This is a genomic window from Rhodocyclus purpureus (genome assembly GCF_016653115.1).
GTDB lineage: Bacteria > Pseudomonadota > Gammaproteobacteria > Burkholderiales > Rhodocyclaceae > Rhodocyclus > Rhodocyclus purpureus.
On the sequence record NZ_NHRX01000061.1, the window covers coordinates 1 to 54888 of the forward strand.

Here is a 54888-nt window from a genome sequence, read left to right on the forward strand (position 1 = left end):
GCGCTGTACTCAAGTTCGGAGAAGGTGGCTTGCATGGTCGGTCACGAGCGTGAGGCAGGGCGTCATTATCTCAAAGAGCGGCTGCCGACGGCAGGCGTCGGCTGGTTTCGATTAAATCAGTGCTTCCCTAGGTCTTATTTCGTGGCTTTCGTGTTTTTCGTGGCTGAAAAGAAGTTTTGAGGATAAAGGAGATAGGGAAAATGGGAGCGAATCCGGGATCAGTGCTGAGTTCGGAAATCAAGTGGTGGAAAGCCAGCCTGCCGCCCGGTGCGGACGCCTTCGGCAGCACGGTGCAGCTGACGATCGACGGCAAGCAGGTCGACGCACCGGCCGGCTCGTCGTTGCTCAACGCCGCCACCGCGGCCGGCCTCTACATCCCGGCGCTGTGCGCGCACCCCGACCTGCCGCCCGCATCTTCGCGCAGCAGCGCAGGAGTCAACACAAATGCGTGTGCCGACGGCGGCTGCAACCTCTGCCTGGTCGCGATCGAAGGGCGGGACGGACTGCACAAGGCGTGCTCGACGCCGGTCGACGCGGGCATGGTCGTGAAGAGCGACACGCCGGCAGTGACGAAGGCACGCCAGGAGAATCTGGCGAAGATCCTCGCCACGCACCCGCACGTCTGCCTCACCTGCCCGAACCGCGAAGGTTGCTCGCGCTCGCAGTGCTCGTTCGGCAACCCGCCCGAGGCGCGCTGCTGCAGCAACTTCCCGAGCTGCGAGCTGCGCAAGATATCCGACTACATCGGCATCCCGAACAGCACGCCGGCGTACCGGCCGGCCGGGCTGCCGGTCGTCACCGACGAGCCCTTCTTCGACCGCAACTACAACCTGTGCATCGACTGCCGCCGCTGCCTCGTCGCCTGCAACGAGGTGCGCGGCGTCGGCTGCCTCGAAGTCAAGGAAGTCGACACGCCCCAAGGCAAGCGCCGCTACGTCGGTACCATCGCGCCGACCCTGCTCGAATCCGGCTGCAAGTATTGCCAGGCCTGCGTCACCGTCTGCCCGACCGGCGCGCTGACCGACCGCACGCTCGACCCCGCGCGCGTCGAGCAAAGCCAGGTGCCGTGCAAGTCGGCGTGCCCGGCCGGGATCGACGTCCCGCGCTACGTGCAGCTTGCCGCCGACGGCCGCTACGGCGAGGCGATCGCGGTCGTGCGCGAGAAGCTGCCTTTCCCCGGCATCGTCAGCCGCGCCTGCTTCGCGATGTGCGAGTCGGCCTGCCGCCGTGGCCAGCTCGATGACCCGCTGTCGATCCGTTCGCTGAAGCGCATCGCCGCCGACAACGACACCGGGCTGTGGCGCGCGCATTCGAAGCAGCTGCCGCCGACCGGCAGGAAGGCCGCGGTGATCGGTGCCGGTCCGGCCGGTCTCACCGTCGCCTGGTACCTCGCCAAGAAGGGCCACCAGGTCACCGTCTTCGACGCGCAGCCGGCGGCCGGCGGCATGGCGCGCTACGGGATCCCGTCGTACCGCGTGCCGACCGCGGTGATCGACGACGAGGTCGGCGAGGTGGCGAAGCTCGGCGTCGAGTTCCGCTACAACATCCCGGTCGAGGACATCGACACGCTGTTTTCCGACGGCTACGAGGCGGTCTTCATCGGCATCGGCTGCCAAGGCGGCGACAAGCTCGGCATCCCCGGTGACGACCTGCCCGGCGTCGTCGACAGCCCGACCTACCTGCGCGCGGTCACCATGGGGCTGGTCAACACTCCCGACGGCATCCAGACCGGCAGCAAGGTCGTCGTCATCGGCGGCGGCAACGTTGCCACCGACAACGCGCGTTCGTCGCGGCGGATGGGCGCCGAGGTGGACATGGTCTATCGCCGCACGCGCGAGGAAATGCCCGCGCGCGCCGAGGAGTTCGAAGGCTGCGTCGACGAAGGCGTCAACATCCGCTACCTGCTTGCGCCGACGAAGATCGCGCCGGGCACGAACGGCCATCGCGTAGACATCACCTGGGCCGAGATGGAACTCGGCGAGGCCGACGCCTCGGGCCGTCGCCGTCCCATCGAGACCGGCCGCGAGATCACCGAGGGCGCCGATCTCGTCATCGCCGCGATCGGCCAGCACCCGCGCAAGTTCGACGGCTTCGGCGTCGCCACCGACAGGAAGGGGCGCATCACGGTGCGCGAGGACACGCTGCTCACCAGCCGGCCGCGCGTCTATGCGGGTGGCGACTGCGTGCTCGGACCTTCGACCCTGATCGAGTCGATCGCTCAGGGACGCATCGCCGCGGCGGCGATCGACCGCCAGCTGGGTGGCGACGGCGACATCGAGGAAACGCTGCTGCCGGGCGGCTGGAGCACGTCGCCGCATCTTGGTCGCGACGAAGCCTTCAACCGCCGGCGCAAGTACCACCCGATCCTGCTCGCACCGGCGGCACGCAAGAACTGGGACGAGGTCGAGAAAGGCTTCGACGATGCTTCGGCACGCGCTGAAGCGGCGCGCTGCTTCAAGTGCAACCTGGCGCCGCAGATCGCGCAGGCGGTGCTGCCGCCCGAGTCCTGGCTCGAGTTCTCGGCAGCGGTGGTGGCCGGGGTGAGCAGCGAAGCTGGCGTCTTCCAGTTGCTCGACGCCGACAAGAACGTGCTCATGATCAAGGGCGTCGAGAATCTGCGTGAGGGCCTCGAGGAACAACTCGAACGGGGTAGCGATGCGGCATACTTCGTGTGCGAGGAAGCCGCGCTCTACACCTCGCGCGAGAGCCAGATGATCCAGGCCTACCTGCAGCAGTACGGCAAGATGCCGGGCGGCGGTGGCGACGAACTCGACGACCTGTTCTGAGGTGGAAGTGCGAAGGGTGAAGCCGCTGTCAATAGCAACAGATCGTCATCGCGAGCTGGCACGTCCGCGAATGCTCCGTCATCGCGAGGGCCGCAGACCTGTGGCGATCCAGTGCGTAGGGCTAGTTAGAAGAAGGAACTGGATTGCCACGGCGCTACGCGCCTCGCAATGACGGGAACTGGCATGTCGCTGAATGCTCCGTCATCGCGAGGGCCGCAGGCCCGTGGCGATCCAGTGCGTAGGGCTAGTTAGAAGAAGGAACTGGATTGCCACGGCGCTACGCGCCTCGCAATGACGGGAACTGGCATGTCGCTGAATGTCCCGTCATCGCGAGGGCCGCAGGCCTGTGGCGATCCAGTACGTAGGGCTAGCTATAAGAACGAACTGGATTGCCACGGCGCCATGCGCCTCGCAATGACGGCAGGCTGAGCGGGTGCGTGCCGTCAGGAAGTCTCTTTTCACGAACTGTCGAAAGGTAATCAATTGAAAGCTGTTTTCATCACCGGTCATGGCGGCAACGAGGTGGTCGAGGTCAGGGAGTGCGAGCGACCGACGCGTAAATCCGGCGAGGTGCTGCTGCGCGTGCAGGCAGCGACCCTGAACCAGGTCGACCTGTACATGCGCAACAGCGGCGCCGGCATCACCCACCGGCTGCCGCAGATCATGGGGCTCGACGCGGCCGGCGTGGTCGAGGAGGTCGACGCCGGCGAGAGCGTGCTCAAACCCGGGCAGTGCGTCGTCGTCCATCCCGGCATCAGCTGCGGCCGCTGCGAGTTCTGCCAGCGCGGCGAGGGCGTCCTCTGCGTCAGGATGCAGTTCCTCGGCGAGCACCGCGACGGCAGCTTCGCGCAATGGATCAGCGTCCCGGCGCAGAACGTGTTCCCGATGCCGGCGGGCTTGAGCTTCGTCGAGGCCGCCGCGCTCGGCGTCAATCACCTGACCGCCTGGCGCATGCTGTTCACCAAGGCGCAGGTCAAGCCCTGGGAGACCGTCCTCGTCTTCGGCATCGGCGGCGGCGTCTCGCTCGCCGCCATGCAGCTGGCGAAGGCGATCGGCGCCCGGGTCATCGTCACCTCGCGCGATGACGCGAAGCTCGAGCGTGCGCTGGCGCTGGGCGCCGATCACGGGATCAACAGCAAGACCGAGGACGTGGCCAAGGCCGTGCTCGCGCACACGGGTGGCCGCGGCGTCGATGTGGTGATCGAGAACGTCGGCGAGTCGGCCTGGTCGGCGGCGATGAAGTCGCTGGTACGCGGCGGCCGTCTCGTCACCTGCGGCGCCACCACCGGCGACCAGCCGCCGGCGGACATCCGCCGCATCTTCATCCGCCAGCTGCAGATCCTCGGCTCGACGCACGGCGACCTGTCCGAGTTCGCCGACCTGCTCTCCTTCGTCGAGCGGCAGCGCATCGTGCCGGTGATCGACAGCGTCCACCCCATCGACGAGGTGCATGCGGCGCTGGCGCGGCTGGAGGCAGGACAGCAGTTCGGCAAGATCGGGCTGCAGCTGGGCGAGGCTTGATCCACGCACGCAGACAAACCACGACCGACCAGGAGGAGACAATGGTCCAGTTGAGCCAAGTCAAGCGCGGGACGACCCCGCCCGAGGTGATCGTACCGCGCGAATACAACGCCGCCCACGACCTGATCGAGCGCAACCTCGTCGCCGGCCGCGGCGGCAAGCTCGCCTTCATCGACGATGAGGGCAGCTACACCTACGACGAGCTGGCACGACGGGTGAACCGCTTCGCCAACGTCCTCTCGGGGCTCGGCGTGCAGCGCGAGGAGCGCGTGCTGCTCTGCCTGCTCGACACGATCGACTTTCCGACCGCCTTCCTCGGCGCGATCAAGATGGGCGCCGTTCCGATCGCGACCAACACCCTGCTCACGGCGAACGACTACGACTACATGCTGCGCGACAGCCGGGCGAGCACCGTGGTCGTCTCGCAGCCGCTCTGGCCCCACTTCGCCGGCATCGTCGACCGGATCCCGAGCCTGAAGCAGGTGATCGTCTCCGGGGGCAATGTCCCCGGAAGGCTGGAAATGGCGACGCTGATGGCCACGGCCAGCGAAGAATTCAGCGCGGTCGACACGAGCTGCGACGATCCGTGTTTCTGGCTCTATTCGTCGGGATCCACCGGCAAGCCGAAGGGGACGGTGCACATCCAGTCGAGCCTGATCCACACCGCCGAGCTGTACGCGGTGCCGACGCTCGGCATCAACGAGAAGGATGTCGTCTTCTCGGCAGCCAAGCTTTTCTTTGCCTACGGGCTCGGCAACGGACTGACTTTCCCGCTCGCGGTTGGCGCCACCGCGGTGCTGATGCAGGAGCGGCCGACCCCCGAGGCGGTGTTCAAGCGCCTGCGCCAGCATCGCCCCGACATCTTCTACGGCGTGCCGACGCTCTACGCCTCGATGCTGGTCCACCCCGACTGTCCGACGCGTGAGGAAATGAAATTCCGCTGCTGCACCTCGGCCGGGGAGGCCTTGCCCGACGAGATCGGCCGGCGCTGGTCGGCGCGCTTCGGCGTCGACATCCTCGACGGCATCGGCTCGACCGAGATGCTGCACATCTTCCTTTCCAACCGCGCCGGCGAGGTCCGCTACGGCACCACCGGCAAGCCTGTTCCCGGCTACCGCGTGCGACTCGTCGACGACGAGGGCCAGGAGGTCGGCGTCGGCGAGATCGGCGAACTGCAGGTGAGCGGGCCTTCGTCGGCGGTGCAGTACTGGAACAACCGGGAGAAGACGCGCGCGACCTTTCAGGGCGAGTGGACCGTCAGCGGCGACAAGTACTCGCGCACCGAGGACGGCTACTACATCTACGCGGGGCGCGGCGACGACATGCTCAAGGTCGGCGGCATCTACGTCTCGCCGACCGAGGTCGAATCGGCGCTGATGAACCACGAGGCGGTGCTCGAGGTCGCGGTGGTCGGCCACCAGGACGAGGAGAAGCTCGTCAAGCCGATCGCCTACGTCGTCCCCAAGTCCGGCTGGGAACCGACCCCGCAGCTTGCCGACGAACTGAAGAAGTTCGTCAAGACGCATCTCGCGCCGTACAAGTACCCGCGCTGGATCGTCTTCCGCGACGCGCTGCCGCGCACCGCCACCGGCAAGATCCAGCGCTACCAGTTGCGCTGAATTACGGGGACGTTAGACTTGATTCGAGCATGACGTCACCGTAATTGGAGGAGGCAACATGAGACAGGTCCGCACAGCGTTTCGACCGTACCCTTCCCCGGTCCGAGCGCGGCTGCTCGCACTGGCGCTGGCCGGCGCCGGCCTGATCGCCGCTGGCCCGGCGCTGGCCGCTCCTGACGGCAAGGTCCGCGTCGGGCTGATGTTGCCCTACACCGGCAACTACGCCTCGCTCAGCAAGGCCATCAGCAACGGCTTCAAGCTCTACGTCGCCGAGAACGGCGGCAAGCTCGGCGGGCGCGAGGTCGAGTACTTCAGCGTCGACGACGAGTCCGACCCGGCCAAGGCCACCGAGAATGCCAGCAAGCTGATCAAGGAGGACAAGGTCGACGTGCTGGTCGGTACCGTTCATTCCGGGGTTGCCCTGGAAATGGCCAGGGTCGCGCGCGAGCACAAGGTCCTCCTGATCGACCCGAACGCGGGTGCCGACGAACTGACCGGATCGCTCTGTCATCCAACCTTTTTCCGCACCTCGTTCAGCCTGTGGCAACCCGCCTACGCGATGGGCAAGGTCGTCGCCGGGAAGGGGCACAAGCGCGTGGTGACGCTGACCTGGAAGTACGCCGGCGGCCAGCAGTCGGTCGACGGGTTCAAGGAAGGCTTCGAGCAGGGCGGCGGCAAGGTGATCAAGGAGCTGAGCCTGCCCTTCCCGGGAGTCGAGTTCCGGCCCTTCCTGACCGAGCTCGCCTCGCTCAAGCCCGACGCGGTGTTCGTCTTCTTCGCGGGCGCAGGCGCCGCCAAGTTCGTCAAGGATTACGCTGCATCCGGCCTCAAGAAATCGATCCCGCTCTACGCATCGGGCTTCCTCACCGACGGCACGCTGCCGGCGATGGGCGAAGCCGGCAGCGGCGTGCTGACCACCCTGCACTACGCCGACGGACTCGACAACCGGAAGGACACGGCCTTCCGCAGTGCCTACGCCAGGAGCTACGGCCAGCAGCCCGACGTCTATGCGGTGCAGGGCTACGATACGGCACAGCTCTACCAGGCGGGCCTTGCCGCCGCCGGCGGCAACGCGAGCAGGCAGGAGGTGATCATCAAGGCGATGGAAGCCGCGAAGATCGACAGCCCGCGCGGCCCATTCACGCTGTCGAAAGCGCACAACCCGGTCCAGGATATCTACCTGCGCCAGGTCGAGGGCGGCCGGAACAAGGTGATCGCCACTCCGATCAAGGCGCTCGCCGACCCCGCGCGCGGCTGTAAGATGTAAGGCCTAGGGGGCCAAGGCAGCAGCGCCGGGCCAGTTCACGCGCAGCATGAAAAAAATGGCGACAGCCGCCAGCGACCGTCGCTAGAGGAAGGACCAGGTTGCCCGTCTTACAGCGTCCGCCGCTTGCGATCCATCAGCTGCAGCAGCATCGACGTGAAAATGAGCTGCATGGCCAGGCCCATCTTGCCGCCGGGGCAGACGATGGTGTTCGGCCGGAAAGTCGTGGAAGGCCAGTCCATGTTGCCCTGCTTGACCCTTGTTTGTATCCTTCATGACGGCGCGCTCGTGGAGTTGCTGGGAGTCAATCTCGACAATCGATTTTCAGCATGGTGCGTCGCTCTTCAACGCCCGGCCACCGTGCCGGCCGGGTACACCTCTTTCGACCTTGGCATCCGTATCCAGTATCAATTCGAAGCTGATCAATCTGCTGAGCAGCGCATGCCACCCAGGATTGAAAAATGACCGGAAAAACCCCCGTTTTTTTCGGACATTCATGACCGGAACCCGGTCTGCTCCATCAATGTTAATAATCTGATTGGTATGGGTTTTTCTGAAAAAACAAGACGGACATTTTTCAGGACATGATCGGCGCCGACATCCCCGAGATCAGCATCCGCGTCGATACCGACCGCAGCGGTCCCTTCCTCTTTCAGGTCGGCGTCGACACGCAGAGCCTGGTGCTTCCCATGCAGCGAGTTGAAGACGCTCATGTGCGCTTTATTGCCTCGCCGCTGGCTCAGGTGGCGAACCTGCTCGAACGCGAGGTGATCGCTAGCAGCATCTACGGCACCAATACCATCGAAGGAGGTGCCCTCAGCGAGGATGAGACGCAGGCTGCGCTGGATCTCGACCCGGCACAAGTACAGCAGATCGAGCAGCGGCGTGTGCTCAACATCAAGGCCGCTTACGCGCGGGCCAGGGAATCTGCCCTCGATCCGGACTGGAAGCTGTCGATCGATTTCATGACCCAGGTTCACGGTCTGATCACCCGTGACATCCCGCACGCCGACAACCGTCCCGGCCTCCTCCGGAACAATCCCAAAGCGCGCATCACCCGGGTCGGCAGTCAGCAGCACGGCGGGCGCTACAAGCCCCCGCAATACGAGCGCGACATCTGGCGTCTGCTCGAAGCCTTGGTGGCCTGGCATGGCCAACTGACCCACGCCGGCGTCCACCCGCTGATCCGTGCTCCGCTGGTGCACTACTACTACGAACTGATCCATCCCTTCTGGGATGGCAACGGCCGGGTTGGGCGCGTCATCGAAGCGACCTTGTTGCAGGCCGCCGGCTACGAATACGCACCGTTCGCGCTAGCGCGTTACTACCTCGACCACATAGACAGCTACTTCACGCTGTTCAACACCTGTCGCAAGGCGGCTGAAAAGCATCAAGCCCATCCGAACACTCCCTTCGTCCTGTTTCATCAGGAGGGCATGCTCAAGACCATCAACGCGCTGCACGACCGGGTCAATCGCCTCGTCGGCGTCCTGCTCTTCCAGAGCCGCTGCCGCGAGCTGCTCGACAACAAGACCCTCAATGCACGCCAATACACCATTGTGTCGCAACTGCTGGCACAGGGACGCCCAAGGGGAATGGACGAAGTGCGTCAAGCCCCGTGGTACGCGAGCCTGTATCTCAAGCTCAACGACAAGACCCGCAGCCGTGATCTGAAGAAGCTGCGCGAACTCGAACTCGTCTTTGTCGACACGGAGAACCGGCTGTGGCCGGGGTGCGTGCGACCATCGAAAGTCAAGGCTAGCTGACGTGAAAGGCATCAGAACCCATCGTCAGCTCACCGAACCGCTTGGCTGGCGTGCAAGCACGCGCGCCTGGGCAAGATCACACCGAGCAACTTGCTTTTCCTCGCTGGAGATCGAGCTCCATCCTGAACTGTGTGCGGAAAATTGCAGAAGTTGACAGCACACGAAAAAACAGCAGCGCCGGCCACGGCGCTCCGGGAGCGCGGCGGCCGGGATTGACTGCTGGCTGAGGCGGCGGTGTGCCGGCTACAGCGCCCGCCGCTTCCGATCCATCAGCTGCAGCAGCATCGGCGTGAAGATGAGCTGCATGGCCAGGCCCATCTTGCCGCCGGGGCAGACGATGGTGTTCGGGCGCGACATGAAGGAGTCGTGCAGCATGCTGAGCAGGTAGGGGAAGTCGATCCCGCGCGGGTTGGCGAAGCGGATCACCAGGAAGCTCTCGTCGGGGCTCGGGATGTCGCGCGAGATGAAGGGGTTGGAGGTGTCGACGGTCGGCACGCGCTGGAAGTTGACGTGGGTTTCCGCGAACTGCGGCGTGATGATGTTCACGTAGTCGGGCATCCGGCGCAGGATGGTATCGACGACGGCCTCGGTCGAGTAGCCGCGCATCGCCTTGTCGCGGTGCAGCTTCTGGATCCATTCGAGGTTGATGATCGGGACGACGCCGATGCGCAGGTCGGCGTGGCGGGCGACGTCGATCTTTTCGGTTTTCACCGCGCCGTGCAGGCCCTCGTAGAAGAGCAGGTCGGTGTTCTCGGGCAGGTCTTCCCATTCCGAGAAGGTTCCCGGCGGCGAGCCGTAGCGCTGCGCCTCGCCTTCGTCGTGGATGTAGTGCCGCGCCTTGCCGCGGCCGGTCTCACCGTAGCCGCGGAAGAGGGCTTCGAGTTCTTCGAGCAGGTTGGCTTCGAGGCCGAAATGGCTGAAGTGGTTGTTCCCGGACGCGGCCGCTTCGGCCATCTTGGCCTTCATCGCGGCGCGGTCGTAGCGGTGGAAGGAATCGCCCTCGATGATCGCGGCGTTGATCTTCTCGCGGCGGAAGATGTTCTCGAAGGTGCGCGTGACCGAGGTGGTGCCGGCGCCGGACGAACCGGTGATGGCGATGACCGGGTGCTTGACGGACATGGGATGCTCTCCTGAACTTGGCGGAAACGGTTGGGTGGCAGTCGTGGACGGGCGTGGCGACGGGGCTCAGTCACCGCCCGCGAACAGCGAGCGCTCGGCGAACAGCGGGGAAGTGAAGGGCTTGTCCTCGCCGCGGTCGTATTCGTCGTGGTAGCGGATCAGCCGTTCGACTTCGCTGCGCGAGCCCAAGATCACCGGCACGCGCTGGTGCAGCGCGTCGGGCTTGATCTTGAGGAGGTCGGTGCGGCCGGTCGAGGCACGGCCGCCGGCCTGCTCGATGATCATCGCCATCGGGCTCGCTTCGTACATCAGGCGCAGGCGGCCGGGCTTGCTCGGGTCCTTGCTGTCGCGCGGGTACATGAAGACGCCGCCGCGCATCAGGATGCGATGCACCTCGGCGACCATCGACGCGATCCAGCGCATGTTGAAGTCCTTGCCGCGCTCGCCGGTCTTGCCGGCCAGGCATTCCTCGACGTAGCGGCGCACCGGCGGTTCCCAGAAGCGCTCGTTCGAGGTGTTGATCGCGAATTCCTTCGTTTCCGGCGCGATCTTCAGGTCGGGGTGGGTGAGCAGGAATTCGCCGATCTCGTCGTCGAGGGTGAAGCCATGGACGCCGTTGCCGACGGTGAGCACCAGCATCGTCGCCGGTCCATAGATCGCGTAGCCGGCGGCGACCTGCTGCGTTCCCGGCTGCAGGAAGTCCTCGACCGTCGGCTTGGCGATGTCGCCCGGACAGCGCAGGATCGAGAAGATGCTGCCGACCGAGAGGTTCACGTCGATGTTCGACGAGCCGTCGAGCGGGTCGAAGACGAGCAGGTAGTCGCCGCGCGGGTTGCCGGCGGGGATCGGGTAGATGTCGTCCATCTCCTCGGACGCCATCGCGGCGAGGTGGCCGCCCCACTCGCAGTGGTGCAGGAAGGCATCGTTGGCGAGCACGTCGAGCTTCTTCTGCGCTTCGCCCTGGACGTTGTCGCTGCCCGCGTCGCCGAGGACGCCGGCGAGCGCGCCGCGCGAGACGCCGTGCGAGATCGCCTTGCACGAGCGGACGATGTCGCTGACCAGCATCGAGAAGTCGCCGGCGAGCGCCGGGTTGCGCCGCTGTTCCTCGACCAGGAACTTGTTGACGTTGGTGCGTCCGAATAACATTCTTCTATCTCCCCTCTGTGCCGCGCCAGGCCGGCGTGGCTGAACGAGTCAAATCCAGCGCGACCCGTGTTCGCGTTGGCCGCAAATCCTTTTTAGCAGCGCCCGCAGGCGCCGCCCTCCGCTCCGGAACTTGCCGGAAAGGCCCTCCATGCGCAACCCGAGCCTTCGTCACGCCACCCTGCGCCAGCTGCAGATCTTCTCCGTCGCCGCCAGGCGGCTGTCCTTCGCGCGCGCCGCCGAGGAACTGCACCTCACGCAGGCGGCGATCTCGCTGCAGATCCGCCAGCTCGAGGAAGTCGCCGGCAGCGAGCTGTTCGAACGCATCGGCAAGCGCGTCTTCCTCACCGAGGCCGGCGAAGTGCTGGTCGAACAGGTCGCCCGCATCCAGCGCGCGCTCGACGAAGCCGACGAGGCGCTGGCCGCATTGCGTGGCGGCGGTCGCGTTGCCGTCGCCGCGGTGAGCACCGCCGAGTACTTCGCGCCGGCGCTCCTGTCGCAGTTCCGCACGGTGAACCCGGAAGTCCGCCTGCGCCTTTTGATCGACAACCGCGAAGCCGTGCTTCGGCTGCTCGCCGGCAACGCGGTCGACCTCGCCATCATGGGCCGGCCGCCAGCCGACCTCGACGTCGAGGCGACGGTGCTGGCGCCGAACCCGCTGGTCTTCATCGCCAGCGCCGCGCATCCGCTCGCTTCCCGGCGCGGCATCGGCGTCGACGAATTGGCGGCCGAGCCGCTGATCGCGCGCGAGTCCGGATCGGGAACGCGTTCGGCGATGGAGGAATTCTTCGCCGCGCACGCGCAGCGTCCATCGATCGGCATGGAGATGGGCAGCAACGATGCGATCAAGCAGGCGGTGGTCGCGGGACTGGGCCTGGGCTTCGTCTCGCGCCACACGCTCGGCCTCGAACTCTCCGCCGGCCGGCTGGCGATCCTCGACGTCGCCGACACGCCGGTCCTGCGCCACTGGCACCTCGTCCGCCTGCGCAGCAAGCGGCAGACGGCCGTGCTGGCCGCGTTCTGGGATTTCATCCGCGAACGCGCGCCGGGCTACCTCGCCGGGGAGCTTTAGCCCGGCGACGGCATGGCTCATGCCCGGATCCCAGCATGCGCAGTGCCCGATTCGGACCTGCCGGCCCTCCCACGAGGGCGCCAGACCCTTGCTCGTGGGAGCGGCGGCAGCCGCGAAGCTGCGCCTGAGCACGCAGTCCTCGCCGCTGCCGTCACGCTGCCCGTTCATCGCCGTCGCCTGCCTCGCTCAGCCCTTGAAGCCGAGCTGTTCGCGCCAGCCCGGGTAGAGCTTGTCGGCGTCGAACCAGAACGACTCGAAGGCGCCCTTGAGCTCGGGGTGGTCCTTGGCGTAGTCGATGAGGTTGATCCCCTTCTGCCAGGCGTCGTGCGCCTGGCGCAGCGAGCGCGCACCCGCGGCACCGCCGTCCTTGTGCCCGAAGGCGCCGCCGCCGGAGGTCTGGATCACGTTCGAGTGGCCGAGGTTGTCGAAGAAGCCGGGCAGGCGCAGCGCGTTCATGCCGCCGGAGATGATCGCGGTGGTCGACTTCATGCCCTGCCATTCCTGGCGGAAGTAGGGGCCTTCGGCGACGTCCTGATCGAGCATGTAGGCGATGGCGCGGTCGGAGGCTTCGCCTTCCATCTTGCCGAAGCCCATGGTCCCCGTGTGGATGCCGGAAGCGCCCTGCAGGCGCGACATCTTGCAGTGCACGAAGGCGGTGTAGCCGCGCTTCGACTGCGGGCTGGTGACGGCGCCGTGGCCGGCACGGTGGTAGTGCAGGAACTGGCTCGGGAAGTAGCGGCGGCAGGTGGTCACCGCGGTGGCACCGGCGACGTAGCCGTCGACCAGGAAGGCGACGTGGTGCGCGTTCTCGGCGAAGGTCTCGAGGATGTACTCGCCGCGCGCGATCATCTCGAAGGGGTCGTCGGCGGTGATGTTGGCCGAGAACAGCTTGGCTTCGCCGGTCGTGTCCTGCGCGCGGCGCATCGCGTCGGCGACGAGGCGGATCGTCTCCTTCAACGGGGCGAAGGTCTGGTTGCCCTGAGGCTCGTCGTTCTTGATGAAGTCGCCGCCGAGCCAGAATTCGTGACAGGCGTCGGCGAAGGGCTGCGGGCGCAGGCCGAGCTTGGGCTTGATGATGGTGCCGACGACCATGCCGCCGTTCTCCTGCGGGCGGCCGAGCACGCGCCACATGTCGCGGATGTTCACCGAGGGACCGTCGAACAGCTGCAGGTAGGCGGGCGGCACCCAGAAGTCGTGCATCTTGGCGTACTCGACGTCGCCCATGCCCTGGTTGTTGCCGATCGTCAGCGTCAGGAACGAGGCGATCATGGCGCGACCGTCGGTGATGTTGCGGTCGAACAGCGCCACCGGGTAGGCGATCTTCATCAGGAAGTCGCCGTCGGGACGTTCCTTGACCTCATAGACCAGCGCATCGACGCCGCGCGTGAAGTCATCGGTAGTGGACACTTCGACGTTGGTGCCGGTCGAGGACTCGGCGGCGAAGTGCGCGGCGGTCGCCACCGGCTCGTAGCCGGCCTTCGGCTTGAAGTGGTAGGCACAGAGGACGTGGCCACCATTCCTGATCAGGTCTTCTTCCTTGAGGGAGAGGTTCGCGTAGCGGTTCGACTGGTCCATGCTTCTGGTCTCCGTGATGGGTGTTCTGAAAGCCCTTGCGGGCATCGTGGCCATTATGGCCGAAAGGGCGGAAATAATGTCAAGGTATTGATGGAAAATTAGTGGCTGGCGGCGGCGTGCCAGGCGACGAGGTCGGCGAGGCTGACGCGGTCGCCGGCGGCGACCATGCCGGCGAGCGGGCGCGCCGGCTGCCCTTCGTCACCCAATCCATCGACGACGGCGAGGGCGCCGCTGAAGTCCTCGCCGCGGGTGCCGGCGTGCGCGGTGACGACGAAGGGAATGCCGGCTGCGCGCGCTGCGGCGCTGCCGACTGCCGAGTCCTCGATCGCCAGGCATTCGCCGGCGGCAAGGCCCAGTGCTTCGAGCACGTGCAGGTAGATGTCGGGCGCCGGCTTCTTGCTCGAGACGACGTCGCCGGCGCCGATGAACGCGAAGCGGGCCGGACCGTCCTCACCCAGCTGCCCGACGAGGAGCGCACGCACGCTGTCCGGCGAGGTGGTGGTCGCGATTGCCGCGACGAGGCCGGCGGCGGTAATCTCGTCGAGCAGGCGGCGGATTCCGGGGCGCAGCGCGATCGCCCCGGCGGCGGCACGTTCGGCGTAGAGCTCGGTCTTGCGCCGGTGCAGGCGGGCGACCGCGTCGGCGAAATCCGGACGCTGGACGAATTCCGGCGCGCTGTTGCGTGCATAATGCGCGATCCTCTCCTTGCCGCCGGTCACCGCGAGCAGTCCCAGGTACTCTTCCGCCGACCAGTGCCAGTCGAGACCGGCTTCGGCGAAGGCCTGATTGAAGGCCGGCAGGTGTCCGCCGAGTTCGGTTTCGGCGAGCGTGCCATCGACGTCGAAGATCACCGCACGCAGCGGCATCTGCGGCCTGTGATTGCTGGCGGTCTGACGGGGAAGGCTCATCGTGCTTGTCCTCGGGTACTGTTGCTGCGATCGATGGCGAGAGTCTAGGAGAGATTGTTGTTTATTTAAAGTTAATGTTTTTTTGTGTTTTGATAAGCTTTATTTTGTGTATTGGCGGTGAATTCGAGCATGACACGATCGATTGAGACGGCGCTCGACGCCGTCGCCGAGAAACTGGGCCGCGCCCGCAGCCTGCTCTTCATCACCGGCGCCGGCATCTCCGCCGACTCCGGCCTGCCCACCTACCGCGGCGTCAGCGGCCTCTACAACGAAGGGACGACCGAGGAGGGCCTGGCGATCGAGGAGGTGCTCTCGGGCGAGGTCTTTGCGCTGCGTCCCGATCTCACCTGGAAGTACCTCGCGCATATCGAGGAGGCGTGTCGCGGCGCCGCACCGAACGAGGCGCACCGGGCGATCGCCGCGCTCGAGCAACGCGTTCCGCGCACGCTGGTATTCACGCAGAACGTCGATGGTCTGCACCGCCAGGCCGGCAGCCGCAACGTGATCGAGGTGCACGGCAGCGTCCATGAGTTGCAGTGCACTGCCTGCAGCTGGGAGGAGTCCATCGAGAGCCTCGAGGGCCGTCCGCTGCCGCCGCCTTGTCCGCGCTGTGGCGCGGTGCTGCGGCCGAAGGTCGTCCTTTTCGGCGAGGCCTTGCCCGAGGGCGCGATCGAGCGCCTGGTCGGCGAGATCCAGCGCGGTTTCGACATGGTGTTCACCATCGGCACCTCGAGTGTCTTCCCGTACATCAAGGAGCCTGTCCTGTGGGCGATCCGGGCCGGCGTGCCGACCGTCGAGATCAACCCGCACGTAACGCCCTTGTCGCGGCGCGTCGACTATCATCTGCCGCTCGGCGCGGCGGCGGCGATGCAGGCGCTGATGGCCCGGCTGCGCTGATGTACGTCCCCGATTCGGGTCTGCCTCGGGCCTGCCGGCCCGCCCACGGCAGGCCGACGGCGCGTGAGCAATCCCGGTGGGAGCGGCGGCAGCCGCGAACGAGGGTGGGAGAGGTTCCGGAGATTTTTCGTGATGGATGAAAGACAGTTTGGCCCGAGTGCGCCGGTGCCGCGTGGGCGCAGCCGCCGCTTCCTGCACCTCGGTCGCGCCGTCGGCGAGATGGCGGCGGCTGCCGCCGCCGACGGCCTGGCGCAGCTCGCGCGCGGGCAGAAGCCGCAGCTCTCGCAACTGATGCTGACCCCCGACAACGCGCGTCGCCTGGCCGAGCGGCTGTCGAAGATGCGCGGTGCGGTGATGAAGGTCGGCCAGCTGATGTCGATGGACGGCAAGGACGTGCTGCCGCCGGAATTCGCGCAGCTGCTCGCCAGCCTGCGCGACAGCGCGCACACGATGCCGCTGCCGCAGCTCGCCGGGGTGCTCGACGAGGAGTGGGGAGCGGGCTGGCAGGAGCGCTTCCGGCGCTTCTCGTTCAACCCGATCGCTGCCGCGTCGATCGGCCAGGTGCATCGTGCCGAGACGCACGACGGGCGCACGCTGGCGGTCAAGATCCAGTACCCCGGTGTGCGTGACAGCATCGACAGCGACATCGCCAACGTCGCGCTGATCGCCAGGCTGCCCGGGCTGGTCCCCGCCGGCTGGGATCCGGCGCCGATCCTCGAGCGCGCGCGCCAGCAACTGCACGAGGAAACCGACTACGTCGCCGAGGCGCGCCTGCTGACCGCCTACCGCGACTGCATCGGCGACGACCCGCTGCTCAGCGTGCCCAGGCTGCAGGCGGACCTGTCGACGCCGCGCATCCTCGTCACCGAGTTCGCCGCCGGCATCTCGATCGACCAGCTGGCGCAGGGCGCGCATCCGCAGGCCCTGCGCGACCGCATCGCGGAAGCGCTGGCGCGGCTGGCGCTGCGCGAGCTGTTCGAGTTCCGCCTGATGCAGACTGATCCGAATTTCGCCAATTACCTCTACGACGCGGCCAGCGACCGCATCGCGCTGCTCGATTTCGGTGCGACGCAGCCGGTCGACCCGGAACTCGTCGAGATCCTGCGCGAGCTCGGTCGCGGCCTGCGCGACCGCGACCGCAAGCGCCTGCGCGAGACCGGCATGCGCGTCGGTTTCATCGGCGAGCGCGACTCGCCGGCACAGGTCGAGGGCGTCATCGACATCATGCTGCTGTCGAGCGAACCGATGCGCCATGTCGGTCCCTACGACTTCGGCAACTCCGACCTGTTCGGGCGCGCCTACCGCAGCGGTCGCGACCAGTACGTCGAGAACGGCTTCGCCAGCCCGCCGCCGACCGAGATGCTGCTGATGCAGCGCAAGCTCGCCGGCGTCTTCATGCTCGCCTCGCGCCTGCGTGCGCGCATCGATGTCGGCCGCCTGTTCGCGCCCTACCTCTGAACACCCGCATCGCTGCCGCCGGCCTTCTCCATCCACGGCGGGGGCGGGGTTCCTGCGCCCGCCGTGCGAGAATTTGTAACGAATATATGCTATACGTGAGTGGGCGAAGGGGTTTTATGATTTTGTAATAACTGCCAAGTTGCTCCCGTTTCCCTTCGCAATGTTCTCTTCCGGCCGATCGGCCTTCAACCTGGATTGGAGATCAAAGTGAGACCTGAGGGAAAACAGCGCGACGAGAAGAAACCGGCGGATGACTTCACCCGTGGTCATCCGCTGTCCGGCGGGGTCATGATCCGGCGCAGTGCGGGGAGGCTGCAATGACCCCATCGTTCCTGTCTTCGCCCGCTCCGGCGCGCCGCAGCGCTTCCGTACCCGGCCTTCTGACCAGCGAGGAAAGGTCGGAGGCAGCCTTCCTGACGCTCGATGGTGACGGCTTCATCCGCGATTGCGATGCTGCCGCCGAAGAACTCTTCAAGTACCGGCGCAGCGAACTGGTCGGTCAGCAGATCGCCTTGCTGCTGCCGGAACTGGCAGGATCCAGGCTGCTGGAGAAGGGGCAGCCGAATCCGCACCTGCGTCATCGCTGCCGCATCGGTCGCGAGTTTCGGGCGCTCGCCAAGGACGGCGAAGCCTTCGTCGGCAAGCTGTTCCTCAACCTTCTCGACGGCTCCGGCCACGCGCGGCTGACGCTCGTCTTCTGCCCGACCGCACTGGCTGGAGAATACGATCGTTCCGGGCAGGAGAGGGCGCATTGAGCGCCTGGCCCGACTTCGCCCGCCGCGCGCACCCTGCCGGCCTTGCGCTGCGCGCGGGCGCGCTCCCGCAGGCGCTCCGCATCCGCGGGCGCGCCTGCGGGAGCCTGCAGCCTGCCGCCGGGCGCAATCCCATTGACCGAGATCCAGGGAGATGATGATGGCACGCAATCCGATCGATACCGCGCAGCGCGTCAGCACGCGCCTGGCGGAGTTCATCGAAAGCCAGTGCAACGACCCGGAGGTCGAACAGCCGATCACCCTCCGCCAGTTGCGCCAGCTGCTGGGCAGCCTGCTTCCCGAGTCGGCAGGCGCTGGCGAAGGCATGCAGGGCTTCGATGCCATGGAAGCCGACGTCCACGAACTCGACGCGCTGATCGAAGAGTACGGCGAGGATGCGCTCGCCGTCGACTTCCTGCCCGTCAGCGCCAGCGAACCGCTCTCGCGGGTGATCGAGAGCGTGATGAACGACGAAAACCGCGAGTACGTCGCAACCCTGGGCACGGTGCGGGAAGCGATGAGCAACGGCCTGCTGACCCGCCTGGTCGGTGACGGAGTGCTCGACGAAGACGAGGACGACTCGCTCTGCGAGGAGATCGACGGCCTGATCGAACGTGCCGGCGCCGACGCGCTGGCCGAGCATTTCCTGCGCTACGAGTGAACTGGCGCTCGCGGCGCGCCATCGCCGCCGCGCTCCGGGCTGGAACGGCGCGGCGGGGAGGCGGGGCCTCTCGGTTTCAGCCCTCCGCTTCGGGAAAGCCGAACCTGCCCTCGGCGACGAAGGCGGCGAGCGGCTTGCGCGGGCTCGGCAGCTCGCGTTCGCGCAGCACCGGCGGCAGCGTGTCGCGCTCACCGAGCTTGCCGATGGCGATCACCGACTCGAGCGCAAAGCCTTCCGGAACGCCGAGAGCCACACGCGCCTGGTCCCGGTCGAAGCCGCCCATCGTGTGCGCGTGCCAGCCGGCGAGGCTCGCCTGCAGCGACAGGTAGGCCGCGGCCGCTCCCGTATCGTAGGAATGGCTCGCATTCGGTACCGCTTCCGCCTGACCGGGCGGAACGAGTTGCGTCGCCGAAACGACGACGACCAGGGCCGACGCATGTTGCGCCCAAGAGCGGTTGAAGTCGACCAGCAGTCCGAGGAAGGTCGCCCACTCGGCGCTGTCCCGACGCGCGTAGATGAAGCGCCAGGGTTGTGCATTGTAGGCCGAGGGCGCCCAGCGCGCCGCCTCGAACAAGGTCGACAACTGCGCATCGTCGATCGGCGCGTCGGCAAAGGCGCGCGGCGACCAGCGCTCGACGAAGAGGGGGGAGACTCCGTTGTCCACGGGGCGAGGGTTTGTCATGATGATCCTCCTGCTGGGTTGATGACGTGCGGCTTGGGGCGACCTCGATCGCCAGCACATAGCGTAGCGCATGCGGGCCTGCTCAGAGCTCATGTCCCGCTGCCGGGTGACGCCACCGATCACCGGGCGAGAATGTCGATAGAATCGGAAAAGAGCATTGTCATTATTTTTTCTGGTGCTATCATCGGCTTCGCCCGGCTCGCCGGGGCAGCCATCGGCTAGCCGTTTTCGTGCAGCCACGAGGACCGAGGATTTTCCGCCAACCCTTTCTCCGGAGTCGACATCATGACGAAGCAGACCAACTCTCCCGCGAAGACCGCGTCCAGGGCCAGCAGCGAAGTCAAACCGACACGCGTGCGCAAGCGCAGTGCGACGGCGCAGTCGGATTGTGAATCGGCGCAGTCCGCAGGGTGCAGCGCAGCCTCCCTTGCCGACGATGAGATCCTCCGTCACGTCGCCGAAGCGGCGTACTACATCGCCGAGCGGCGTGGCTTTCAGGGCGGATCACCCGAAGAAGACTGGCTGGCCGCCGAGGCACAGATCCGTCAGTCTCTGTCCGGCAACGCTGCGCGCAGCTGAAGCTGCCTGCAGGCATCGGCTCGATCCCGTGCAGCGCGGCCGACCGACGCGCGCCTTGTCAGGCATGCAGGCACGCGCTTCCTGAACGAGTCCCGCCGGGTGCGCGACGAAGAAGCCTGGCGCAGGGCGGGCAACATGCGAAGGGGACATGATGAAGCTACCCACCCAGATCGTATTCCGGGACCTGGCCCGCTCGGAGGCCATCGAATCCGCCATCCGGGAGAAAGTGGACAGACTCGACACCTATTGCGAGAACATCATGGCTTGCCGCGTCACTGCGGCGGTCATCAGCAGACACAAGCATCAGGGCAAGCTGTACAACGTGCGTGTCGACCTCACCGTTCCCGGCAGCGAGATCGTCGTCAATCGCGACAACGCCGAGGACATCTACGTGGCGATCCGCGATGCCTTCGATCACGCGCGGCGCAAGCTCGAGGATTTCGTCCGCCGCCAGCGCGGTGACGTCAAGAGCCACGAGCAGGAAGCACACGGGCGCATCGCCCGCCTCTTTGCCGACGCGGGCTACGGCTTCATCGAGGATGCCGACGGTGCCGAGTATTATTTCCACCGCTACAATGTCGTCCATCCGGACTTCGACGCGCTCGCGATCGGCGACGAGGTCGTTTTCCTGGCTGAGGCGGGCGGCGAGGGCGCGCAGGCCAACCGTGTCCATGTCCGCAAGTAGCGCGCCAGGCAACCCATGCCCGACACCGCGAACGCGCCGGCGTGGCGCTCCGGGTTCCGGCGCCTGGTGACCTTTTGCCTGTCGGGCATCGTGTCCGCCTTTGCCCACGCCAGTGAGGAGCGCATGACACTCAGCATCAGTTCGACTGCCTTTGCCGATCACGGGGAGATTCCCGGGCGCTACACCTGCCAGGGCATGAACGTCTCGCCGCCGCTCGCCTGGGCAGGCATCCCAGCCAAGGCCAGGAGCCTCGTCCTCATCGTCGACGATCCCGATGCTCCCGATCCTGCCGCGCCGCAAAGGACCTGGGTCCATTGGCTGCTCTACAACCTTCCCGTCGGCAGCGACGGTCTGCCCGAGGCTGTCCACTCGCTGCCCGCCGCCACCCTCGAGGGCAGCAACGACTGGCAGCGCACCGGCTACGGCGGTCCCTGTCCGCCGATCGGCCGGCATCGTTATTTCCACAAGCTCTACGCGCTCGACCTCGTGCTGCCCGACCTGAACCGGCCGACCAAGGCACAGCTCGAACATGCGATGCGCGGCCACATCCTCGCCGAAGCCCAGCTCGTCGGCACCTACCAGAAGACGCCTTGAGCCCGGTACGGCACCGGCCTCTCGTGGGAGGGCCGGCAGGCCCGAATGCGGAACCGCCCCACTGCTGCTTCACGTCAATGAAGACGCGCTCCCCGCTGCGACGGCCCGTGCCGGTCAGCGCGGGGCTTCGGGCTCCGGAAGATCGGTGCGCCCGGTCAGCGGGACGAAGATGACCGGCAGCACCGAGCGGTCCTCGATGTGGCCGGACTCGTCCTTCCTGATCACGCGCAGGTCCTGTCCCCAGAAGCGGTCGCCCACCGGAATCACCAGCTTGCCCCCCGGTTTGAGTTGTTCGAGGAGCGCCGCCGGGACCCGGGTCGCGGCCGCCGTGACGATGATGCCGTCGTAGGGCGCGTGCTCGGCCCAGCCAAGATTCCCGTCGCCGATGCCGACCGTGACGTTGGCGTAGCCGAGGCCTTGCAGCCGCCTACGCGCATTGCGCGCGAGTTCCTCGATGATCTCCAGCGAGTACACCTGTTTCACCAGCCGCGACAGGACGGCGGCCTGGTAGCCCGAGCCGGTGCCGATTTCGAGGATCACGTCGTCTGCCTGTGGATCGAGCAGGTCGCTCATCAGCGCGACGATGAATGGCTGCGAGATCGTCTGGCTGTGGCCGATCGGCAGCGGCCTGTTCTGATGGGCGGCCCATTGCAGTCCGTCGGGAACGAAGGCCTGCCGCGGTACCTGACGGAAAGCATCGAGCACGCGCGGCGCCAGCGTACTCCTGCCGGTCAGGTGCCGGGTGCTGCGCACCTCTTCCCTGATCTCGTCGAGCAGGGCAAGGAATTCCGGGTCGATCGCGTGCTTCATCATCGTCCTCCACTGACTTCCATATATGACAATCTAGAGCACGCGGGGAAGGCAGGCCTCATTCCTTATGCGCAAGCCATGACTTCAACCTGGCTTTTGCGGTAGCATCAGAGTTTTCTTATTCACCAGGTGCGCGATGAAGTTCAAATCCCTTGTTCTGCTCTGTTCCCTGCTCGCAGCGGCCGATCTTGCGCTCGCGCAGGATATCGACGCGGTGCTCGCCGACACGAAGAAGACCGCGCTGCCCTTGCTGCCGAAGGTCGTCGGTGCGATGCAGTCGGCGGTTGCCGCCAAGGGGACTGCCGGCGCGATTCCGGTTTGTCGTGTCGAGGCGCCGGCGCTGCTGCACGAGATGCGCCAGCAGACCGGCTGGAACATCAAGCGTGTCAGCCTGAAGACGCGCAATGCGGTGACGGGTACGCCCGATGCGTGGGAAGCGAAGCAGCTCGCGCTGTTCAACGTCCGCGCCGCGAACGGCGAGAAGCCCGAGCAGATGGAAGTGTCGGAAGTGGTCAGCGACGGCGACGGCAAGCGCTCGCTGCGCTACATGAAGGCGCTGCCGGTCGCGCCGGTGTGCGTGCAGTGCCACGGCCCCGCGGCGACGCTCTCCGACGAACTTAAGGCGGCGCTGGCGCGCGATTATCCCGACGACCGGGCCACCGGCTATCACGCCGGCGAGGTGCGCGGCGCGCTGTCGGTCAGGCGGCCGCTGTAGTCGGGTAGCGCAGCGGGCTGTCCGCGGACGGCCCGTGTCGGCTCACAGCTCGATGCCGTGGACGCTTGCTGCCGCGCGCAGCTGTTCCAGTGCGGTGGAAAAGTCGAAGTTTTCGATCGCGGCGGCGATGCGCCGGAACGCGTCGCCCAGTGCCGGGCGCAGGGACTGCTGTTCATCGCGGAGGAACTTCCCGGCGCTGAAGTCGTCGTCGCGCAGCAGTTGCGCCAGGCGCGTGCAGCTTTCGCGCAAGCGCGGCAGGGCCGGTGCCGCCGGCGTGGCGTCTGCGGGCGCGAGCGCCGCGGCGATCGCGGCGATCAGCGGCAGCAGTTCGGCGAGCACTTGCGCGCGCAGTTCCTCGAGGATTGCCACGGGCAGGCGGTTGCGGATGGCGTGCTCGAGCTGTTCGGCCAGCGAACGGACCGTGCCGGCGGCGATCTGGGCGGCAGCGCCCTTGAGCGTGTGCGCGCCGCGTTCGGCCAGGGCCCAGTCGGCGGCGCCGATCGCGTCGCCGATGCGCGTCGCCGCGTCGGCCTCGGCATCCACGAATTTCGCCAGCAGCGAGAGATAGAGCTGCTCGCGTCCCAGGCATTGGCGCAGTCCGGCGTGCACGTCGAGTCCGCCGAACCCGGCCAGCCGTTCGAGTGCGCCGGCCGGCGGCGCCGGCAGTGGCGCCCTGTCCACGGCCGTGCCGGCCCCTGCTGCGGGCGGGCGCCTGATCCATTGCAGCAGCTTGCTGGCCAGAACGCCGGGGTCGATCGGCTTGGCGAGATGATCGTTCATCCCTGCTTCGAGGCAGCGTTCGCGGTCGCCGGGCAGTGCGTTGGCCGTCATCGCAACGATCGGCAATGCCTGCAGGCCAGGCAGCTTGCGCATGGCGCGCGTCGCAGCGAGTCCATCCAGCACGGGCATCTGCATGTCCATGAGCACGATGTCATGACTGCCCTGCTGCACCATGGCCAGCGCGACGGATCCGTTCTCGGCGAGATCGACGACCATGCCGAGTTCCTGCAGCAGTTCGATCGCGACCTGCTGGTTGAGCTCGTTGTCCTCGACCAGCAGGGCACGGGCGCCGACCAGGACTGAGCTGTCGCTGGGCGTGGCGGTGAACTCCTCGCGCCGCTGCCGTGATCCGGCGCCGAGCGCGCGCATGATCGTGTCGAGGAGCAGCGACGGGCTCATCGGCTTGAGCAGGATCTCGCGCACCCCGAGTGCTTCGGCGTCTTCGGCCAGTCCTTCCCGGCCATAAGCGGTCATCATCACCAGCGGCAGGTCCGGCCCCAGGCGACTGCGGATCGCGCGCGCGGTGGCAATGCCGTCCATCTCCGGCATCTGCCAGTCGATGAAGGCCAGCGCGTAGGCGTCGCCGGGAGCGCTCGCCTCCCGGGCCCGCGCCAGTTCGGCCAGCGCCTCGGCGCCGGAGGCGAGCGCGGTGACCCGGAAGCCCATGCAGCGCAACATCGCCGCGATGATGTTGCGCACGTGTTCGCAATCGTCGACGACCATGAGGCGGCGGCCGAGCAGGTCGGGAATCGGCTGCAGACGCGGCCGCGTTTCCTCGCCCTTGCCCAGAAGTGCGGTGAACCAGAAAGTCGATCCCTGCCCGGGAACGCTGTCCAATCCGACTTCGCCGCCCATCAGTTCGACCAGGCGCTTGGCGATGACTAGGCCGAGCCCGCTGCCACCGTAGCGGCGGGTGGTCGAGCTGTCGGCCTGCTGGAAACTCCGGAACAGCAGGCCGCGCCCTTCCTCGCTGATACCGATCCCGGTGTCGCGCACCGAGAAACGCAACAGCAGTTCGTCGTCGCGCTGCTCGGCGAGCCGGACCTCGATGTCGATCTCTCCGCGCTCGGTGAACTTGACCGCGTTGTTGGCGTAATTGGTCAGCACCTGCGCGATGTGCAGGGGATCGCCGAGCAGGCGGTTGGGGACGTCCTCGCCGACATCGATCACCAGTTCGAGTCCCTTGCTGCCGGCCTTTTCGGCGATCAGCGCGGCGACCCCGTCGAGGACCCGATCCAGTTCGAACTCGATGCGCTCGACGACCATCTTCTCGGCCTCGATCTTTGAAAAATCGAGGATGTCGTTGATGACGCCGAGCAGGTGCTTGCTCGATCCGTGGATCTTGCGCAGGTAATCGGACTGCTGCGGCGTCAGCGGAGTCTTCTGCAGGAGATGCGTCATTCCCATCACCGCGTTCAGCGGCGTGCGAATCTCGTGGCTCATGTTGGCGAGGAAATCGGCCTTGCTGCGCGCAGCGTCTTCGGCCAGCGTGCGCGCCCTCGCCATCTCGGCGATCGCCGCCCGCTCGACGGAGATGTCCTCGATCGTCCCGACGACGCCCTTGCCGGGGTCGTCACGGTCGATGGCTTGTGCCATCACGCGCGCCCAGAAGCGGCTGCCGTCCTTGCGCAACAGTTCAAGTTCCTCGCGATACGGCTCCCGGGCGATACCCTCCGTGATTTTCCGGCCGGCCTCCCGGTAATCGCTTTGCTGCGCATAGAGCACGGCGGTCGATTGGCCGAGCAGTTCACCGGCCTGGTAGCCGAACAGTTCGTCCATCCTGCGGTTGCAACGCGTGATGAGCCGCTGCCGGACGAGGAGGATGCCTACCGTCGCCGTGTCGAGGATCACCTGTTGTTCCTCGTTCGCCTGCCGCAGCGACTCGGCCATGGCCAACCGGCGCTGGCCGGCGTTGAAGAGCCGCCATGCCCCGGCCGCCACCAGCAGGGTGAGGGCAAGGCAGAGCGCAGCCCAGAGCGCGATGCTCGTCCTCGATTCGGCGAGGATGCTGCCGGTGGCGCGGCCGACGAGGACGTAGAAAGGATGCTTGCCCGCCTTGTGGTAGGCATTGAGCCGTTCGATGCCGTCGAGCGGCGAAATCGCCCGGTAGACGCCGCTTTGCGGGGAGCGCGCGATCAGTTCGCGCAACTGCGGCGACACCGAGCGGTTTCCCGTGCCCTGGGTCTCGTCTGCCAGCGCCGGGAAGCGCGCGATCAGGGCCATGTCCGCGCTGCGCAGGGCGGCCATGCCGCCGCTGCCCAGTTCGAGCTGCGACAGCAACTCGCCGAGCTTCTCGGTTTCGAGGCTGGCGTAGACGACCCCGGCGAAGCTCCCGTCGGCATGCTCGAGCCGGCGCGCAAGGATCAACACCCACCTGGCGCTGATCCGGGAAAAGATCGGCCCGTTGATGATCAGACCGGCTGCGGGGTCGTCGCGGGCGGTGATGAAGTGCTCGCGATCGCTGAGATCGAGCAGGCTGATTTCTCCCCCCGAGCCGTAGCGCTGGATGCCCGCGGCGTCGAGGATGCGCAGGTTGAGGATCTCGGGGAACGGCGCCTGTTGGCGGTCGAGAAAGGCGTTGAGGCGCCTGGGGTCGATGCGGCCCTGCGCCTCCATATCCCGGTAGTAATATGCCGCCGACTGGACCAGCGCATCGCTGCGGGCGACGAGCGCATCGATCTGCTCGCTGAGCACCAGCGCCATGTTGTGCACCGCGGTTTCGGCGCGTCTTTCGTTGAGCCGAACTTCCTGCCAGACGGCGAGGGCAGCGACCGCCATGCTGATGACGGCAAAGAAGACGACCGCAGCGACGTAAGGCAGGTACGCCGCCGGGCCCGCTGGTCTTCTTTCTGCGTTCATGGCGCCTTTCGTCGGGGCCGTTGGTCTTCCTGGGCAAGCGCCATGTACGGGTCGCCTGCGCCTCGGCATTCAGGATAGATGAGCGAGGCGGCTCCGGAGTTCCCTTCCCCCGCAGAAATCGGTGAGTTTTGCCGCCGGGGCGCGCCCGCCCCGGCGAATGCAGGCGACGACAGGCGCCAGGGGCAGGCTCAGGGCTTGCGCGCGACCATGCCGATCAGCGCCGAGCGGCCGCGGTGGCCACTGCCCTCGGCGATGTCGTCCTCGTAGTCGACGAGTTCCTCGATCTCCCAGTCGGCAAACGCCTCGCGCAGCAGTTCCGCCGTGTACAGGTTGTCGACCGTCGAGGGACCCCCGGTCTGGTAGTCGAGCTGCTTCGGCGTGTAGCCCTGGAGCAGGATGCGCCCGCCGGGCGCCGTCACCCGCTTCAGCGCGGCGAACTGCCGGTCCCGTCCCTCGGGGCCGACGAACTGGATGAAGATGCCGACCACCCAGTCGAAGGCGTCGTGCAGTTCGGCCGGCGGCCAGTCTTCGGCGAGGATGTCCGCCTTGACGAAGTCCACCTTGAGGCCGCGTCCTGCCGCCAGTCGTTTCGCCTTCTTCAGCGCCACCTCCGAAATCTCCACTGCAGTCACCTCCAGCCCCTGTTCGGCGAGCCAGACCGAGTTCCTGCCCTCGCCGTCGGCGATCGACAGCGCCGTGCGTCCGCCTTGCAGCAGTGCGGCGCGATGGGCGAGAAAGCGGTTCGGTTCGGTGCCGAACAGGTATTCGTCACCGGCGTTCTGGTAACGAGCGTTCCAGCGGATTTCCTGGCTCATGGGGTTCCCTTTCCTGGTTGAATGCAGCGCGATACGCGGTGGCGAAAGCAGGGTGGGCGTCGTGCTTCCCCGCCGGCCAAGCCCCGACCGCGTACGCTACATTCTGGCAGCAAAGCGTGCCACTTCAAACCGATCACTTCTTCGGCATAGACCGATGTGCTATCCTGAAGTGCCGGGAGGGCGCGCCCGGCGATCCCGATCTTCCGTCTCCGCTCGCGATCGTTCTCCGGCGCAGCCGGAATCAGATCCTCGAGCGGACACAGGTGACCCCATGGAACGGAAACAGCAGCTTGCCTTCCTGCTCTCGATGCTGGTGCTGTTCGTCATCCTGGTGGCGCAAAACTTCTCCATGAGGGGCGAACTGGATCGGCTGCCCTACGGCGAATTCAAGGCGCTGGTGAAGGCCGAAAAAGTGAAGAACGTCGTCCTTGGCGAACAGGTACTCTGGGGGACGCTGCTCGGCGAAGAGGTTGAGGGGCTGGTGTCAAAGCAGACGGCCGAGCGCCTCAGGCAGCTGGGGCCGGGAGAACATCCCTTCTCGACCATCCGGGTGAACGACCCGACGCTGGTGCAGGATCTGGAGGCAGCGAAGATCCCCTTCTCCGGCGTCGTCGAGAGCAAGTGGTTCGCGACGCTGCTCTCGTGGATCCTGCCGGCGCTCATCTTCGTCGCGATCTGGCAATTCGTCATGAGACGCATGGGCGGCGGCGCCGGGCTGATGGCGATCGGCAAGAGCCACGCCAGGATCTACATGGAGAAGGGAACCGGGGTCTGCTTCGACGACGTCGCCGGCATCGACGAGGCCAAGGAGGAACTCATGCAGGTGGTCGAGTTCCTCAAGGCTCCCGAACGCTACCGCAAGCTGGGTGGCAAGATTCCCAAGGGGGTGCTGATCGTCGGCGCGCCGGGTACCGGCAAGACGCTGCTGGCCAAAGCGGTTGCCGGGGAGGCCGGCGTTCCCTTCTTTTCGCTGAGCGGCTCCGAGTTCGTCGAGATGTTCGTCGGGGTCGGTGCCGCGCGCATCCGCGACCTGTTCGAGCAGGCCGCACAGAAAGCCCCCTGCATCATCTTCATCGACGAACTCGACGCGCTCGGCAAGGCGCGCGGGATGGGGGTCATGGGCGGCAACGACGAGCGTGAGCAGACGCTCAATCAGCTCCTCGTCCAGATGGACGGTTTCGACACCAGCAGCGGCGTCATCATCATGGCGGCGACCAACCGCCCGGAAATCCTCGATCCGGCGCTGCTGCGTCCCGGACGCTTCGACCGTCACGTCGCGATCGACCGTCCCGACTTGCCGGGGCGCCAGCAGATTCTCAGGGTGCACAGCAAGGCGGTCACGCTGGCGCCCGGTGTCGACCTCGCGCTGATCGCCGCGCGCACGCCGGGCTTCGCGGGCGCCGACCTCGCCAACCTGGTCAACGAGGCGGCGCTGCACGCCGCCCGGATAGGCAAGGACGCGGTCGACATGCAGGACTTCGACGAGGCCATCGACCGCGTGATCGGCGGTCTGGAGAAGAAGAACCGGCTGATCAATCCGATGGAAAAGCAGACGGTCGCCTATCACGAAGCCGGGCATGCGCTGGTCGCCGAGGCGCGCCCCAATGCCGACCGCGTCGGCAAGATATCGATCGTCCCGCGCGGCATCGCCGCCCTCGGTTACACGCAGCAGATCCCGACCGAGGATCGCTACCTGATGAAGAAGAGCGAGCTGCTCGACCGCATCGATGTCCTGCTCGGCGGTCGCGTCGCCGAAGAGATCGTCTTCGGCGACGTCTCCACCGGCGCACAGAACGACCTGCAACGGGCGACGGACATGGCCCGGCACATGATCACGCACTACGGGATGAGCGAGACGCTGGGGCTCGCCACCTTCGAAGAACCGCGCACTTCGCTGTTTCTCAACGTTCCCGTGCCGCAGCAACAGGCCACTTACAGCGAACGCACCGCACAGGCGATCGACGACGAAACCAGGAAGATCCTGGATGACGCCCACGCCCGCGTGGTGAAGACGCTGGAGGCGAGCCGCGGCACCCTGGAGGTTCTGGCCAAGCTCCTCCTGGAGAAGGAAGTCGTCGATCGGGCCAGCCTCGACGAGATCCTTGCCGACCAGTCACGCCAGAGCTAGCGACCGGGGGCTGCCATTGCAGCGCGACGACGAGTGCCGCTCGCTGCCAGTCGCTGTCCGCGCCGCCACGGCTGCATTGCGGAATTTCCGAATGGCATATATTCTACAGCGGGTGAGGCGGATCCATGCACATGGTGTCTGCCTCCATGGGCAAGGCGTGGGACGACCCGCTACCCGATGCCCCGGGGCAAGGACTGAAAAATCACCGAGAGGATGAAGACATGAACGCCATTCGACGCACTTTCCACAAACTGATGCTGGTGGCTGCGGCCTCGCTGTCCCTGGCCGCCTTCGCCAGCAATGCCGTCGCGGCAACAGCCGAAGAGCTGAACGAGGACGCGGCACAGGCGCTGCGCGTCCTCTACAAGGGCAATTCGTTGGCCGAAGACCTCGGCAAGCGCGCACGCGCGGTCCTGGTGTTTCCCAAGATCATCAAGGCCGGACTGATCCTCGGCGGCAGTTACGGCGAAGGCGTGCTCAAGAAGGACGGCAAGAGCGTCGCTTATTACAACTCTGTCTCCGCCTCATGGGGCTGGCAGGCCGGTGCCGAGTCCTACGGCTACGTCGTCTTCCTGATGTCCGACAAGGCAGTGCAATACCTCGACGAGTCGAAGGGATGGGAAATCGGTGTCGGGCCGAGCGTGGTCGTCGTCAATGAAGGCGTCGCCAAGAACCTGTCGACCTCGACACTGAAGGAAGATGCCTATGCCTTCATCTTCGACCAGCAGGGACTGATGGCCAGCCTCTCGATCGAAGGAACGAAGATCAGCCGCATCAATCGTTGACCCCGAGTCCTCCCCGGACCGTGGTCACGGGGAGTCTTGCGCAAACCCCCGTTTGAGAGAGGTGACCCCATGAAGACGACACAACGATTCAGCGCGAGCATCCTGGCCGCAGCCATGCTGCTTGGTCTGGGAGCGTGTTCCGGAATGACGAAGAAGCAACAGAATACTGCCATCGGTGCAGGCGTCGGTGCCGTCGGCGGTGCGATCCTGACCGGCGGCAGCACAGGCGGAACCGTCGGCGGTGCGATTGTCGGCGGCGTCATCGGTCACGAAACCAGCAAGTGAGGCGTGATCTGAGAGACGCCGGCGCTCAGTGTCGTCGGCGTCTCGTGACCAGGCCGCCGCGATGAGGCCTGGAGGGAATGGGAAGGATAGTTCGGGTTAGGCTGCGCCATCGCACCTGCCAAGCCAGTGCCCCAAAAAGCGCAGTCGTGATCCATCTTGCCATGGCTCGGCTCTGGTTGATTTGTAGTTACAAAAAATTATTGATCGCCTGATTTATTGTAACTACAGTGAGCCAGAATACGGATAGAGTTCGACCCTGACAAGCCCAGCAAGAACCTTGCCGAGCGGGGGCTTGATTTCGCCCGCGCTGGCGAGGTTTTCGCGGGGGTCACTGTGACGGCGGAAGATGCTCGCTTCGATTACGGCGAACCGCGATTTACCACTGTCGGCATTCTGGATGGCCGGATGGTCATCATGGTCTGGACACCGCGCGGCGAGGCTCGCCGCATCATCAGCATGAGTAAAGCCAATGAACGGGAAATCGCCAAATTCTCCCCAGCCATGGATTGACCCTGACGACGCGCCGGAACTGACGGACGCCTTCTTCGAGCAGGGGGAGTGGAAAATCGGCGAGCAGCCGGTGTCGGCTGCTGACGGCGCTGCTACGCTGCGAAAGGCCCTTTCCCGCGGTCGCCCGAAAGCCGAAACGACCAAGCAGGCACTGACCGTGCGTTACGACGCCGATGTAGTGGCAGCCTTCAAGGCTACCGGCAAAGGCTGGCAAACGCGCATGAACGCCGCCCTGCGCGATTGGCTCAAGACGCACTCCCCGGCATAGCCCCGGAATCCCGCCGGAAGAGGCCCGCCCCGAGCGGGCTTTTTTTCGATCCCACATCGCCACCATGCGCGTCATGGTGTCAGGGAAGCGCACCGCCGGACGCCTTACGTGTCGAGCGAGCTTTGCGTGCATGCTTAGCCTGCGAGCCGATAGGCGGCTTCTTCGCGGCGCACCATCCCGAGTTTTTCGAGCGCGTCGAGCACGTGCACCGCGCACAGGTCGCGGTGGAAGGCGCGGATTTCGGCGAGCGCTTCACGGAGCTTGCCCTGCTGCTCGTAGGTGAGCGCGGCGGCCTGCACTTCGCGCCACTCGCTGCGCAGCGGTTCGACGACGGTTGGCAGCACCAGGCGTTCGACGTAGGCGCGCGGCGTGTAGTGCGCGCCGAGCTTGTGCCGCTCGCGCGGGTCGAGCGCGCGTTCGAGCAGGGTGCCGAAGATCGCCGGTTCGACGTAGCGCCAGTCGGCCGCGGACGCGTCGATCAGCAGCGCGAGCTGGTCGCGGTCGAGCGCGTTGGGGCTGGCGTCGGCGAAGAGCCCGCCGTTGAAGCGCAGCACCCGGCCTTCGAGGATCGGCGAGAAGCCGCCGACGTTCATCGTGTACCAGAGGTTTTCGAGCATCGGCGCGAAGTTCTCGGGCTTGTTCCTGAGACGCTGCAGGAGTTCGGTGAAGGTGCGCGCGGGCAGGTGGCCGACGGCTTCGAGCGAAGGGGCCAGCGTCGCGAGGCTGGTCCGCGATGACGCGGGTGACGCGCGCCGACCGCCGTGATGGGTCGAGGCTCATCGGGTCGAGCCAGACCGCGCGCAGGCGCTCGCGGATGTCGGCGCGGCGCAGGTCTTCGAGGCGGAGGCGGTGGCTGCGCGCGTCCGGGAAGGGCGTGTAGGTCGCGCCGGAGCGGCTGAATTCTGCGTAGAGCTCGATGTTGCGGCCGACGTCGACGATCAGCAGGAAAGGCGGCCGGCCTTCGTCGGCAGGCAGCGCACGCGCGTACTGGTCGGCCTGGTTGTGCGCGCGCAGCATCGCCTTGTCCCAGCCGCTGCTGTCGAGCGCCTTGCCGGTCTGCTTCGTCTCGGCCACAAAACAGCCGCGCCGGTAGAGGTCGATGAAGCCGTTGCTGACGCTGCCATAGGGCGCGCACATGACGACGCGGCGCTCGAAGACGCAGGCGTTGTCGCGCGTGTCGTCGCCGGCGGGCTCGGGCTGTGGCAGGTCGAGCAGCGTGCAGAGTTCGGTGAGAAAGAGCTGGTAGTTGGCGCGCTCGCTACCGCCGGCTTTGCTCCAGCGCTGGATGAAGGATTCGATGGCGGCGTCGGCGGGTACTCGCTGCTCCGGGTTGCGAAAAGACGAAACCGTAACCCGAGGGCATGGGCGAGGGCGAGTTGCAAAGGTTGTTGCCAAGAACCCTGTAGCACCGGGACGGCGTCAGGAAAAGAGGCATTCTTCTCTGCACCGCGCAGGTTCGCGGCGGCAAAGCCAGTATCTGTGCCTCTTCCCCGATGCCGATCCTTCAAGCCAGCCGTATCGGCCCCGGATAGCGCGCGACCAGAGCATCCGCCGTCAGCAGGATGATGCCCTCAACCATAGCCTGGGCGATCAGAATACGGTCGAATGGGTCTTTGTGGATCAGCGGCAGGGAATCGATGGCAAGGGCGTGCTCGCTGCTGATCGGCAACTCGCTGTAAGCGTTGTCGCGCAAACCTCGCCGCAGGACGCGCGCGTCGACCTGAAAATCGCTCCTGCCGAGTCCGCGCTTGATGGCAATTTCCCAAAGGCTCGCGGCACTGTAGAACAGTTCGTTTTCCGGGGCTTCGATCAGCGTCCGCGTCGCCGCCGAGAGCCGTTCGGGAGTTCCGGCAGCCCAGAGCAAGAGATGGGTATCAAGCAGCAGTTTCACGCCTCATCCCCAAAGAGCCGCTCGATCTCCTCGCCACCCATCTGGTCGAAATCGTCCGGCACCAGAATCTGGCCGGCCATGAAGCCGACTCGCCTGATCTGCGCCGAAGCCGGAGCATCCAGACGGGATACCTTGACCAGCGGTTTGCCCGCCCTGGCAATGATGAATGGCTCTCCTGCAACAGCCTGTTCGATCAGACGCGAGAGATTGGTTTTTGCCTCATGGATGTTGACTGTCTGCATGGAAACTCCGGATCGGCTCTGACTTAGTCATTTTAGCTTAGTCCCATTTGGATCTGGCAGACAACAATTTTTCAAACGCGAATCAAGTGCCGCCGGTTCGTGGTGCTGGCGCGCATCCTCCGGGTCGCTGGTCTGACGCGCGCTTCGCCGAGGTGCGTGCGCTGCTCGATCAGATCATTCAGCTCGACGACGGTTCTTGCTGCGCTGACCTTTCAGTCGCTTTGTAGTAGCCTTGCCCCCCTTTCGCCGTTGGATTTCGATTTCCTTCATGACGAAAGCTTCGTCGCCCGCCAGTTTTCATAGTCCCCCGCTCATTCGCGTCCTCGCCGGTCTGGCGGTGACGAATGTCGCCGAAGCAAGACAATCCGGCGTCGAGAGGATGTGCCAGTGGCTGGACTTCACCGATGCCATCGCGCTCTTCTCAGTGCTCAACGGCGGCGCGGCGACTGCTTCGGCTTCTCCGGATAGCGCTCTGTCGCCGACGTTCGCCGCCTTGCACGAGGATCTGGCGCGCGTGCGTGCGGCACTGGCGGGTTCGATAAGCAAGGATGCCGTGCTCAGCCCGCTCAGCCCGGTGGCCTCGCTCCAGACGGCGATCGAATTGCCCGGTCAGGAGCGGAGCGCTGAGGGCGCGTCCGACTTCCTGGCTTATCAGAGCGCTTACTTCGCCCAGCAACGAAAGATGATCGCGGCGATTGCCCCCTTGCGCGCCAGGGTGCGCGCTGCGCTGGCCAGCGCCTCGCCGGCGCTGCGGCGACTGGCTGCCCTCGATGCGGTGCTGGAGCAGGCCCTGGCGGCTCGCCAGCAGCAGTTGCTGGCGAAGCCGCCGTTGTTCCTCGCCAAGCGCTTCGCGCAGTTGCAGCGCGAGCAGAAGGAAGAGTCGGCGGCGACGCCGGCAGCCTGGCTTGGCGAATTCAGCAAGGACATGCAGTCGGTGCTGCTGGCCGAACTCGATCTGCGCCTGCAGCCGGTCGAGGGGCTGCTTGCAGCCCTGGGCAAGGAGCTGACGAAGAGGTGAGTAAGTAGCGATGAACAGAACGATTTCCCTGAGCGCCTTTGCCCTGGGCTTGCTCGCGGTGGCCTGGGTCGGCAGCGGCTATATCGGTTCCAGTCCGCTGGCCCTCGGCATGACCGCGATCATCGGCGCGGTCTATGTCGCCGGCGCGCTCGAACTGCTGCGCTTCAGCCAGGCGACTTCCGCGCTGGCGCGGGCGCTGGCCGCGATCCCCGACGATCTGTCGAATCTTGCCGACTGGCTTGGCCAGCTGCCGCCCTCGCTGCAGAACTCAGTGCGCCTGCGCATCGACGGTGAGCGCGTCGGTCTGCCCGGGCCGGCGCTGACGCCTTACCTGGTCGGATTGCTGGTGCTGCTCGGGATGCTCGGTACCTTCCTCGGCATGGTGCTCACCCTCAACGGGGCGGTCATCGCGCTGGAAAGCAGCACGGACCTGCAGGCCATCCGCGCCTCGCTGGCGGCTCCGGTCAAGGGCCTGGGGGTGGCCTTCGGTACCTCGGTCGCCGGGGTGGCCGCTTCGGCGATGCTCGGGCTGATCTCGGCCCTGTGCCGGCGCGAAAGACAGCAGGCGGCGCAAGTGCTCGACATGCGCATCGCCAGGGACTTGCGCGGCTTTTCGCTGAGCCACCAGCGTGCCGAAGCCTACAGGGCGCTGCAGATGCAGGCGCAGGGTTTGCCCGAGGTGGTCAATCAATTGCAGGCGATGATGGCGCAGATGGAAGCGCAGGGCCGGCAGTTGAACGATCGCCTGCTCGCCAATCAGGAGAGCCATTACCTCGATGCGAAGGGCCTTTACTCGGATCTGGCGTCCGCGGTCGGCCGGTCGCTGCAGGAGAGCCTGAGCGAAAGCGCGCGCATCGCCGGCGCGACGATCCAGCCGGCGGTCGAGGCGGCGCTGGACGGGATCGCCCGGGAGACGAATTCGCTGCAGGAGAAGCTGGCCGACACGGTGAGGACACAGCTCGACGGGCTCGCCGAGCGTTTCGGGACCACCGTCGGCGCGGTGTCGGAGACCTGGACACGGGCGCTCGAGCAGCAGGAACGCAGCAACCAAAACCTGAACCGGCGCCTGCAGGACGCGCTGGCAGCCTTCACCGATACGTTCGCGCAGCGCAGCGAATCGCTCCTGGCGACGCTCAGGGATGCGCATGCCGGATGGCAGTCGGAGTCGGCGGCGCAGGATCGACAGCGCTTGCAGGCGATGAGCGAAGCGCTGGCAGCGACGGCGGCGATGCTGCAGCGACAGTGGCAGGAGGTGGAGGCGCAGACGCGTGAGCAGCACGAGCATCTGCTGCAGACGCTGGCGCAAACCGCGCGCGACATCGGTGCCGAAGCGCAGGCGCGGAGCAGCCGGACCATCGACGAAGTCGCCCGGCTGCTGCAGACCGTCGCCGAAGCACCGCGCGCCGCGGCCGCAGTCATCGGCGAACTGCGGCAGGAACTCGGCGCCAGCATCGTCCGCGACCAGGAGCAGCTGGCCGAGCGTGCGCGCATCATGGCGACGCTCTCCGGCCTGCTCGATGCGATCAATCGCGGTACCGGCGAACAGCAGGCGGCGATCGAGGCGCTGGTGGCGAGTTCCAGCGAGCTGCTCGACCGCGTCGGCGCGCGCCATGCCGAGACGCTGGCGGCCGAATCGGCGCGCCTGTCCGGCGTCGCCGCGCAGCTCGGTGGCAGCGCCGTCGAGGTGGCGAGCCTGAGCGAGGCCTTCGCGCTCTCCGTGCAGCTGTTCAGCGAGGCGAACGAGCGCTTGACGACGACGCTGCAGCGCATCGAAGGCACGCTCGACAAGTCGATGGCGAGAAGCGACGATCAGCTCGCGTATTACGTCGCGCAGGCGCGCGAGATCATCGACCTCTGCATCATGTCGCAGCAGCGGATCGTCGACGACCGGCAGCGCCTGTCGGCGCCAACGGCGTCGACGGCCGGCGAGGTCTGAGCATGGAGCGCGACGATTCCAGCATCGAACACAACGCGCCGGTATGGGCCGTCTTCGGCGACCTGATGTCGGGGCTGCTCGGCGCCTTCGTCCTCATCCTGGTCGGCGTGCTCGGCGTTCAGCTGCAGCTGGCGACCACGCTGGAAGCCGAGGTGCACAAGCGCGAGATCGAGGAGCAGAAGCGTCTCTCGCTCGAAAAGGCACTGGCCGGCCCGCTGGCGGCGGGCAGGGTGACGCTCGCCGACGGGCGCATCGGCATCAGCGGCAGCGTGCTGTTCGCGATGAGTTCGGACGAGTTGCAGCCCGAGGGCCGGCAGCTGCTCAAGGGCCTGGCCGGACCGCTGCGCGCCTATCTCGCCAGCCGCGACGAAATGCTGATGGTCAGCGGCTTCACGGACGATCGGACGACGCGCGAAGGCAATCGCAAGTTCGCCGACAACTGGGAATTGTCGGCGCGTCGGGCCTTGACGGTGACGCGTGCGCTGATCGACGCAGGCGTCCCCTCAGCCTCGATCTTCGCCGCGGCCTTCGGTGCCGAGCAGCCGTTGGCTTCCAATGCCTCGGCCGAGGGAAGGTCGCGCAACCGGCGCGTGGAGATCGCGCCGGTGCCGAGGTCCGCGCGGGAGAAGGCCGGTTCCGATGCGTGAAGCGGGCGTGGCGGCGGCGACCGAACTGCCGGCGGGCGCGAGCGGCGATCCGCGGGCGGCGCTGGCAGCCTGGCGCGCGCAGCACGCGCCAGGCTTCGATCCGGTCGGCTTTCGCTTCATCGAGGCGCTGGCCGACCGCGCCGCGGCTGCGCAGGGCGAGCTCCGGCGCATCCTCGAGGCGAAGCTGGCCGACGCGCTATGCGCGTACGGCGAGCGCTTCGCGAGGGCGCGGGACGAGGCGAGGCAGATACTGGCGCGGACGATGGAGCGCTTTCCCGCTGCCTGCGACGAACTGGAGGGGGCGTTTTCGCGCGGAGAGTTCGCCGGCTTGCGTCGGATCGCCGTGCGCCTGGAAAGCGGGCAGCGCGCTCCTGCCTTGGCAGAGTTGCTCGCCCATGCGCGATCCAGTGCAGAGGCAGCCGGCGCCCCGGGCGCGGGTCCTGCGGGCAAGGCCGTCGCTCAGGGGGAGCTGAAGTCGCTCGCGTATTTCCGGGAAACCTGGTCGACGCTGCATGTCGAGCGCCAGCTCGCACGGGCGCTGGCCGAGGCCCCGGACAATGCCGGTCCGCTCAATTCACAGCGGCTCATGCTGCAGGCGCTGCAGCTGATGCGCGAGACCTCCCCGGAATACCTTGCGCGCTTCATGGCCCATGCCGAAGCCCTGTTGTGGCTGGAGCAGGCTGACCTCGGCAGCCGCCCGGCGCGCGCGGATTCACGCCTGCGCGGGAATCCGCGCTGACGGCTGGCCCCGGCTAGGCATCCGCATCGACGACGACTGACGGCGCCGGCTGGCGCTGGACCAGTTCGCGCAGGAAGAAGGCCTGCGTGAACAGCGGCCAGGGTTCGGCCAGCGGGTCGGCGATCTCGACGATGCCTTGGTGACCATCCTCGGCGGTTTCACCGTCGGCGACAGGGTCGCCGAAGAAGGTCGGCAGGTTGCCGAGGGCGCTCTCGTAGGCAGAGTAATCGTCGTCGGCCTCGATGATGATGAAGGGGTAGGGGCACTCCCACTCCTCGCTGTCGTGCATCGGTACTCTGAAAAACGCCATGGGCTTGCTCCTGCAGGTTTCCGGAAACGCATAGTTTAAGGCTTGAATGCTCCATGCCGTCGTCGCTTGTGGTACAAGCGTCCGTTGCGCTTGCGTGAGGAGGACCATCATGAAACTGGCCGAACGGATGAAGAGGGTGCTGCTGAGCTGCGCGCTCGCATCGCTGGCCCTGCCGGCGGCGAGGGCAGAGGCGCCGCTGCCGGTCAGTTTCGGCTCCGGTTTCGTGGTCAGCGAGGATGGGTACGTGGTGACCGCCTTTCACGTCATCCGCGACCAGCCCCAGATCCTGGTCGGGCCGCTGGAAAGGAATCTCTGGCGCGTGGCCCAGGTCGTGAAAGTCGACGAGAAGAAGGATCTGGCACTGCTCAAGCTGCGGCTGGCACGACCGGCCTTGCCCGTTGCCGAGTGGAAGGACGTGCCGATCGGCCTGGAGGCGCTGGTGATCGGTTACCCGCAACCGCGCATCCAGGGAATGTCGAAGAAGATCACCGACGGCATCGTGAACGGCGACCGGACCGAGAGCGGCGACGAGGGCTTCTTTCAGTTCAGCGCCGAAGTACAGAAGGGCAATTCCGGGGGGCCGGTGCTCGCTCCGGATGGATCGGTCATCGGCGTCGTGCGCGCCAAGCTCAACGCGCTGGCCGTCGCCGAGAAGACCCGGGACCTGCCGCAGAACGTGAACTACGCGCTCAAGTCGGCGAGCCTGAAGCAGTTCCTCGAAGCGGCAGGCGTTCCCTTCGTCAGCCGCTCGCCCGACCTCGGCGCATGCTACCGGCCCTTCGAGACATTCCAGCAGGCGCAGGCGTCGATCGTCGCGGTGGTCGGGCGCAAGTCCCCGGAAGTCAAGGCGCAGATCAGTCACGACCAGCAGGGCGACAGCTTCAGAAACGTGTCGATCGAGTAAGCTGCCGCAGCGCCTGCCATCGCCCCAGCACCATGCCGAAGAACACAGCTTCCCTCCCGCCGTCTGCCGGAGAACCGAACAGCGCCGGCGCGTTGCGCCCCGGCGTGCGCCCGCGCGAGGTCTGGGCCTGGGCGATGTACGACTTTGCCAACTCGGGCTACACGACGGTCGTCATCACCGCGATCTTCAGCGCCTACTTCGTCGGCGTCGTCGCCGGCAAGAGCGCCTGGGCGACCTTCGCCTGGACCGCGGCCTTGTCCTTGTCCTACCTCTTCAACCTGCTCTCGGCGCCGCTGCTCGGTGCCTGGGCCGACGCGCATCGCGGCAAGAAGAAGCTGCTGGCGCTGTCCACCGCCGGCTGCGTGCTCGGCACCGCCGGCCTCGCGCTGTCCGGACCCGGCGATGTCGCGCTGGCGATCGTCTTCATCGTGATCTCCAACTTCTGCTTTGCCACCGGCGAGAACCTGATCGCAGCCTTCCTGCCCGAACTCGCCGACGAGGACAACCTGGGCAAGGTCTCGGGCTGGGGCTGGAGCCTCGGCTACGTCGGCGGCCTCGTCAGCCTCGGCGCCTGCCTCGCCTGGGTCACCTGGGCAGAGGCGCGCGGCGACACGGCGGCGCAATTCGTCCCGGTGTGCATGCTGATCACCGCGCTGCTGTTCGCGCTGTCGTCGGCACCGACCTTCCTCTTCCTGCGCGAGCGTTCGACGCTGAAGCCGCTGGCCGAAGGCAGGGCCTGGCGCCGCCTGCGCGCCACCCTGCAGCATGCGCGGCAGTATCGGGACATGCGCCGCTTCATGCTCTGCATCGTCTTCTACCAGGCAGGCATCCAGGCGGTGATCGCGCTGGCCGCCATCTACGCCGAGCAGGCGATGGGCTTCTCGACGACCGAGTCGATCATGCTGATCTTCCTGGTGAACATCACCGCCGCGCTCGGTGCCTTCGGCTTCGGTTACTGGCAGGACCGCCTGGGTTACGTGCGTGCGATCGCGCTCACGCTCGCCGGCTGGATCGCGATGATCGTGCTCGCCTGGGCGGCGACCACGCCGCCGCTGTTCTGGGTCGCCGCCAACATCGCCGGCCTCTGCCTCGGTGCCAGCCAGTCCGCCGGCCGGGCGCTGGTCGGCTACCTGGCGCCCGCGGAGCGCCACGCCGAGTTCTTCGGACTGTGGGGGCTGGCGGTGAAGTTCTCGTCGATCCTGGGCCCGCTGACCTACGGTGTGGTCACCTGGGCGACCGACGGCAACCATCGGCTGGCGATCCTCGCCACCGGGACCTACTTCGTCGTCGGCCTCTTGGTCCTCTCGGGGGTCGATGCAGCGAGAGGTCGGCGCGCGGCGCTGGCGAACGGGGCCGCCAGCGACTGAGTCCGGACTGCCGGCGGCTTCGCGGGCATGAATCGGCGACAATATCGCCTTCCGGGCAGCAGCCCCATCAACTCACGCCGCGCTCAGGCCGTTCAGGACCGAACATCATGACATCGACTGCATTTTCTTCCCTCGAACCCGCGTCCGTCTGGGCGCACTTCGCGATGCTGTGCGCGATCCCTCGTCCATCGAAGGGCGAAGAGCATTTGCGTGACTATCTGCGGTACTGGGCGCGCGACCGCGGTCTCGCGGCGAAGGTCGACCGCGCCGGCAATCTGCTGATCCGCAAGCCGGCGAGCGCCGGGCTGGAAGACGCGCCGGGTGTCGCGCTGCAGGCGCACCTCGACATGGTCTGCCAGAAGAACGCGGGCACCGACCACGATTTTGCGCTTGATCCGATCCGGCCGCTCCTGCGTGACGGCTGGATCGTCGCCGAAGAGACGACGCTCGGCGCCGACAACGGCATCGGTGTCGCGCTGATCCTCGCGGCGCTCGAGGACGAGTCGCTCGTGCACGGGCCGCTCGAAGCACTGCTCACGGTCGACGAGGAGGCCGGCATGGGCGGCGCCCACGGGCTCGCAGCCGGCGAACTCGCGAGCCGGCTGCTGCTCAACCTCGATACCGAGGAGTGGGGCGAGCTCTACCTCGGCTGCGCGGGCGGACTCGACGTCAATGTCGAACGCGCCGGCCAGCCCGAGCCCCTGCCGCCCGGGCACACGTGCTGGCGAATCGAGCTCGGCGGCCTGCGCGGCGGGCATTCGGGCATCGACATCCACGAGCAGCGCGGCAATGCGATCAAGCTCCTGGTGCGCGTCCTGCGTGACCTGGAGCAGCGCCTGCCGCTGCGCCTCGCCGAACTGCACGGTGGCTCGGCGCGCAACGCACTGCCGCGCGAGTCCTTCGCGATCGTCGCGCTGCCGGCGGCAAGTGCCGACGCGCTCAAGGCCTGCATCGGCTCCTGGCAGGCTCAGCTCTCCGAGGAACTGGAGGGCGTCGATGCGGGTGTCCGCCTCGGCCTCGCGCCCGCTGCCACCGCTTCCGTGCTGGGTACTGCCGATCAGGCGCTCTGGCTCGCTTCGCTGCACGCGGCCCCGCACGGCGTCCGGCGCTGGAGCCGTGCCTTTCCCGGCGTCGTCGAGACCTCGAACAACCTCGGCGTGGTCGCGCTGTCGCCGGCAGGCGGCCGCTGCAACTTCATGGTCCGCTCGCTCGTAGACAGCGGCAGCGCGGCGCTCGCCGACGAGATCGTCAGCCTGTTCGCGCTGTCGGGAACGACGGCCGAAAAGTCGGGCCAGTATCCGGGATGGGCGCCGAACCCCGGTTCACGCCTGCTCGCGCTGTGCCAGTCGGTCTACCGGCGCGAGTTCGGCGGCGAGGCCAAGGTGCAGGTGATCCACGCCGGCCTCGAATGCGGGATCATCGGCGCCAAGCATCCGCGAATCGACATCGTCTCTTTCGGGCCGAGCATCCGCGGCGCGCACGCGCCGGGCGAGCGCGTCGAGGTCGAGTCGGTGGGAAAGGCCTGGCGGCTGCTGACCGCGATCCTCGCCGAAGTCGCCGCTGGAGCCGAAAGTCGATGAACGGCGAGGCGACGAACGGCAAGGAACTGGCTGCTCTGCTGACGACGAAGATGCCTTTCGGCAAGTACGAGGGGCGCGCCATTGCCGACCTGCCGGGCAATTACCTCAACTGGTTCGCGCGCGAGGGTTTCCCGCCGGGCCGGCTCGGGGAACTGCTGGCGCTGATGCACGAGCTCGACCACAACGGGCTGTCGTCGCTGCTGGAACCGCTGCGGCGGCGCTGAATTCAGCCGGCTGTATCGGGCCTGGACGCAGCCGAAGTGTGGCGATCGAGAAGAACGAACTGGATCGCCACGGCGCTGTGCGCCTCGCAATGATGCGGGTTGCGCATGACGTTCCGCCTTCACGGCCGCGATCATGCCGACCATCCCGGCTATTGGACGGGGCGACCGGACTCGCCGTGACGCGGCCCGCTCGCTGCCCTTGAATTCGGCGCGCAGCGCCCCATCTGCAAGGCATTCGAACACTCCCGCGGAGAATGCACCATGCGTCTCGACAAACTGACCACCAAGTTCCAGCAGGCGCTGGCCGACGCGCAGAGTCTCGCGCTCGGCAACGACCAGCAGATGATCGATCCCCTGCACCTCCTGGCAGCGCTCCTGCGCCAGGAAGACGGCGGCGTCGTTTCGCTCCTGGCGCGCGCCGGCGTGAACACGCAGGCGCTGCAGAATGCCGTCGGCCAGGCGATCGAGCGCCTGCCGAAGGTCGAGGGCCACGGCGGCGAGGTGCAGGTCGGTCGCGACCTCAACAACCTCCTCAACCTCACCGACCGCGAGGCGCAGAAGCGCGGCGACGAGTTCATCGCCAGCGAACTGTTCCTGCTCGCGCTCTGCGAGGACAAGGGCGAGGCCGGGCGGCTGGCGCGCCAGCACGGCCTGGCGCGCGCGCCGCTGGAGCAGGCGATCGCTGCGGTGCGCGGCGGGCAGAAGGTGGATAGCCAGGAAGCCGAAGGCAGCCGCGAGTCGCTGAAGAAGTACTGCCTCGACCTGACCGAGCGCGCGCGCGCCGGAAAACTCGACCCGGTGATCGGCCGCGACGACGAGATCCGCCGCGCGATCCAGATCCTGCAGCGGCGCACCAAGAACAACCCGGTGCTGATCGGCGAGCCCGGCGTCGGCAAGACGGCGATCGTCGAGGGGCTGGCGCAGCGCATCGTCAATGGCGAGGTTCCCGAGACGCTGAAGGGCAAGCGCGTGCTCTCGCTCGACATGGCGGCGCTCCTGGCCGGTGCCAAGTACCGCGGCGAGTTCGAGGAGCGGCTGAAGTCGGTGCTGAAGGAGATCGCCCAGGACGAGGGCCGGATCATCGTCTTCATCGACGAACTGCACACGATGGTCGGCGCCGGCAAGGCCGAGGGCGCGATCGACGCGGGCAACATGCTGAAGCCGGCGCTGGCGCGCGGCGAACTGCACTGCATCGGCGCGACCACGCTCGACGAGTACCGCAAGTACATCGAGAAGGACGCTGCGCTCGAACGCCGCTTCCAGAAGGTGATGGTCGACGAGCCTTCGGTCGAGTCGACGATCGCGATCCTGCGCGGCCTGCAGGAGAAGTACGAGCTGCACCATGGCGTGCAGATCACCGACCCGGCGATCGTCGCCGCCGCCGAGCTGAGCCACCGCTACGTCACCGACCGTTTCCTGCCGGACAAGGCGATCGACCTGATCGACGAGGCGGCCGCGCGCATCCGCATGGAAATCGACTCGAAGCCCGAGGTGATGGACAAGCTCGACCGCCGGCTGATCCAGCTGAAGATCGAGCGCGAGGCGGTGAAGAAGGAGAAGGACGAGGGCAGCCGCAAGCGCCTGGCGCTGATCGAGGAGGAGATCGCGCGCCTGGCCAAGGAGTACTCGGACCTCGAGGAGATCTGGAAGGCCGAGAAGGCGCAGGTGCAGGGCAGCGCGCAGCTGAAGGAGGAGATCGACCGCATCCGCGCCGAGATCGTCCGCCTGCAGCGCGAGGGCAAGCTGGACCGCGTCGCCGAACTGCAGTACGGCAAGCTGCCGCAGCTCGATGCGCAACTGAAGGCGGCCGAGAGCCGCGGCAACGGTAGCGAAACGAAGAACCGGCTCCTGCGCAACCAGGTCGGCGCCGAGGAGATCGCCGAGGTCGTCTCGCGCGCGACCGGAATCCCCGTGTCGAAGATGATGCAGGGCGAGCGCGAGAAGCTGCTGTCGATGGAGGAACGCCTGCACCAGCGCGTCGTCGGCCAGGACGAGGCCGTGCGCCTGGTGTCCGACGCCATCCGCCGTTCGCGCGCGGGTCTCGGCGACCCGAACCGCCCCTACGGTTCCTTCCTCTTCCTCGGTCCGACCGGGGTCGGCAAGACCGAGCTGTGCAAGGCGCTCGCCGAATTCCTGTTCGATTCGGAAGAGCACATGATCCGCATCGACATGAGCGAGTTCATGGAGAAGCACTCGGTGGCAAGGCTGATCGGCGCGCCTCCCGGCTACGTCGGCTACGAGGAGGGCGGCTACCTGACCGAGGCCGTGCGCCGCAAGCCTTACAGCGTGATCCTGCTCGACGAGGTCGAGAAGGCGCATCCTGACGTCTTCAACGTTCTCCTGCAGGTGCTCGAGGACGGGCGCATGACCGACGGTCAGGGGCGCACCGTGGACTTCAAGAACACGGTGATCGTGATGACCTCCAACCTCGGCAGCCAGATGATCCAGCAGATGAGCGGCTCCGACTACGGCGTCGTCAAGCTCGCGGTGATGAGCGAGGTGAAGACCTACTTCCGTCCCGAGTTCATCAACCGCATCGACGAGGTGGTCGTCTTCCACGCGCTCGACGAGTCGCACATCAGGTCGATCGCGCGCGTGCAGCTGGGCCTGCTCGAAAAACGGCTGGCGCAGCTCGACATGAAGATCGAGGTCGACGACGACGCGCTGGCCGAGATCGCCAGCGCCGGCTTCGACCCGGTCTTCGGTGCGCGGCCGCTCAAGCGCGCGATCCAGGCGCAGATCGAGAACCCGCTGGCGAAGGCGATCCTGGAGGGGCGTTTCGTCGCCAAGGACTGCATCGGCGTCAGTTGCGTGGCCGGTTCGCTCCGCTTCGAGAAGCGCTGAAGCGCCCGCGGGCTCCATGGGGGACGGCTGCCGTCCCCCGGCGGGGCTTGAAGGATCCTGCGCCGCCCCCAGCTAGGGTGCTCAATCAGCTGTTTTCCGGCTTTTCCGTCCATTCGAGGAGTCGCCATGAACGTCGTCTATGCGAGCGAGCATTACCTGATCCTGGCCTATCCGTCGCACCAGGCTTACGAACTGGTCGAGCGCGAGCGCTCGCGCAGCCTGTTCCTCGCCGGTGAAGGTGCGAGCGGCTTTCGCGCCGCGATCGACAGGATACCCGCCGAGCAGCGCAGCTTCGCCGCGATCGACGCGCTGCTCGAGGAGTTCTGCGCCGGCAGCGCGCGCCCGATCGTTTTTCACTGAGTCGCTGCCGCACAAGCCGCGCGCAGCCGCTCGTTGCCGCGATCGGCTAGAATCCGGTCGTCGTGTCGGCGACGCCACGACCAATCCTGTCCGCTGATTCCTGCCGCCGGCGACGCCGCGGCACACTTGAGGAAGTCCCGATGGCTGCTCCCTACGTCTCCGACTACACCCTGTTCATGCGCGAGCTGCTCGCCAGCAACCCCGACTGGGTCGATGAGCAGCGGCGCGGGCGCGCGATCTGGTGGGAGCGCAAGACCCAGGACGACATCGAGACCTTCGCCAAGGCACGCAAGCAGGTCGGCTATCCCTACGATGTCAATTTCAAGCAGGACTGATTCGCTTCCCTGAAAAAACGGGCGCCGCCGGCGCCCGTTTTTTCGCCACGGCGGCCCAGAGGCCGCCGCTGGCAATCAGCCCTGCAGGGGCTTGATCACCCGCTTGACCGCCGGATCCTCGGGGTGCGGGTGGATGGTGAAGCCCAGACTCGTCATCAGCCGGAACATCTTGCCGTTGGCGGCGAGCACGTCGCCGACGATGCTGCGGTAACCCTTGGCGCGCGCGCAGTCGATCAGCGAGGTCATCAGCCGGCGGCCGATGCCGTGCTTCTGCCAGGCGTCGGCGACGGCGAGCGCGAACTCGACCGACTCGCCGTCCGGGTTGGTGACGTAGCGCGAGACGCCGAGCTCGATTTCCTTGCCGTCGTCGTCGCGCATGATCGCCACCAGCGCCATCTCGCGGTCGTAGTCGATCTGCGTGAAGCGTACCAGCATCGCCTGCGTCATCTCGCGCAGCGTGTCCATGAAGCGGAAGTAGCGGCTCTCGTCGGACATGTTCTTGAGGAATTCCTGCTCCATCTCGGCGTCCTCGGGACGGATCGGGCGGATGGTGACGATGCGTCCGTCGGGCAGGGGCCATTCGTCGATCAGATGCACCGGGTAGGGGTGGATCGCCATGTGCGAATAGCGGTCGCCGTTCGGCGGGACGTAGTCGATGACGATGCGCGCGTCGGCAGCGATCGCTCCGCTCTCGTCGACGATCAGCGGGTTGAGGTCGAGTTCCTGCAGCCAGGGCAGTTCGCAGACCATTTCCGAGATGTTGAGCAGCACTTCCTCGAGCGCCTCGCGGTTCGCCGGCGGCATGTTGCGGAACTCGTCGAGCAGTTTCGCAGCGCGCGTCGACTTGATCAGGTCCTTGGCCAGGAAGCGGTTGAGCGGGGGCAGCGCGACCTGCCGGTCGCTGAAGATCTCGACTTCGGAGCCACCGGCACCGAAGGTGATGATCGGCCCGAAGATCGGGTCGCGGACGACGCCGACCATCAGCTCGCGTCCGTGCGGACGGTCGAGGTAGGGCTCGATCGAGACGCCGTTGATGCGTGCCTGCGGGCGCTTGCGGCGCACGGTCTCGATGATGTCGTGGTAGGCGTTGCGCACCGCCAGCGCGCTGGTCAGGTTGAGGCGGACGCCGCCCGCGTCGCTCTTGGTGACGAGGTCCGGCGAATCGACCTTCATCGCGATCGGGAAGCCGAGCTGCTCGGCGAGCAGCAGCGCTTCGGTCGGCGTGCGCGCGACCATGGTCTGTGCCACCGGCACGCGGAAGGCGCGCAGGATGGCCTTCGATTCCATCTCCGAGAGCACCTTGCGCCGTTCCTGCAGCACGGCCTCGACCAGCATCTTGGCGCCTTCGGTCTCGGCGCGCTGCTTGCGCGAGCTCGGCTCCGGCGTCTGCAGCAGGAGCTTCTGGTTGCGGTAGTAGGTGGCGATGTGGAAGAACAGCTCGATCGCCGTTTCCGGCATGCGGAAGGCCGGGATCTGCGCTTCCTCGAGCAGTTGCCGCGCTTCCGCAACCTGCTCCTCGCCCATCCAGCAGGCGAGCATCGGCTTCGAGGTCTGCTCGCTGACCTCGATCACCGTCTTGGCCACCTCCATCGGATTGGTCATCGCCTGCGGCGCGAGCATGATCAGCATGCCGTCGACGCCGGGGTCCTGGGCGACGGCGAGGATCGCGTCGCGGTAACGTTCCGGCGTCGCGTCGCCGACGATGTCGATCGGGTTGGCATGCGACCAGTTCGCCGGCAGCGCGGCGTTCAAGGCCTGCATCGTCGGCAGCGCCAGCTCGGCGAGCGGGATGTTGAGGTCGCCGGCGCGGTCGGCGGCCATCGCGCCGGGGCCCCCGCCGTTGGTGATGATCGCCAGCCGCTTGCCCTGCGGGCGGAACTTCGATGCCAGTGCCTTCGATGCGTAGAAGAGCTGGCCGATGTTCTGCACGCGGACGACGCCGGCGCGGCGCACCGCGGCGTCGAAGACGACGTCGGAACCGGCGATCATCCCCGAGTGCGTCTGCACCGCCGCCGACCCGGCGGCGTGGCGACCGGCCTTGAGCAGGATGATCGGCTTGATGCGGGCCGCCGAACGCAGCGCGCTCATGAAGCGGCGCGAGTTGCGGATGCCCTCGACGTACATCAGGATGTAGTGCGTGCGGTTGTCGTGGATCAGGTAGTCGAGGATTTCGCCGAAATCGACGTCGGCGGTGCTGCCGAGCGAGATCACCGAGGAGAAGCCGACCTTGTTCGACCTGGCCCAGTCGAGTACCGCCGAGCACATCGCGCCGGATTGCGAGACCAGCGCCAGGTTGCCGGGCTCGGCATTGACGCTGGCGAAGGTGGCGTTGAGGCCGATGTCGGGGCGAATGACCCCGAGACAGTTCGGGCCGAGCACGCGCACGTTGTAGCTGCGCGCGATTTCCATCAGCTTGCGCTCGAGCGCGGCGCCGGAATGTCCGGACTCGGCGAAGCCCGAGCTGATGATGATCACGTTCTTGACGCCGCTGCGACCGCATTGTTCGACGATCGCCGGCACCAGTTGCGGACGCGTGGTGATCACCGCCAGTTCGACGCGTGCGCCGATTTCCTCGATCGACTTGTAAGCCTGGACGCCCTGTACCGTTTCGTGGCGCGGGTTGATCGCGTAGAGGCGACCCTTGTAGCCGGACTTGAGGATGTTGCGGAAGAGGATCCCGCCGAGCGAGGGGTCGCGGTCCGTCGCACCGATGACGGCGACTGATTTGGGCTCGAAGAGACTGGTCAGGTAGTGTTGCTCAAGCATCGGGATGCACCTTGAAGGCCGTGTCGATGAAAGGGTTTTTCAGGCGGTCAATCTAGCACAAAAGCTCGCTGCCGACTGTCCGCGCGGCGCCAGTCGGGCGCGAGCTGCGTCCGCGGAACGGACGGGCGGGCAGCGGGATTCAGTCGGCCTCGACGAGGCTGCTGTCGATCGCGAGCGGATTCGACAGGGCGCGGTGCAGCGGACACTTGTTGGCGATCTCCAGCAGCCGCGACCTCTGCCCGGCGGACAGCTCGCCGGCGAGCGTGATGCGGCGCACGATGCGCTGCTCGCCGCCCGGCCCCGCTTCGAGGCTCAGGGCGACGCTGACCTCGGTGAGCGGCCACTCCTTGCGTTCCGCGTACATGCGCACCGTCATCGAGGTGCAGGCGCCGAGCGCGGCGAGCAGGTAGTCGAAGGGCGCCGGCCCTGCGTCGCCGCCGCCGACGCTCACGGGCTCGTCGGCGATCAGGAGGTGTTCGCCGACGCGAACGTCCTGCTGGTAGCGACCGCGGTGGTTCTCGCTGACGACGACAGGCGCGGAGGCGATGGTTTCGCTCATGGGCAACTCCTTCAGCGCAGCAGTGGCGCGAGTCCCTTCCACACGTTGTCGAGCAGCCTCGGCTGCGCCGCTGCGGTCGGGTGCAGGTTGTCGGTCTGGAAGAATTGCGGGTCGCTGGCGACGCCTTCGAGCAGGAAGTCGACGAACGCGGTCTTGCGCGCGCGCGCGACTTCGCCGAAGACCGCGTGGAAGTCCGCCGCGTACTGGCCGTAGTTCGGCGGCAGGCGCTGGCCGACGATCAGCACGCGTGCCCGGCGCTTTTGCGCGGCGTCGGCGATGGCGCCGAGGTTGTCGCGCAGGGTCGCCACCGGCAGCCCGCGCAGCCCGTCGTTGCTGCCCAGCAGCACGATGACCACGGCCGGCTGGTGCCGATCGAGCAGCGCGCCGATGCGGGCGCGGCCGCCGCTGCTGGTTTCGCCGGAGATGCTGGCATTGACGACGTTATAATCGAACTGCGCTTCGCTCAGCCGCTTGCCGAGCAGTGCGGGCCAGGCAGCATCCTGGCGGATTCCGTAACCGGCGGAGAGCGAGTCGCCGACGACGAGGATGTTGCGCGCGGCGTGGGCTGCCGGCATCAGCAGGAACAGGGCGAGCATGAAGCCCAGGGCCGCCGGCCAGCGGCGGGCGAGGGCGCCTGAGCCGGGGGAGGTCGGTCCTGCCGTCAGGGAAAATCGCGAAAGGAACATGATGAGCGCAGGTGTCGAGGAAAATGCAGGGGCAGCCGGCAGCGGTGCCGGCGGAGCGTCGCCGGCGATCGTCGTCAGCGGGCTCGGCAAGGTGGTGGCGACCGGCGTCGGCCAGACGTTGACCATTCTGCACGAGATTTCGTTTTCGGTCGCTGCCGGCGAAACGGTCGCCATCGTCGGTGCTTCCGGATCGGGCAAGTCGACCCTGCTCGGGCTGATCGCCGGACTCGACCAGCCGAGTTCCGGTTCGGTGCAGCTCGCCGGCCAGGACCTCGGCGTACTCGACGAGGACGGGCGCGCGCTCCTGCGCGGGCGCCTGCTCGGCTTCGTCTTCCAGTCCTTCCAGTTGCTGCCGTCCCTGAGCGCGCTGGAAAACGTCATGCTGCCGCTCGAACTTGCCGGCTGCAAGGACGCCGAGGCGCAGGCCAGGTACTGGCTCGAACGCGTCGGTCTCGCGCATCGCCTCGGCCAGACGCCGCGTCAGCTCTCGGGCGGCGAGCAGCAGCGCGTCGCGCTGGCGCGCGCCTTCGCACCGAAACCGCAGCTGGTGCTCGCCGACGAGCCGACCGGCAACCTCGACGCCGCCACCGGCGCGCAGATCATCGAGCTGATGTTCGCGATCAACGCCGAGCGCGGGACGACGCTGATCCTCGTCACCCACGACGAGGAGATCGCCGCGCGCTGCGGCCGCATCCTGCGCGTGCACGCCGGGCGCATCGAGGCGGCCGGCTGATCGCCCGGCCGGAGTCGCCTCAGCGGCGCAGGATCTCGTGCGCCGCGGCGACGCCGCTGCGTACCGCCCCCTCCAGCGTCGACGGGTAGCCGGCCCAGACGAAGTCGCCGGCGAGCCACAGGCCGGGAATCCCGGTCCGGCAGCCCGGCCGCGCCAGTCCCGGCCGGCAGACGAAGGTCGCGCGCCGCTCGCGGATCAGTTGCCGCCACGTCGGCGTCGGCAGCGCGCGGCCGAGCGCGCTTTCCAGTTCGCGGTGCAGGCGACGCGCGAGCTCGTCGGCGTCGTGGGCTTCCCAGGCGCCGCTGCCGCTGAAGACGAAGGCAAGGACTCCGGCCGTCCCGCACAACTGGCCGCGATCGAAGACCCATTGCCCGAGCGCCGCCGCCTGCTCGAGGCCGAGCATCGGCAGCGGCAGGCGCACTTCCGGCGGATAGCCGAGATAGAGCGTGCCGATCGGCGCGTGCTCGAGCGCGGCGCAGGGGCCGGCGAGCGCCGGCCAGGGCGCGAGCAGGCGCGCGGCCGCCGGCGCCGCGGTGGCGACGACGACCTGGTCGAAGCGCTCGCGCTGATCGCCGCTGCCGTCGACGGTGACGAGCCACTGGCTGCCATCGGGTTCGATGGCGCGCACCCGTGAGGCAAGGCGGATCGCGCCGCCACGGGCGACGACGAAGGAGGCCGCCGGCGCCGCGAATACGCGGTCCAGGTCGGCCGCCGGCAGCAGCAGGTCGGTCGCATCGCTGGCGCCGGCCAGGCTGTCGCGCAGCACATTGACGAAGACCTGCGCCGAGGCGTCGGCCGCCGGCGTGTTCAGCGCCGAGAGGCAGAGCGGTTCCCAGAAGTACCGGCGCAGGCGCGGTCCCTGTCGCTCCCGCTGCAGCAGCGCGGCGACGCTCTCGTCCTCCGGCAGCGTCCATCGCCTGGCCTCGAGCCGGCGCATGAAGCGCGCGGCAGCGATCTTCTCGGCCAGGGACACACCGCGTGCCCCGAGCAGGCCGAGCGCGAGGTGCCAGGGCGCCGGCAGGCGCGGCAGGCGCAGCGAGAACGCCGGCGCCGCCGCGCTGCCCGGATGGTGGAGTTCGAGCGGTCGCCGCAGCAGCAGGCGCTCCGGGTCGGCGCCGACCTCGCGCATCAGGCGCAGCGTCTCGCAGTAGGCACCGATCAGGATGTGCTGGCCGTTGTCGACCCGCAGTGGCGCTGAGGCCGTGCCGACCTCGACGCTGCGCGCGCGGCCGCCGAGCTGGCGCGCGGACTCGAAGACGGTGACCTGCACGCCGGCGCTTGCGAGTTCGACCGCGGCGGCGAGTCCCGCCCAGCCGCCGCCGACGATCGCCACGCGCAGGCGCGCGTCGGACTGGACCTGGCCGTGCGCACTCATGCGCCGATCCAGGTGCGGGCGGCGATCCACAGCTTGCGCAGCGGTGGCAGCGAGACGCGCTGGGTCAGCGTCCTCACCCCGTCGCGACGGATCTCGTCGAGCAGGGTGCGGTAGATCGCCGCCATCATCAGTCCGGGGAGTTGCGCCTTGCGGTCGACGGCCGGCAGCGCCGCCAGCGCCTGCGCGTAGTAGCGTTCGGCGCGCTCGAGCTGGAAGTCCATCAGGCGGTGGAAGCCTTCCGAATAGCGGCCGGTGGCAAGGTCGGCTTCGGCGACGCCGAAGCGCGCGAGCTCGTCCTGCGGCAGGTAGACGCGCCCGCGGCGGGCGTCCTCGCCGACGTCGCGGATGATGTTGGTGAGCTGGAGGGCCATGCCGAGGTCGTGCGCGTACTTCTGCGTCTGCCGGTCCCGGTAGCCGAAGATTTCGGCCGAGAGCAGGCCGACGACGCTGGCGACGCGGTAGCAGTAGAGCGAGAGGGCGGCGAAGTCGGCATAGCGCGTATGCACGAGGTCCATCGCCATGCCTTCGATGATTTCCTCGAGCTGCTCCTGCGGCAGGTCGAAGTCGGCGAGCAGCACCTGCAGCGCGCGCGTCACCGGGTGCTGCGGCGTTCCATGGTAGAGGCGACCGACTTCCTCGCGCCACCAGGCGAGCTTGGCGGCAGCCACCGTCGGGTCGCGGCATTCATCGACGACGTCGTCGACCTCGCGGCAGAAGGCATAGAGCGCGGTGATGGCGCGCCGGCGCAGCGGCGGCAGGAACAGGAAGCTGTAGTAGAAACTCGAACCGCTGGCGGCGGCGCGCTGCTGGCAATACTGATCGGGGGTCATGGGGCGGAAACGAGGCTGATGCTGAAGACGAGGGGGAGGGCAGCGCAGGGGTACGGTGCCGCTGCCGGGGCGGGCCGGGCGTGTCGACTAGGGCAGCGACCCCGGCGCGCGCAGGACGCGGCCGGTGAATGGGGCGCGCAGGGCCATCACGGCCCAGTCCGCGGCGCCGAGGGTCGGACGTCGCCTGAAGACGTCGCCGCGCACACGCCTGGTCTTCTCGAGGATGCGCAGGCCGCCCTGGACGGTCAGGCGGATCTCCCAGCCGATCCGTCCTGGCAGCGAATGCACGAGCGGCGCACCCGCGCGCAGCAGGCCCTCGGCGCGGTCGATCTCGAAATCCATCAGCGCGGCCCAGGCCGGGCTCCAGCGCCCCTCGCCGATCTGCGCTTCGTCGATGCCGAAGCGCGCCAGATCGTCCTGCGGCAGATAGACGCGGCCCTTCTGCCAGTCGATGGCGACGTCCTGCCAGAAGTTGGCGAGCTGCAGACCGCTGCAGATCGCGTCCGAGCGGCGCAGATCCTCGCCCGTGCTGCAGCCGGCCAGATGCAGCAGCAGGCGCCCGACCGGATTGGCCGAGCGGCGGCAGTAGTCGAGGAGCTCCGCCTGGTCGGCGTAACGCTTCTTGACGATGTCCTGGGCGAAGGCGTCGAGCAGGTCGCGCAGCAGGGCGACCGGCAGCTGCCATTCGCGGACGACCGCGGCGAGTTCGGCGAAATCGCCGTAGTGCGGCGCCGCGGGCGCGACGCCGCCCTCGATCGCGGTCAGCGCCGCGTAGTAGAGCTCGAGCCCGGCACGGCGCTCGGTTGCGGGGAGTTCGCCCTCGTCGGCGACGTCGTCGGCGGCACGCGCGAAGCGGTAGATCGCCTCGATCGGACGACGCAGGCGGGCGGGAAGCAGCAGCGATGCGACCGGGAAGTTCTCGTAATGATCAACGGGCATCGGCGGCTGGACGGGTCGACAAAAGCGGTGGTTTTGATGACAATGGAGTTGAGGCGAGGGCGGGTGAATGCCGCGGGCCCGGCACTTGGCCGCGGCGGGAACGCACGAAGACCACGCCGGCGTGCGTGCAAGCGTCGCGGCTGACAGTATAGGGCGATCTCGGTTAGAATCGCAGGCCGTCCGCGAGAGTGGCGAAATTGGTAGACGCACTGGATTTAGGTTCCAGCGCCGCAAGGCGTGGGGGTTCGAGTCCCTTCTCTCGCACCAGAATGTCTGAATTCTACTCTTCTCTCATTGTCCGCATCACTAAGGATTTTCAATGGAAACGACCGCCGAAAACACTCCTGTAACCGACCAGCCCGCGGTGAATCCGCTGGAGCGGCGTATCGACCTGTCGGTGGCTTTGGCGGAATTCGAGCAGGATGTCGAGAAGCGTCTGCACAGCCTCGGTCGCAAGCTCAAGGTGGCGGGTTTCCGTCCCGGCAAGGCACCGAAGGCCATGGTCGAGCGCCAGTACGGCGACCAGGCGCGCCAGGAAGCGCTGACCGATGCGCTCGACCGCGCGCTCGGCGAGGCGCTGCAGTCACAGAAGCTGCGCATCGCCGGCTACCCGCGCATCGAGCCGAAGCAAAGCGAAAGCAAGACACATCTCGAATTTGCGGCCGTTTTCGAGGTCTATCCCGAGGTCAAGATCGGCGACCTGTCGTCGTCGTCGATCGAGCGCGCCGTCTTCGAAGTCACCCCGGCTGAAGTCGATAACACGATCGAAGTCCTGCGCCAGCAGCGCGTCCGCTACGAAGAAGCCGACCGTGCCGCCGCGTCCGGCGACCAGGTCGTCGTCGACTTCCTCGGCCGCAAGGACGGCGAACCGTTCGCCGGTGGCCAGGCGACCGACTACGGCTTCGTCCTCGGTCGCGGCATGATGCTGCCCGACTTCGAGACGGCGATCATCGGCCTCAAGGCTGGCGAGTCGAAGACCTTCGACCTCGCCTTCCCGGCCGACTACGGCGCCGCCGACCTGGCCGGCCAGACGGTCAGCTTCGAAGTGACGGTGAAGAAGGTTTCGGCGCCCGTGCTGCCGGAAGTCGACGCCGACTTCGCGCGTTCGCTCGGCGTCGCCGACGGCGACCTGGAGCGCATGCGCAGCGAGATCGAAGGCAACCTGCGTCGCGAAGTGACGCGCCGCCTGCGTGGCCGCGAGAAGGAGCAGGTCCTCGACGTACTGCTCCAGACGACGCCGGTGCAGGCACCGCAGGCGCTGGTCGACGGTGAGGTCGATCGTCTGGTCAAGCAGGCGCGTGCGGAAATGCAGCAGCGCGGCCTCAAGGGCGACGATTTCCCGGTGCAGCCCGAGTGGTTCACCGCACAGGCGACGCGCCGCATCCAGCTCGGCCTGATCCTGGCCGAGATCATCCGTGAGCAGGAACTGCGCGCCGACCCCGCCGCCGTGCGTGCGCTGGTCGACGAGGCCGCGCAGAGCTACGAAAACCCGGACGAAGTGGTGCAGTGGTACTACGGCCAGCCCGACCGCCTCGCCGAAATCGAGTCGGTGGCAATCGAAGCTGCT

At 67.1% G+C, this 54888-nt stretch carries 53 protein-coding genes, 1 tRNA gene and 1 pseudogene (1 of these 55 only partly in view); 35 read left to right on the forward strand and 20 right to left on the reverse strand.

Features of this window, described 5'->3' with window-relative positions:
• From CCR84_RS16350 to CCR84_RS12155, 5 genes are all read left to right on the forward strand, one after another.
• Positions 1-180, forward strand: a 180-nt coding sequence (locus tag CCR84_RS16350) for a hypothetical protein (protein WP_207186286.1), incomplete at its 5' end; no start/stop codon positions are given.
• Positions 181-200: 20 nt separating this feature from the next.
• On the forward strand, positions 201-2786 hold the full coding sequence (locus CCR84_RS12140) for an FAD-dependent oxidoreductase (protein ID WP_201212638.1): 2586 nt from the start codon (positions 201-203) through the stop codon (positions 2784-2786).
• 483 nt (positions 2787-3269) lie between these two features.
• Positions 3270-4307 carry a zinc-binding dehydrogenase gene (locus CCR84_RS12145; protein ID WP_201212640.1) on the forward strand — a complete coding sequence of 346 codons (1038 nt, stop codon included), beginning with the start codon at positions 3270-3272 and terminating at the stop codon, positions 4305-4307.
• A gap of 41 nt (positions 4308-4348) precedes the next feature.
• Positions 4349-5926, forward strand: coding sequence for a benzoate-CoA ligase family protein (locus CCR84_RS12150; protein ID WP_201212642.1), 1578 nt, complete (start codon positions 4349-4351; stop codon positions 5924-5926).
• 58 nt (positions 5927-5984) lie between these two features.
• Positions 5985-7193, forward strand: a complete 1209-nt coding sequence (locus CCR84_RS12155) for an ABC transporter substrate-binding protein (RefSeq protein WP_201212644.1) — start codon at positions 5985-5987, stop codon at positions 7191-7193.
• A gap of 107 nt (positions 7194-7300) precedes the next feature.
• Here CCR84_RS12155 and CCR84_RS16735 read toward each other — a convergent pair whose 3' ends face one another.
• Positions 7301-7432, reverse strand: coding sequence for a hypothetical protein (locus CCR84_RS16735; protein WP_274610817.1), 132 nt, complete (start codon positions 7430-7432; stop codon positions 7301-7303).
• On the opposite strand from CCR84_RS16735, the gene CCR84_RS12160 reads away from it, so the two are divergent.
• Both CCR84_RS12160 and CCR84_RS12165 read left to right on the forward strand, forming a co-directional pair.
• Complete coding sequence (locus CCR84_RS12160; RefSeq protein ID WP_201212646.1) at positions 7431-7655, forward strand: hypothetical protein; 225 nt, start codon at positions 7431-7433, stop codon at positions 7653-7655. The genes CCR84_RS16735 and CCR84_RS12160 overlap by 2 nt on opposite strands.
• A 119-nt stretch (positions 7656-7774) precedes the next feature.
• Entirely contained in the window at positions 7775-8956 is a 1182-nt protein-coding gene (locus CCR84_RS12165) for a Fic family protein (RefSeq protein ID WP_201212648.1), read from the forward strand.
• 243 nt (positions 8957-9199) lie between these two features.
• Here the strand turns inward: CCR84_RS12165 and CCR84_RS12170 are convergent, their stop codons facing one another.
• Together CCR84_RS12170 and CCR84_RS12175 are read right to left on the reverse strand one after the other, a co-directional pair.
• Positions 9200-10075: a phosphoribulokinase gene (locus CCR84_RS12170; RefSeq protein WP_201212650.1), complete on the reverse strand. Its 876-nt coding sequence runs from the start codon at positions 10073-10075 to the stop codon at positions 9200-9202.
• Positions 10076-10141: 66 nt separating this feature from the next.
• Positions 10142-11221, reverse strand: a complete 1080-nt coding sequence (locus CCR84_RS12175) for a class 1 fructose-bisphosphatase (protein WP_201212652.1) — start codon at positions 11219-11221, stop codon at positions 10142-10144.
• Positions 11222-11369: 148 nt separating this feature from the next.
• Between CCR84_RS12175 and CCR84_RS12180 the strand changes: the two genes are divergently transcribed.
• Complete coding sequence (locus CCR84_RS12180; protein WP_201212654.1) at positions 11370-12290, forward strand: LysR family transcriptional regulator; 921 nt, start codon at positions 11370-11372, stop codon at positions 12288-12290.
• A 186-nt stretch (positions 12291-12476) separates the two neighbouring features.
• Here the strand turns inward: CCR84_RS12180 and CCR84_RS12185 are convergent, their stop codons facing one another.
• A complete protein-coding gene (locus CCR84_RS12185; RefSeq protein WP_201212656.1) occupies positions 12477-13865 on the reverse strand; it encodes a ribulose-bisphosphate carboxylase in 1389 nt (462 codons plus the stop codon).
• A 98-nt stretch (positions 13866-13963) separates the two neighbouring features.
• The gene (locus tag CCR84_RS12190; RefSeq protein ID WP_242508705.1) at positions 13964-14773 is read right to left on the reverse strand and encodes an HAD-IA family hydrolase; all 810 of its coding nucleotides are present in this window, start codon (positions 14771-14773) and stop codon (positions 13964-13966) included.
• A 129-nt stretch (positions 14774-14902) separates the two neighbouring features.
• Between CCR84_RS12190 and CCR84_RS12195 the strand changes: the two genes are divergently transcribed.
• From CCR84_RS12195 to CCR84_RS12210, 4 genes are all read left to right on the forward strand, one after another.
• On the forward strand, positions 14903-15670 hold the full coding sequence (locus CCR84_RS12195) for an SIR2 family NAD-dependent protein deacylase (protein ID WP_201212658.1): 768 nt from the start codon (positions 14903-14905) through the stop codon (positions 15668-15670).
• A gap of 132 nt (positions 15671-15802) precedes the next feature.
• Complete coding sequence (locus tag CCR84_RS12200) at positions 15803-17128, forward strand: ABC1 kinase family protein (protein ID WP_201212660.1); 1326 nt, start codon at positions 15803-15805, stop codon at positions 17126-17128.
• Between the two features lie 317 nt (positions 17129-17445).
• Entirely contained in the window at positions 17446-17883 is a 438-nt protein-coding gene (locus CCR84_RS12205; RefSeq protein ID WP_201212662.1) for a PAS domain S-box protein, read from the forward strand.
• Positions 17884-18040: 157 nt separating this feature from the next.
• A complete protein-coding gene (locus CCR84_RS12210; protein WP_201212664.1) occupies positions 18041-18541 on the forward strand; it encodes a hypothetical protein in 501 nt (166 codons plus the stop codon).
• Between the two features lie 76 nt (positions 18542-18617).
• Here CCR84_RS12210 and CCR84_RS12215 read toward each other — a convergent pair whose 3' ends face one another.
• A complete protein-coding gene (locus tag CCR84_RS12215; protein WP_201212666.1) occupies positions 18618-19223 on the reverse strand; it encodes a nitroreductase family protein in 606 nt (201 codons plus the stop codon).
• Between the two features lie 285 nt (positions 19224-19508).
• On the opposite strand from CCR84_RS12215, the gene CCR84_RS12220 reads away from it, so the two are divergent.
• From CCR84_RS12220 to CCR84_RS12230, 3 genes are all read left to right on the forward strand, one after another.
• Complete coding sequence (locus CCR84_RS12220) at positions 19509-19802, forward strand: DUF2934 domain-containing protein (RefSeq protein WP_201212669.1); 294 nt, start codon at positions 19509-19511, stop codon at positions 19800-19802.
• 148 nt (positions 19803-19950) lie between these two features.
• Positions 19951-20487: an HPF/RaiA family ribosome-associated protein gene (locus CCR84_RS12225; protein ID WP_242508706.1), complete on the forward strand. Its 537-nt coding sequence runs from the start codon at positions 19951-19953 to the stop codon at positions 20485-20487.
• A 123-nt stretch (positions 20488-20610) separates the two neighbouring features.
• The gene (locus CCR84_RS12230; RefSeq protein ID WP_201212671.1) at positions 20611-21081 is read left to right on the forward strand and encodes a YbhB/YbcL family Raf kinase inhibitor-like protein; all 471 of its coding nucleotides are present in this window, start codon (positions 20611-20613) and stop codon (positions 21079-21081) included.
• Positions 21082-21195: 114 nt separating this feature from the next.
• Here the strand turns inward: CCR84_RS12230 and CCR84_RS12235 are convergent, their stop codons facing one another.
• Positions 21196-21894: a protein-L-isoaspartate(D-aspartate) O-methyltransferase gene (locus CCR84_RS12235; protein WP_207186287.1), complete on the reverse strand. Its 699-nt coding sequence runs from the start codon at positions 21892-21894 to the stop codon at positions 21196-21198.
• A 133-nt stretch (positions 21895-22027) separates the two neighbouring features.
• Here CCR84_RS12235 and CCR84_RS12240 point away from each other — a divergent pair, with 133 nt between their 5' ends.
• Complete coding sequence (locus CCR84_RS12240; RefSeq protein ID WP_201212674.1) at positions 22028-22606, forward strand: Tll0287-like domain-containing protein; 579 nt, start codon at positions 22028-22030, stop codon at positions 22604-22606.
• Between the two features lie 42 nt (positions 22607-22648).
• Here the strand turns inward: CCR84_RS12240 and CCR84_RS12245 are convergent, their stop codons facing one another.
• Positions 22649-26245 (reverse strand): response regulator, encoded by a 3597-nt coding sequence (locus tag CCR84_RS12245; protein WP_201212676.1) that lies wholly within the window; start codon positions 26243-26245, stop codon positions 22649-22651.
• Between the two features lie 188 nt (positions 26246-26433).
• Positions 26434-27060, reverse strand: coding sequence for an SAM-dependent methyltransferase (locus CCR84_RS12250; RefSeq protein WP_201212678.1), 627 nt, complete (start codon positions 27058-27060; stop codon positions 26434-26436).
• Positions 27061-27331: 271 nt separating this feature from the next.
• Between CCR84_RS12250 and ftsH the strand changes: the two genes are divergently transcribed.
• The 5 genes from ftsH (at position 27332) to CCR84_RS12275 (ending at position 31036) form a co-directional block, all read left to right on the forward strand.
• Entirely contained in the window at positions 27332-29188 is a 1857-nt protein-coding gene (gene ftsH, locus CCR84_RS12255) for an ATP-dependent zinc metalloprotease FtsH (RefSeq protein WP_201212680.1), read from the forward strand.
• A gap of 221 nt (positions 29189-29409) precedes the next feature.
• Positions 29410-29973, forward strand: coding sequence for a lipid-binding SYLF domain-containing protein (locus tag CCR84_RS12260; RefSeq protein ID WP_201212682.1), 564 nt, complete (start codon positions 29410-29412; stop codon positions 29971-29973).
• Positions 29974-30042: 69 nt separating this feature from the next.
• A complete protein-coding gene (locus CCR84_RS12265; protein WP_201212684.1) occupies positions 30043-30258 on the forward strand; it encodes a glycine zipper 2TM domain-containing protein in 216 nt (71 codons plus the stop codon).
• A gap of 243 nt (positions 30259-30501) precedes the next feature.
• Positions 30502-30768, forward strand: a complete 267-nt coding sequence (locus tag CCR84_RS12270) for a BrnT family toxin (protein ID WP_338052612.1) — start codon at positions 30502-30504, stop codon at positions 30766-30768.
• Positions 30728-31036: a BrnA antitoxin family protein gene (locus tag CCR84_RS12275; protein ID WP_201212685.1), complete on the forward strand. Its 309-nt coding sequence runs from the start codon at positions 30728-30730 to the stop codon at positions 31034-31036. The genes CCR84_RS12270 and CCR84_RS12275 overlap by 41 nt, the downstream gene beginning before the upstream one ends.
• A gap of 134 nt (positions 31037-31170) precedes the next feature.
• On the opposite strand, the gene CCR84_RS16550 is transcribed toward CCR84_RS12275, so the two are convergent.
• The 4 genes and pseudogenes from CCR84_RS16550 to CCR84_RS12290 all read right to left on the reverse strand — a co-directional run bounded on the left by CCR84_RS16550 (position 31171) and on the right by CCR84_RS12290 (position 33169).
• Positions 31171-31653: a type IIL restriction-modification enzyme MmeI gene (locus CCR84_RS16550; protein WP_242508707.1), complete on the reverse strand. Its 483-nt coding sequence runs from the start codon at positions 31651-31653 to the stop codon at positions 31171-31173.
• A 166-nt stretch (positions 31654-31819) separates the two neighbouring features.
• Positions 31820-32431, reverse strand: a pseudogene (locus tag CCR84_RS16805) (type IIL restriction-modification enzyme MmeI); the annotation flags it as partial.
• Between the two features lie 109 nt (positions 32432-32540).
• Positions 32541-32927: a type II toxin-antitoxin system VapC family toxin gene (locus CCR84_RS12285; RefSeq protein WP_338052610.1), complete on the reverse strand. Its 387-nt coding sequence runs from the start codon at positions 32925-32927 to the stop codon at positions 32541-32543.
• Positions 32924-33169, reverse strand: a complete 246-nt coding sequence (locus CCR84_RS12290; protein ID WP_201212687.1) for a type II toxin-antitoxin system Phd/YefM family antitoxin — start codon at positions 33167-33169, stop codon at positions 32924-32926. Before CCR84_RS12290 ends, CCR84_RS12285 begins: the two co-directional genes overlap by 4 nt.
• 268 nt (positions 33170-33437) lie before the next feature.
• Here CCR84_RS12290 and CCR84_RS12295 point away from each other — a divergent pair, with 268 nt between their 5' ends.
• From CCR84_RS12295 to CCR84_RS12310, 4 genes are read left to right on the forward strand one after another with little or no spacing between them, the layout of a single operon-like run.
• Positions 33438-34187 (forward strand): DUF3348 family protein, encoded by a 750-nt coding sequence (locus CCR84_RS12295; protein WP_201212689.1) that lies wholly within the window; start codon positions 33438-33440, stop codon positions 34185-34187.
• 10 nt (positions 34188-34197) lie between these two features.
• Complete coding sequence (locus tag CCR84_RS12300) at positions 34198-36123, forward strand: DUF802 domain-containing protein (RefSeq protein WP_201212691.1); 1926 nt, start codon at positions 34198-34200, stop codon at positions 36121-36123.
• Positions 36124-36125: 2 nt separating this feature from the next.
• Entirely contained in the window at positions 36126-36770 is a 645-nt protein-coding gene (locus CCR84_RS12305) for an OmpA family protein (protein ID WP_201212693.1), read from the forward strand.
• Positions 36763-37509: a DUF2894 domain-containing protein gene (locus CCR84_RS12310; RefSeq protein ID WP_201212695.1), complete on the forward strand. Its 747-nt coding sequence runs from the start codon at positions 36763-36765 to the stop codon at positions 37507-37509. Before CCR84_RS12305 ends, CCR84_RS12310 begins: the two co-directional genes overlap by 8 nt.
• Positions 37510-37522: 13 nt before the next feature.
• Here CCR84_RS12310 and CCR84_RS12315 read toward each other — a convergent pair whose 3' ends face one another.
• Positions 37523-37819, reverse strand: a complete 297-nt coding sequence (locus CCR84_RS12315; protein ID WP_201212697.1) for a hypothetical protein — start codon at positions 37817-37819, stop codon at positions 37523-37525.
• Between the two features lie 109 nt (positions 37820-37928).
• Here CCR84_RS12315 and CCR84_RS12320 point away from each other — a divergent pair, with 109 nt between their 5' ends.
• The 7 genes from CCR84_RS12320 (at position 37929) to CCR84_RS12350 (ending at position 45433) form a co-directional block, all read left to right on the forward strand.
• Entirely contained in the window at positions 37929-38723 is a 795-nt protein-coding gene (locus CCR84_RS12320) for a S1 family peptidase (RefSeq protein ID WP_201212699.1), read from the forward strand.
• 32 nt (positions 38724-38755) lie between these two features.
• Positions 38756-40090, forward strand: a complete 1335-nt coding sequence (locus CCR84_RS12325) for an MFS transporter (RefSeq protein ID WP_201212701.1) — start codon at positions 38756-38758, stop codon at positions 40088-40090.
• Between the two features lie 107 nt (positions 40091-40197).
• Positions 40198-41670 carry an aminoacyl-histidine dipeptidase gene (locus CCR84_RS12330; protein ID WP_201212703.1) on the forward strand — a complete coding sequence of 491 codons (1473 nt, stop codon included), beginning with the start codon at positions 40198-40200 and terminating at the stop codon, positions 41668-41670.
• The gene (locus tag CCR84_RS12335) at positions 41667-41894 is read left to right on the forward strand and encodes a DUF3820 family protein (RefSeq protein ID WP_201212705.1); all 228 of its coding nucleotides are present in this window, start codon (positions 41667-41669) and stop codon (positions 41892-41894) included. The genes CCR84_RS12330 and CCR84_RS12335 overlap by 4 nt, the downstream gene beginning before the upstream one ends.
• Before the next feature lie 261 nt (positions 41895-42155).
• Entirely contained in the window at positions 42156-44738 is a 2583-nt protein-coding gene (gene clpB / locus CCR84_RS12340; RefSeq protein ID WP_201212706.1) for an ATP-dependent chaperone ClpB, read from the forward strand.
• Between the two features lie 126 nt (positions 44739-44864).
• On the forward strand, positions 44865-45098 hold the full coding sequence (locus CCR84_RS12345) for a DUF3567 family protein (protein WP_201212707.1): 234 nt from the start codon (positions 44865-44867) through the stop codon (positions 45096-45098).
• A 140-nt stretch (positions 45099-45238) separates the two neighbouring features.
• A complete protein-coding gene (locus tag CCR84_RS12350) occupies positions 45239-45433 on the forward strand; it encodes a DUF3460 family protein (protein ID WP_201212708.1) in 195 nt (64 codons plus the stop codon).
• A 75-nt stretch (positions 45434-45508) separates the two neighbouring features.
• On the opposite strand, the gene CCR84_RS12355 is transcribed toward CCR84_RS12350, so the two are convergent.
• The 3 genes from CCR84_RS12355 to CCR84_RS12365 form a co-directional block, all read right to left on the reverse strand.
• Complete coding sequence (locus tag CCR84_RS12355) at positions 45509-48199, reverse strand: bifunctional acetate--CoA ligase family protein/GNAT family N-acetyltransferase (RefSeq protein WP_201212709.1); 2691 nt, start codon at positions 48197-48199, stop codon at positions 45509-45511.
• Positions 48200-48338: 139 nt separating this feature from the next.
• Complete coding sequence (locus CCR84_RS12360) at positions 48339-48758, reverse strand: OsmC family protein (protein ID WP_201212710.1); 420 nt, start codon at positions 48756-48758, stop codon at positions 48339-48341.
• An 11-nt stretch (positions 48759-48769) separates the two neighbouring features.
• Positions 48770-49444, reverse strand: coding sequence for an arylesterase (locus tag CCR84_RS12365; protein ID WP_274610818.1), 675 nt, complete (start codon positions 49442-49444; stop codon positions 48770-48772).
• A gap of 1 nt (position 49445) precedes the next feature.
• Here CCR84_RS12365 and CCR84_RS12370 point away from each other — a divergent pair, with 1 nt between their 5' ends.
• Positions 49446-50177, forward strand: coding sequence for an ABC transporter ATP-binding protein (locus CCR84_RS12370; RefSeq protein ID WP_201212906.1), 732 nt, complete (start codon positions 49446-49448; stop codon positions 50175-50177).
• Between the two features lie 19 nt (positions 50178-50196).
• Here the strand turns inward: CCR84_RS12370 and hpnE are convergent, their stop codons facing one another.
• From hpnE to hpnC, 3 genes are all read right to left on the reverse strand, one after another.
• Positions 50197-51552, reverse strand: a complete 1356-nt coding sequence (hpnE, locus tag CCR84_RS12375; protein WP_201212712.1) for a hydroxysqualene dehydroxylase HpnE — start codon at positions 51550-51552, stop codon at positions 50197-50199.
• Complete coding sequence (hpnD, locus tag CCR84_RS12380; protein ID WP_201212714.1) at positions 51549-52382, reverse strand: presqualene diphosphate synthase HpnD; 834 nt, start codon at positions 52380-52382, stop codon at positions 51549-51551. Before hpnD ends, hpnE begins: the two co-directional genes overlap by 4 nt.
• An 87-nt stretch (positions 52383-52469) precedes the next feature.
• Positions 52470-53321: a squalene synthase HpnC gene (gene hpnC / locus CCR84_RS12385; protein WP_201212716.1), complete on the reverse strand. Its 852-nt coding sequence runs from the start codon at positions 53319-53321 to the stop codon at positions 52470-52472.
• A gap of 182 nt (positions 53322-53503) precedes the next feature.
• Between hpnC and CCR84_RS12390 the strand changes: the two genes are divergently transcribed.
• Together CCR84_RS12390 and tig are read left to right on the forward strand one after the other, a co-directional pair.
• A tRNA-Leu gene (locus CCR84_RS12390) sits at positions 53504-53588 on the forward strand.
• Between the two features lie 52 nt (positions 53589-53640).
• A protein-coding gene (gene tig, locus CCR84_RS12395; RefSeq protein WP_201212718.1) for a trigger factor crosses the window boundary here: on the forward strand, positions 53641-54888 show its 5' portion. 81 nt of this gene lie beyond the right edge of the window; only the first 1248 of its 1329 coding nucleotides appear in the window; its start codon is at positions 53641-53643; the stop codon falls past the right edge of the window.

Excerpts from the sequence above, each read along its gene's own strand:
- CCR84_RS12200 (WP_201212660.1), top strand. The coding sequence starts at position 15,803 with ATGGATGAAAGACAGTTTGGCCCGAGTGCGCCGGTGCCGCGTGGGCGC.
- CCR84_RS12350 (WP_201212708.1), top strand. The coding sequence starts at position 45,239 with ATGGCTGCTCCCTACGTCTCCGACTACACCCTGTTCATGCGCGAGCTG.
- CCR84_RS12250 (WP_201212678.1), bottom strand. The coding sequence starts at position 27,060 with ATGAGCCAGGAAATCCGCTGGAACGCTCGTTACCAGAACGCCGGTGAC.
- CCR84_RS12160 (WP_201212646.1), top strand. The coding sequence starts at position 7,431 with ATGTTGCCCTGCTTGACCCTTGTTTGTATCCTTCATGACGGCGCGCTC.
- CCR84_RS12365 (WP_274610818.1), bottom strand. The coding sequence starts at position 49,444 with ATGTTCCTTTCGCGATTTTCCCTGACGGCAGGACCGACCTCCCCCGGC.
- CCR84_RS12235 (WP_207186287.1), bottom strand. The coding sequence starts at position 21,894 with ATGATGAAGCACGCGATCGACCCGGAATTCCTTGCCCTGCTCGACGAG.
- CCR84_RS12355 (WP_201212709.1), bottom strand. The coding sequence starts at position 48,199 with ATGCTTGAGCAACACTACCTGACCAGTCTCTTCGAGCCCAAATCAGTC.
- CCR84_RS12220 (WP_201212669.1), top strand. The coding sequence starts at position 19,509 with ATGACGAAGCAGACCAACTCTCCCGCGAAGACCGCGTCCAGGGCCAGC.
- CCR84_RS12185 (WP_201212656.1), bottom strand. The coding sequence starts at position 13,865 with ATGGACCAGTCGAACCGCTACGCGAACCTCTCCCTCAAGGAAGAAGAC.
- CCR84_RS12310 (WP_201212695.1), top strand. The coding sequence starts at position 36,763 with ATGCGTGAAGCGGGCGTGGCGGCGGCGACCGAACTGCCGGCGGGCGCG.
- CCR84_RS12245 (WP_201212676.1), bottom strand. The coding sequence starts at position 26,245 with ATGAACGCAGAAAGAAGACCAGCGGGCCCGGCGGCGTACCTGCCTTAC.
- clpB (WP_201212706.1), top strand. The coding sequence starts at position 42,156 with ATGCGTCTCGACAAACTGACCACCAAGTTCCAGCAGGCGCTGGCCGAC.
- CCR84_RS12335 (WP_201212705.1), top strand. The coding sequence starts at position 41,667 with ATGAACGGCGAGGCGACGAACGGCAAGGAACTGGCTGCTCTGCTGACG.
- CCR84_RS12150 (WP_201212642.1), top strand. The coding sequence starts at position 4,349 with ATGGTCCAGTTGAGCCAAGTCAAGCGCGGGACGACCCCGCCCGAGGTG.
- CCR84_RS12320 (WP_201212699.1), top strand. The coding sequence starts at position 37,929 with ATGAAACTGGCCGAACGGATGAAGAGGGTGCTGCTGAGCTGCGCGCTC.
- CCR84_RS12140 (WP_201212638.1), top strand. The coding sequence starts at position 201 with ATGGGAGCGAATCCGGGATCAGTGCTGAGTTCGGAAATCAAGTGGTGG.
- CCR84_RS16735 (WP_274610817.1), bottom strand. The coding sequence starts at position 7,432 with ATGGACTGGCCTTCCACGACTTTCCGGCCGAACACCATCGTCTGCCCC.
- ftsH (WP_201212680.1), top strand. The coding sequence starts at position 27,332 with ATGGAACGGAAACAGCAGCTTGCCTTCCTGCTCTCGATGCTGGTGCTG.
- CCR84_RS12210 (WP_201212664.1), top strand. The coding sequence starts at position 18,041 with ATGGCACGCAATCCGATCGATACCGCGCAGCGCGTCAGCACGCGCCTG.
- CCR84_RS12170 (WP_201212650.1), bottom strand. The coding sequence starts at position 10,075 with ATGTCCGTCAAGCACCCGGTCATCGCCATCACCGGTTCGTCCGGCGCC.
- CCR84_RS12275 (WP_201212685.1), top strand. The coding sequence starts at position 30,728 with ATGAACGGGAAATCGCCAAATTCTCCCCAGCCATGGATTGACCCTGAC.
- CCR84_RS12225 (WP_242508706.1), top strand. The coding sequence starts at position 19,951 with ATGATGAAGCTACCCACCCAGATCGTATTCCGGGACCTGGCCCGCTCG.
- CCR84_RS12290 (WP_201212687.1), bottom strand. The coding sequence starts at position 33,169 with ATGCAGACAGTCAACATCCATGAGGCAAAAACCAATCTCTCGCGTCTG.
- hpnD (WP_201212714.1), bottom strand. The coding sequence starts at position 52,382 with ATGACCCCCGATCAGTATTGCCAGCAGCGCGCCGCCGCCAGCGGTTCG.
- CCR84_RS12305 (WP_201212693.1), top strand. The coding sequence starts at position 36,126 with ATGGAGCGCGACGATTCCAGCATCGAACACAACGCGCCGGTATGGGCC.
- CCR84_RS12195 (WP_201212658.1), top strand. The coding sequence starts at position 14,903 with ATGACACGATCGATTGAGACGGCGCTCGACGCCGTCGCCGAGAAACTG.
- CCR84_RS12190 (WP_242508705.1), bottom strand. The coding sequence starts at position 14,773 with ATGAGCCTTCCCCGTCAGACCGCCAGCAATCACAGGCCGCAGATGCCG.
- CCR84_RS12260 (WP_201212682.1), top strand. The coding sequence starts at position 29,410 with ATGAACGCCATTCGACGCACTTTCCACAAACTGATGCTGGTGGCTGCG.
- CCR84_RS12205 (WP_201212662.1), top strand. The coding sequence starts at position 17,446 with ATGACCCCATCGTTCCTGTCTTCGCCCGCTCCGGCGCGCCGCAGCGCT.
- CCR84_RS12300 (WP_201212691.1), top strand. The coding sequence starts at position 34,198 with ATGAACAGAACGATTTCCCTGAGCGCCTTTGCCCTGGGCTTGCTCGCG.
- CCR84_RS12330 (WP_201212703.1), top strand. The coding sequence starts at position 40,198 with ATGACATCGACTGCATTTTCTTCCCTCGAACCCGCGTCCGTCTGGGCG.
- CCR84_RS12230 (WP_201212671.1), top strand. The coding sequence starts at position 20,611 with ATGACACTCAGCATCAGTTCGACTGCCTTTGCCGATCACGGGGAGATT.
- CCR84_RS12165 (WP_201212648.1), top strand. The coding sequence starts at position 7,775 with ATGATCGGCGCCGACATCCCCGAGATCAGCATCCGCGTCGATACCGAC.
- hpnE (WP_201212712.1), bottom strand. The coding sequence starts at position 51,552 with ATGAGTGCGCACGGCCAGGTCCAGTCCGACGCGCGCCTGCGCGTGGCG.
- CCR84_RS12370 (WP_201212906.1), top strand. The coding sequence starts at position 49,446 with ATGAGCGCAGGTGTCGAGGAAAATGCAGGGGCAGCCGGCAGCGGTGCC.
- CCR84_RS12180 (WP_201212654.1), top strand. The coding sequence starts at position 11,370 with ATGCGCAACCCGAGCCTTCGTCACGCCACCCTGCGCCAGCTGCAGATC.
- CCR84_RS12215 (WP_201212666.1), bottom strand. The coding sequence starts at position 19,223 with ATGACAAACCCTCGCCCCGTGGACAACGGAGTCTCCCCCCTCTTCGTC.
- CCR84_RS12265 (WP_201212684.1), top strand. The coding sequence starts at position 30,043 with ATGAAGACGACACAACGATTCAGCGCGAGCATCCTGGCCGCAGCCATG.
- CCR84_RS12155 (WP_201212644.1), top strand. The coding sequence starts at position 5,985 with ATGAGACAGGTCCGCACAGCGTTTCGACCGTACCCTTCCCCGGTCCGA.
- CCR84_RS12295 (WP_201212689.1), top strand. The coding sequence starts at position 33,438 with ATGACGAAAGCTTCGTCGCCCGCCAGTTTTCATAGTCCCCCGCTCATT.
- CCR84_RS12345 (WP_201212707.1), top strand. The coding sequence starts at position 44,865 with ATGAACGTCGTCTATGCGAGCGAGCATTACCTGATCCTGGCCTATCCG.
- CCR84_RS12240 (WP_201212674.1), top strand. The coding sequence starts at position 22,028 with ATGAAGTTCAAATCCCTTGTTCTGCTCTGTTCCCTGCTCGCAGCGGCC.
- CCR84_RS12175 (WP_201212652.1), bottom strand. The coding sequence starts at position 11,221 with ATGTTATTCGGACGCACCAACGTCAACAAGTTCCTGGTCGAGGAACAG.
- CCR84_RS12360 (WP_201212710.1), bottom strand. The coding sequence starts at position 48,758 with ATGAGCGAAACCATCGCCTCCGCGCCTGTCGTCGTCAGCGAGAACCAC.
- CCR84_RS12325 (WP_201212701.1), top strand. The coding sequence starts at position 38,756 with ATGCCGAAGAACACAGCTTCCCTCCCGCCGTCTGCCGGAGAACCGAAC.
- CCR84_RS12315 (WP_201212697.1), bottom strand. The coding sequence starts at position 37,819 with ATGGCGTTTTTCAGAGTACCGATGCACGACAGCGAGGAGTGGGAGTGC.
- hpnC (WP_201212716.1), bottom strand. The coding sequence starts at position 53,321 with ATGCCCGTTGATCATTACGAGAACTTCCCGGTCGCATCGCTGCTGCTT.
- CCR84_RS16550 (WP_242508707.1), bottom strand. The coding sequence starts at position 31,653 with ATGCTCGAAAACCTCTGGTACACGATGAACGTCGGCGGCTTCTCGCCG.